This is a genomic window from Methylophaga sp. (assembly GCF_048266885.1).
Taxonomy (GTDB): Bacteria; Pseudomonadota; Gammaproteobacteria; order Nitrosococcales; family Methylophagaceae; genus Methylophaga.
In genome coordinates, this window is sequence record NZ_JBLWYR010000008.1 from 57,672 (window position 1) to 111,957 (window position 54,286).

General features: G+C 41.4%; 53 protein-coding genes and 3 pseudogenes (1 of these 56 running past the window's edge). 30 read left to right on the plus strand and 26 right to left on the minus strand.

Translation table 11 applies throughout. The features are described from left to right. A protein-coding gene (locus ACN0V2_RS05520; protein WP_417549795.1) for an ABC transporter ATP-binding protein crosses the window boundary here: on the plus strand, positions 1 to 418 show its 3' portion. 278 nt of this gene lie to the left of the window's left edge; only the last 418 of its 696 coding nucleotides appear in the window; its start codon lies off the left edge, out of view; the stop codon is at positions 416 to 418. Continuing rightward, on the plus strand, positions 408 to 1,646 hold the full coding sequence (locus ACN0V2_RS05525; protein WP_417549796.1) for an ABC transporter permease: 1,239 nt from the start codon (positions 408 to 410) through the stop codon (positions 1,644 to 1,646). The genes ACN0V2_RS05520 and ACN0V2_RS05525 overlap by 11 nt, the downstream gene beginning before the upstream one ends. 1 nt (position 1,647) lies before the next feature. Here ACN0V2_RS05525 and ACN0V2_RS05530 read toward each other — a convergent pair whose 3' ends face one another. Beyond that, on the minus strand, positions 1,648 to 2,013 hold the full coding sequence (locus tag ACN0V2_RS05530) for a hypothetical protein (protein ID WP_417549797.1): 366 nt from the start codon (positions 2,011 to 2,013) through the stop codon (positions 1,648 to 1,650). 157 nt (positions 2,014 to 2,170) lie between these two features. Between ACN0V2_RS05530 and ACN0V2_RS05535 the strand changes: the two genes are divergently transcribed. Further along, positions 2,171 to 2,485: a hypothetical protein gene (locus ACN0V2_RS05535; protein ID WP_417549798.1), complete on the plus strand. Its 315-nt coding sequence runs from the start codon at positions 2,171 to 2,173 to the stop codon at positions 2,483 to 2,485. A gap of 105 nt (positions 2,486 to 2,590) precedes the next feature. Further along, complete coding sequence (locus tag ACN0V2_RS05540; RefSeq protein WP_417549799.1) at positions 2,591 to 3,388, plus strand: hypothetical protein; 798 nt, start codon at positions 2,591 to 2,593, stop codon at positions 3,386 to 3,388. Between the two features lie 6 nt (positions 3,389 to 3,394). Here ACN0V2_RS05540 and ACN0V2_RS05545 read toward each other — a convergent pair whose 3' ends face one another. The 7 genes from ACN0V2_RS05545 to ACN0V2_RS05575 all read right to left on the minus strand — a co-directional run bounded on the left by ACN0V2_RS05545 (position 3,395) and on the right by ACN0V2_RS05575 (position 10,297). Beyond that, a complete protein-coding gene (locus ACN0V2_RS05545) occupies positions 3,395 to 3,526 on the minus strand; it encodes a hypothetical protein (RefSeq protein ID WP_417549800.1) in 132 nt (43 codons plus the stop codon). Positions 3,527 to 3,684: 158 nt separating this feature from the next. Next, positions 3,685 to 3,756: a pyrroloquinoline quinone precursor peptide PqqA gene (gene pqqA / locus ACN0V2_RS05550; protein WP_081443609.1), complete on the minus strand. Its 72-nt coding sequence runs from the start codon at positions 3,754 to 3,756 to the stop codon at positions 3,685 to 3,687. A 112-nt stretch (positions 3,757 to 3,868) separates the two neighbouring features. Beyond that, a complete protein-coding gene (locus tag ACN0V2_RS05555) occupies positions 3,869 to 5,185 on the minus strand; it encodes a mechanosensitive ion channel family protein (RefSeq protein WP_417549801.1) in 1,317 nt (438 codons plus the stop codon). 248 nt (positions 5,186 to 5,433) lie between these two features. Continuing rightward, positions 5,434 to 7,365, minus strand: a complete 1,932-nt coding sequence (locus ACN0V2_RS05560; protein ID WP_417549802.1) for a methyl-accepting chemotaxis protein — start codon at positions 7,363 to 7,365, stop codon at positions 5,434 to 5,436. Positions 7,366 to 7,672: 307 nt separating this feature from the next. After that, positions 7,673 to 7,876 carry a cold-shock protein gene (locus ACN0V2_RS05565; RefSeq protein ID WP_014706925.1) on the minus strand — a complete coding sequence of 68 codons (204 nt, stop codon included), beginning with the start codon at positions 7,874 to 7,876 and terminating at the stop codon, positions 7,673 to 7,675. 282 nt (positions 7,877 to 8,158) lie between these two features. Beyond that, entirely contained in the window at positions 8,159 to 9,187 is a 1,029-nt protein-coding gene (locus ACN0V2_RS05570) for an acyltransferase family protein (RefSeq protein ID WP_417549803.1), read from the minus strand. Positions 9,188 to 9,307: 120 nt separating this feature from the next. After that, the gene (locus ACN0V2_RS05575; RefSeq protein WP_417549804.1) at positions 9,308 to 10,297 is read right to left on the minus strand and encodes a diguanylate cyclase; all 990 of its coding nucleotides are present in this window, start codon (positions 10,295 to 10,297) and stop codon (positions 9,308 to 9,310) included. Positions 10,298 to 10,535: 238 nt separating this feature from the next. Between ACN0V2_RS05575 and ACN0V2_RS05580 the strand changes: the two genes are divergently transcribed. Further along, complete coding sequence (locus ACN0V2_RS05580; RefSeq protein ID WP_417549805.1) at positions 10,536 to 11,489, plus strand: DUF3080 family protein; 954 nt, start codon at positions 10,536 to 10,538, stop codon at positions 11,487 to 11,489. 49 nt (positions 11,490 to 11,538) lie between these two features. Here ACN0V2_RS05580 and ACN0V2_RS05585 read toward each other — a convergent pair whose 3' ends face one another. The 4 genes from ACN0V2_RS05585 to ACN0V2_RS05600 all read right to left on the minus strand — a co-directional run bounded on the left by ACN0V2_RS05585 (position 11,539) and on the right by ACN0V2_RS05600 (position 14,842). Then, the gene (locus tag ACN0V2_RS05585) at positions 11,539 to 13,155 is read right to left on the minus strand and encodes a methyl-accepting chemotaxis protein (protein WP_417549806.1); all 1,617 of its coding nucleotides are present in this window, start codon (positions 13,153 to 13,155) and stop codon (positions 11,539 to 11,541) included. 330 nt (positions 13,156 to 13,485) lie between these two features. Further along, positions 13,486 to 13,839, minus strand: a complete 354-nt coding sequence (locus ACN0V2_RS05590; RefSeq protein ID WP_417549807.1) for a helix-turn-helix domain-containing protein — start codon at positions 13,837 to 13,839, stop codon at positions 13,486 to 13,488. Positions 13,840 to 13,925: 86 nt separating this feature from the next. Beyond that, positions 13,926 to 14,453 carry an NADPH-dependent FMN reductase gene (locus tag ACN0V2_RS05595; protein WP_417549808.1) on the minus strand — a complete coding sequence of 176 codons (528 nt, stop codon included), beginning with the start codon at positions 14,451 to 14,453 and terminating at the stop codon, positions 13,926 to 13,928. A gap of 113 nt (positions 14,454 to 14,566) precedes the next feature. Further along, positions 14,567 to 14,842, minus strand: a complete 276-nt coding sequence (locus tag ACN0V2_RS05600) for a cupin domain-containing protein (protein ID WP_417549809.1) — start codon at positions 14,840 to 14,842, stop codon at positions 14,567 to 14,569. Between the two features lie 262 nt (positions 14,843 to 15,104). Between ACN0V2_RS05600 and ACN0V2_RS05605 the strand changes: the two genes are divergently transcribed. After that, positions 15,105 to 15,473 (plus strand): TonB-dependent receptor plug domain-containing protein, encoded by a 369-nt coding sequence (locus ACN0V2_RS05605; RefSeq protein ID WP_417549810.1) that lies wholly within the window; start codon positions 15,105 to 15,107, stop codon positions 15,471 to 15,473. Between the two features lie 21 nt (positions 15,474 to 15,494). After that, positions 15,495 to 17,318 (plus strand): TonB-dependent receptor, encoded by a 1,824-nt coding sequence (locus tag ACN0V2_RS05610; protein ID WP_417549847.1) that lies wholly within the window; start codon positions 15,495 to 15,497, stop codon positions 17,316 to 17,318. 68 nt (positions 17,319 to 17,386) lie between these two features. On the opposite strand, the gene ACN0V2_RS05615 is transcribed toward ACN0V2_RS05610, so the two are convergent. Next, positions 17,387 to 19,069, minus strand: coding sequence for an NAD-dependent malic enzyme (locus tag ACN0V2_RS05615; RefSeq protein WP_417549812.1), 1,683 nt, complete (start codon positions 19,067 to 19,069; stop codon positions 17,387 to 17,389). Positions 19,070 to 19,303: 234 nt separating this feature from the next. Between ACN0V2_RS05615 and ACN0V2_RS05620 the strand changes: the two genes are divergently transcribed. Further along, positions 19,304 to 19,645: a DUF2845 domain-containing protein gene (locus tag ACN0V2_RS05620; RefSeq protein WP_417549813.1), complete on the plus strand. Its 342-nt coding sequence runs from the start codon at positions 19,304 to 19,306 to the stop codon at positions 19,643 to 19,645. 155 nt (positions 19,646 to 19,800) lie between these two features. Next, the gene (locus tag ACN0V2_RS05625; RefSeq protein ID WP_417549814.1) at positions 19,801 to 20,109 is read left to right on the plus strand and encodes a hypothetical protein; all 309 of its coding nucleotides are present in this window, start codon (positions 19,801 to 19,803) and stop codon (positions 20,107 to 20,109) included. Positions 20,110 to 20,144: 35 nt separating this feature from the next. Here the strand turns inward: ACN0V2_RS05625 and ACN0V2_RS05630 are convergent, their stop codons facing one another. Both ACN0V2_RS05630 and ACN0V2_RS05635 read right to left on the minus strand, forming a co-directional pair. Continuing rightward, on the minus strand, positions 20,145 to 20,807 hold the full coding sequence (locus ACN0V2_RS05630; protein WP_417549815.1) for an HAD family hydrolase: 663 nt from the start codon (positions 20,805 to 20,807) through the stop codon (positions 20,145 to 20,147). 83 nt (positions 20,808 to 20,890) lie between these two features. Further along, positions 20,891 to 21,691: a quinoprotein dehydrogenase-associated SoxYZ-like carrier gene (locus ACN0V2_RS05635; RefSeq protein ID WP_417549816.1), complete on the minus strand. Its 801-nt coding sequence runs from the start codon at positions 21,689 to 21,691 to the stop codon at positions 20,891 to 20,893. Between the two features lie 152 nt (positions 21,692 to 21,843). Here ACN0V2_RS05635 and soxC point away from each other — a divergent pair, with 152 nt between their 5' ends. Both soxC and ACN0V2_RS05645 read left to right on the plus strand, forming a co-directional pair. Further along, positions 21,844 to 23,082 carry a sulfite dehydrogenase gene (gene soxC, locus ACN0V2_RS05640; RefSeq protein WP_417549817.1) on the plus strand — a complete coding sequence of 413 codons (1,239 nt, stop codon included), beginning with the start codon at positions 21,844 to 21,846 and terminating at the stop codon, positions 23,080 to 23,082. Next, on the plus strand, positions 23,069 to 23,587 hold the full coding sequence (locus ACN0V2_RS05645) for a c-type cytochrome (protein ID WP_417549818.1): 519 nt from the start codon (positions 23,069 to 23,071) through the stop codon (positions 23,585 to 23,587). Before soxC ends, ACN0V2_RS05645 begins: the two co-directional genes overlap by 14 nt. A 62-nt stretch (positions 23,588 to 23,649) precedes the next feature. On the opposite strand, the gene ACN0V2_RS05650 is transcribed toward ACN0V2_RS05645, so the two are convergent. After that, positions 23,650 to 24,294, minus strand: coding sequence for an arylesterase (locus ACN0V2_RS05650; RefSeq protein WP_417549819.1), 645 nt, complete (start codon positions 24,292 to 24,294; stop codon positions 23,650 to 23,652). A gap of 28 nt (positions 24,295 to 24,322) precedes the next feature. On the opposite strand from ACN0V2_RS05650, the gene ACN0V2_RS05655 reads away from it, so the two are divergent. The 4 genes from ACN0V2_RS05655 (at position 24,323) to ACN0V2_RS05670 (ending at position 28,681) form a co-directional block, all read left to right on the plus strand. Continuing rightward, positions 24,323 to 25,054 carry an ABC transporter ATP-binding protein gene (locus ACN0V2_RS05655; protein WP_417549820.1) on the plus strand — a complete coding sequence of 244 codons (732 nt, stop codon included), beginning with the start codon at positions 24,323 to 24,325 and terminating at the stop codon, positions 25,052 to 25,054. Then, a complete protein-coding gene (locus tag ACN0V2_RS05660) occupies positions 25,051 to 27,534 on the plus strand; it encodes an ABC transporter permease (protein WP_417549821.1) in 2,484 nt (827 codons plus the stop codon). Before ACN0V2_RS05655 ends, ACN0V2_RS05660 begins: the two co-directional genes overlap by 4 nt. Positions 27,535 to 27,655: 121 nt before the next feature. Beyond that, positions 27,656 to 28,357: a monofunctional biosynthetic peptidoglycan transglycosylase gene (gene mtgA / locus ACN0V2_RS05665; RefSeq protein WP_417549822.1), complete on the plus strand. Its 702-nt coding sequence runs from the start codon at positions 27,656 to 27,658 to the stop codon at positions 28,355 to 28,357. A gap of 93 nt (positions 28,358 to 28,450) precedes the next feature. Then, positions 28,451 to 28,681 (plus strand): DUF2789 domain-containing protein, encoded by a 231-nt coding sequence (locus tag ACN0V2_RS05670; RefSeq protein WP_417549823.1) that lies wholly within the window; start codon positions 28,451 to 28,453, stop codon positions 28,679 to 28,681. A gap of 99 nt (positions 28,682 to 28,780) precedes the next feature. On the opposite strand, the gene ACN0V2_RS05675 is transcribed toward ACN0V2_RS05670, so the two are convergent. Beyond that, positions 28,781 to 29,167, minus strand: coding sequence for a YkvA family protein (locus ACN0V2_RS05675; RefSeq protein WP_417549824.1), 387 nt, complete (start codon positions 29,165 to 29,167; stop codon positions 28,781 to 28,783). A gap of 215 nt (positions 29,168 to 29,382) precedes the next feature. On the opposite strand from ACN0V2_RS05675, the pseudogene ACN0V2_RS05680 reads away from it, so the two are divergent. The 5 genes and pseudogenes from ACN0V2_RS05680 to ACN0V2_RS05700 all read left to right on the plus strand — a co-directional run. Continuing rightward, positions 29,383 to 30,150: pseudogene (locus tag ACN0V2_RS05680) on the plus strand (PAS domain-containing protein); the annotation flags it as partial. A 153-nt stretch (positions 30,151 to 30,303) separates the two neighbouring features. After that, positions 30,304 to 30,678, plus strand: a pseudogene (locus ACN0V2_RS05685) (methyl-accepting chemotaxis protein); the annotation flags it as partial. A 154-nt stretch (positions 30,679 to 30,832) separates the two neighbouring features. Further along, positions 30,833 to 31,852, plus strand: a complete 1,020-nt coding sequence (locus tag ACN0V2_RS05690) for an ABC transporter substrate-binding protein (protein WP_417549825.1) — start codon at positions 30,833 to 30,835, stop codon at positions 31,850 to 31,852. Beyond that, positions 31,849 to 34,140 carry an ATP-binding protein gene (locus tag ACN0V2_RS05695; RefSeq protein WP_417549826.1) on the plus strand — a complete coding sequence of 764 codons (2,292 nt, stop codon included), beginning with the start codon at positions 31,849 to 31,851 and terminating at the stop codon, positions 34,138 to 34,140. The genes ACN0V2_RS05690 and ACN0V2_RS05695 overlap by 4 nt, the downstream gene beginning before the upstream one ends. Positions 34,141 to 34,717: 577 nt before the next feature. Continuing rightward, the gene (locus ACN0V2_RS05700) at positions 34,718 to 34,966 is read left to right on the plus strand and encodes a hypothetical protein (RefSeq protein ID WP_417549827.1); all 249 of its coding nucleotides are present in this window, start codon (positions 34,718 to 34,720) and stop codon (positions 34,964 to 34,966) included. Between the two features lie 165 nt (positions 34,967 to 35,131). Here the strand turns inward: ACN0V2_RS05700 and ACN0V2_RS05705 are convergent, their stop codons facing one another. Genes ACN0V2_RS05705 through ACN0V2_RS05715 form a run of 3 tightly spaced genes read right to left on the minus strand, consistent with a single transcriptional unit; the run spans position 35,132 to position 36,491 of the window. Then, positions 35,132 to 35,596, minus strand: a complete 465-nt coding sequence (locus tag ACN0V2_RS05705) for a hypothetical protein (protein WP_417549828.1) — start codon at positions 35,594 to 35,596, stop codon at positions 35,132 to 35,134. 34 nt (positions 35,597 to 35,630) lie between these two features. After that, a complete protein-coding gene (locus ACN0V2_RS05710; RefSeq protein WP_417549829.1) occupies positions 35,631 to 35,987 on the minus strand; it encodes a hypothetical protein in 357 nt (118 codons plus the stop codon). Positions 35,988 to 36,026: 39 nt separating this feature from the next. Next, positions 36,027 to 36,491, minus strand: coding sequence for a hemerythrin domain-containing protein (locus ACN0V2_RS05715; RefSeq protein WP_417549830.1), 465 nt, complete (start codon positions 36,489 to 36,491; stop codon positions 36,027 to 36,029). A 459-nt stretch (positions 36,492 to 36,950) separates the two neighbouring features. Here ACN0V2_RS05715 and ACN0V2_RS05720 point away from each other — a divergent pair, with 459 nt between their 5' ends. From ACN0V2_RS05720 to fae, 3 genes are all read left to right on the plus strand, one after another. After that, positions 36,951 to 37,238, plus strand: a complete 288-nt coding sequence (locus tag ACN0V2_RS05720) for a hypothetical protein (RefSeq protein WP_417549831.1) — start codon at positions 36,951 to 36,953, stop codon at positions 37,236 to 37,238. A 417-nt stretch (positions 37,239 to 37,655) separates the two neighbouring features. Further along, positions 37,656 to 38,564 carry a neutral zinc metallopeptidase gene (locus ACN0V2_RS05725; protein WP_417549832.1) on the plus strand — a complete coding sequence of 303 codons (909 nt, stop codon included), beginning with the start codon at positions 37,656 to 37,658 and terminating at the stop codon, positions 38,562 to 38,564. A 250-nt stretch (positions 38,565 to 38,814) separates the two neighbouring features. Next, positions 38,815 to 39,366: a formaldehyde-activating enzyme gene (fae, locus tag ACN0V2_RS05730; protein ID WP_417549833.1), complete on the plus strand. Its 552-nt coding sequence runs from the start codon at positions 38,815 to 38,817 to the stop codon at positions 39,364 to 39,366. A gap of 81 nt (positions 39,367 to 39,447) precedes the next feature. On the opposite strand, the gene dacB is transcribed toward fae, so the two are convergent. Together dacB and ACN0V2_RS05740 are read right to left on the minus strand one after the other, a co-directional pair. Then, the gene (gene dacB, locus ACN0V2_RS05735; protein ID WP_417549834.1) at positions 39,448 to 40,854 is read right to left on the minus strand and encodes a D-alanyl-D-alanine carboxypeptidase/D-alanyl-D-alanine-endopeptidase; all 1,407 of its coding nucleotides are present in this window, start codon (positions 40,852 to 40,854) and stop codon (positions 39,448 to 39,450) included. A 121-nt stretch (positions 40,855 to 40,975) separates the two neighbouring features. Beyond that, a complete protein-coding gene (locus ACN0V2_RS05740; protein WP_417549835.1) occupies positions 40,976 to 41,347 on the minus strand; it encodes a DUF4870 family protein in 372 nt (123 codons plus the stop codon). 804 nt (positions 41,348 to 42,151) lie between these two features. Between ACN0V2_RS05740 and gnd the strand changes: the two genes are divergently transcribed. After that, complete coding sequence (gene gnd, locus ACN0V2_RS05745; RefSeq protein ID WP_417549836.1) at positions 42,152 to 43,612, plus strand: decarboxylating NADP(+)-dependent phosphogluconate dehydrogenase; 1,461 nt, start codon at positions 42,152 to 42,154, stop codon at positions 43,610 to 43,612. A 77-nt stretch (positions 43,613 to 43,689) separates the two neighbouring features. Here gnd and ACN0V2_RS05750 read toward each other — a convergent pair whose 3' ends face one another. Beyond that, on the minus strand, positions 43,690 to 44,367 hold the full coding sequence (locus ACN0V2_RS05750; RefSeq protein WP_417549837.1) for a response regulator: 678 nt from the start codon (positions 44,365 to 44,367) through the stop codon (positions 43,690 to 43,692). Between the two features lie 8 nt (positions 44,368 to 44,375). After that, on the minus strand, positions 44,376 to 45,872 hold the full coding sequence (locus ACN0V2_RS05755; RefSeq protein ID WP_417549838.1) for a DUF4118 domain-containing protein: 1,497 nt from the start codon (positions 45,870 to 45,872) through the stop codon (positions 44,376 to 44,378). Between the two features lie 244 nt (positions 45,873 to 46,116). On the opposite strand from ACN0V2_RS05755, the gene ACN0V2_RS05760 reads away from it, so the two are divergent. The 3 genes from ACN0V2_RS05760 to ACN0V2_RS05770 all read left to right on the plus strand — a co-directional run bounded on the left by ACN0V2_RS05760 (position 46,117) and on the right by ACN0V2_RS05770 (position 49,536). Then, positions 46,117 to 47,562 (plus strand): TrkH family potassium uptake protein, encoded by a 1,446-nt coding sequence (locus tag ACN0V2_RS05760; RefSeq protein ID WP_417549839.1) that lies wholly within the window; start codon positions 46,117 to 46,119, stop codon positions 47,560 to 47,562. 15 nt (positions 47,563 to 47,577) lie between these two features. Next, entirely contained in the window at positions 47,578 to 48,951 is a 1,374-nt protein-coding gene (gene trkA, locus ACN0V2_RS05765; protein WP_417549840.1) for a Trk system potassium transporter TrkA, read from the plus strand. A 129-nt stretch (positions 48,952 to 49,080) separates the two neighbouring features. After that, positions 49,081 to 49,536 (plus strand): hypothetical protein, encoded by a 456-nt coding sequence (locus tag ACN0V2_RS05770; RefSeq protein ID WP_417549841.1) that lies wholly within the window; start codon positions 49,081 to 49,083, stop codon positions 49,534 to 49,536. Positions 49,537 to 49,546: 10 nt separating this feature from the next. Here the strand turns inward: ACN0V2_RS05770 and ACN0V2_RS05775 are convergent, their stop codons facing one another. Next, entirely contained in the window at positions 49,547 to 50,266 is a 720-nt protein-coding gene (locus ACN0V2_RS05775) for an SDR family NAD(P)-dependent oxidoreductase (protein ID WP_417549842.1), read from the minus strand. Between the two features lie 111 nt (positions 50,267 to 50,377). Further along, positions 50,378 to 51,103 carry a dienelactone hydrolase family protein gene (locus ACN0V2_RS05780; RefSeq protein ID WP_417549844.1) on the minus strand — a complete coding sequence of 242 codons (726 nt, stop codon included), beginning with the start codon at positions 51,101 to 51,103 and terminating at the stop codon, positions 50,378 to 50,380. Between the two features lie 337 nt (positions 51,104 to 51,440). Between ACN0V2_RS05780 and ACN0V2_RS05785 the strand changes: the two genes are divergently transcribed. The 3 genes and pseudogenes from ACN0V2_RS05785 to ACN0V2_RS05795 form a co-directional block, all read left to right on the plus strand. Further along, positions 51,441 to 52,091, plus strand: a complete 651-nt coding sequence (locus ACN0V2_RS05785) for a hypothetical protein (protein ID WP_417549845.1) — start codon at positions 51,441 to 51,443, stop codon at positions 52,089 to 52,091. Positions 52,092 to 52,125: 34 nt separating this feature from the next. Continuing rightward, a complete protein-coding gene (locus ACN0V2_RS05790) occupies positions 52,126 to 53,319 on the plus strand; it encodes a hypothetical protein (RefSeq protein ID WP_417549846.1) in 1,194 nt (397 codons plus the stop codon). Positions 53,320 to 53,374: 55 nt separating this feature from the next. Then, positions 53,375 to 54,286, plus strand: a pseudogene (locus ACN0V2_RS05795) (hypothetical protein); the annotation flags it as partial.

Consider the following 54,286-nt stretch of genomic DNA (forward strand, 5'->3'; position numbering starts at 1 on the left):
TCAACGCTTCAATCTGATTCCGTATTTATCCGTGGCCGACAATATCAAATTAGCCAGCCACTTTTCCAAACAGGATAAACAGCATCTGCAACAACGTGCTCTGGAATTGATGAAGTCCTTGCAATTGGATGTGGTGTTGCTGGAGCGACCAGCATCGCAATTGAGTGTTGGTCAGCAGCAACGGGTGGCGATTGTTCGTGCTTTGGTTAATCAACCTCAATTATTGATTGTCGATGAACCTACTTCGGCGCTGGATAGCGATGCCCGTGATAGTTTTGTTGAACTGCTACTGGAGCAGGTAAAAGTAATGCAAGCCACACTGATCTTTGTGAGCCATGACAGAAGTCTGGCACAGCACTTTTCCAGACAGCTAGATATAAACTCGTTTGTGGTCGCAGGAGAGAAACATGCTGTTTAAACTGGCTTGGAAAAGTCTGCTCGCAAGACGGGTCAGCGTGTTACTGACTATATTGATGATGACGGTGAGTATTTTTGTTCTGCTCAGTGTGGAAACTATTCGTCATCAAGCCAAAGACAACTTTACCAAAACCGTTTCCGGTGTTGATTTGATTGTTGGTGCTCGCACCGGTCAGGTGAATCTTTTGTTGTATTCGGTATTTCATATCGGTGTGCCGACTAATAATGTTTCCTGGCAGAGTTATCAAGAAATTGCGACTAATCCATCGGTAGCCTGGAGCATTCCAATTTCGCTCGGAGACTCCCATCGAGGTTATCGAGTAATTGGCACCAGCACAGATTTTTTCGAGTTTTTTCGCTTTGGTAATAAACAGTCACTTCAATTCCAGCATGGCAAAGCGTTCAATATGCATTTTGATGCTGTGATAGGTTCTGAAGTTGCTAAACAGCTAGGTTATGAAATAGGTGATGCGATAGTGCTTTCACATGGCATTGCCAGCACCAGCTTTAGCCGCCATGATGATAACCCATTCAAAATAACAGGCATTCTGGCTCCAACAGGAACGCCAGTTGATCAATCGGTTTATGTCAGTCTGCAGGGTATTGAAGCTATTCATTTTAACTGGCAGGGCGGGGTGAGAATGCCGGGCACAGCAACACCAGAGTCAGCAGATTTACAGCCTAAAACCATAACAGCCTTTATGCTGGGACTTAATTCGCGAATACAGACCTTTAATCTACAACGCCAAATCAATGAATATCGGCAGGAACCATTACAAGCGATTCTGCCAGGTGCCACGCTGATGTCGTTATGGACCATGCTCAGCAGTGTGGAGCAGCTATTGTTATTGATTACCTCACTGGTACTATTAGGTGCCTTGATTGGTATGGCCAATATGTTGTTGGTTTCAATGCGTGAACGCCGCCATGAATTATCCGTGCTCCGAGCATTGGGTTATCGGCCAAGTTTCTTGTTTGCATTGCTGCAGATGGAAGCGTTATTAATCAGTCTGGCTGCGGCATTCACCGCCTTTATCGGTTTGCAACTAAGCATGTATGTATTGAAAGATTGGTTATTGCAGGAATATGGGATTTTGCTAACTCGACTATCGATTATTAATGAGTTTATGTTTATGTTGCCGATGGTGCTTATCGCCAGTTTTGTGGTCGCTTTAATTCCAGCTATTACTGCTTATCGACAAGGGCTACATCAGCAATTAAATCTGTAGCTTAAATACGTTGTAGCTTAGGTAAGTGTTCTTTGAGATGTGATTTGATGTCGTCAACGCTAGCAGAGAATACCAGTGCATATATTTCGCGTTGCATGGTATCGGTGATAAACGGATAAATTTCATAACCTTCAGCGTAAAGTTCAGCACGGGCACGACAGACTTTTTGAATACCTTCACTAAAAGCCTGATTCTCTACGGCGGGTAAATCCGTCTCGCCCATAGTCCATTGCTGTTCTTTCCAATGATCAAAGCACCATTGGCTTAATTGCATAACTGGGTCGATTTTACCCTGATCAACTTTATCAGTTTGTTCATTACAACCTAGCAAGCAGAATAAACTGATCATTAAAAGCTGATGCCGCATTGATAAAACTCCACTGCAAAACCCACCCAAATAATAGTGCCTGTTTTTAGATTCAATTACCAACCTTTGATAAAGACATGGACCGCTTTTAAACAAGCAATGACAAAATGGGTTTAAATAGTCATTATCTGAACATAAATCATCTTAAACGAGAGCGATGATGGATAAGTTTTCAACGGTTGGTGTGATTTTGCTATTGATTCTAGCGATCGTAGGCGGATACATGACGGGCTTATTTGCCGGATATTTGTATGACCTAGGGAAACGTCGGCTGGGAAAAGCCTTTACCATTTTGTTGAATTTAGTGTTTTATATTGTGCCCGCTTGGGCATTGCTGAGTATTATCCCTGATGATGGTTTGTTGTTTTTTTACCTGCTATTACTAGTGTTCTATTTTCTCGGTATCCATGATTCGAAACAGCCAGCAGTAAGTGATGATAAGTCTGATAAAAATTATGAACCTTATGATTAAAGACATTGTTGATGGGCAATTAATTAGTACGGAATATTTAAAAACAGTTAATAAAATTCATTTCATAGATGTTTGTTGAGATTGAATTACTGACGGGAGTTAAGCTTGAAAACAAATTATCATCGTAGCCAGATTATTGTTGTATTGATTCTGCTGGCTTGTGTGGTATTGGCCCTAGTACCATTCGAATCAAACGCGGGAAATCAATTAAGCCAAATGCTTAAAGTGACACTGACCGTCTATGCACTTGCCAGAGGTTTAAACGCGGTTATTTCGGTGGCACAGGGAACTGAATTATCAATCGAACCGATGGGGATGGGGTTAACTTTAACGCCAGGACAGATATTAGATCCACTGAATGATTTGATTGAACAGTTTTCTACAGTGTTATTACTGGCGTCTGCGTCACTGGGCATTCAGAAAATCCTATTATCAATGGGCGATATTGCTGTATTACGTTGGGGATTGGCGGGCTTTTCAGTTATCGTTTTGTTGTTACTTTTGTGGCAGAAACTACCTGATCGCTGGTCGAAAAGACTCTTCAATGTAGTGCTAATTTTGACATTATTACGACTTGCTATTCCTGTCACCATTTTGGCATCCAATCAATTACAAGTTTGGTTAGATCATGATAGACAAGATGCGATTGCGGTATTGCACACCACGCAGCAGGAAGTTGCAGCTATCCAACCGAATGTTGATGAATCACAACGTGGTTGGTACCAAGGTTTAAAAGATAATTTAGATATAAAAACCCGAATACAGAATATTCAACAAAAAGCAGAGCAGGGTATTAATGCCACCATTTATCTTTTGGCTGAATTTGTATTGATCATGTTGATTATGCCCATTGGTTTTTTATTTTTAGCATGGCGTTTAATCGGCAAAATAACCAGACAGTAGACAGATTTATTTGAGAAATTTAAGTGTAGTTGCCAAGTTTAATTGTGTATCGAGACAGCGTTTCGTTCGTTGATACATCGGACTATTATCAGTAAGCCAGCAGTAAAAGGTAACCCAATAAATACTTGTCAAAATCATTTCGTCGAAGGCTCTCCACCGATAATGTTGAAATTTGGTTGGATGCTTCGCAAAGTCATTGCACTGTTCGGCTGATTCGAAACTATACTTGATCTGATCACAAGGCAAAAAAAGCCCCGAACAATGTCGGGGCTTTTTGTGTTTAGCTTAGCTGCAAATTAACGGTTGCAGATGTACATTGTTACTTCAAAGCCGAAACGCATATCTGAATATTCTGGTTTAGTCCACATGTCGATTTCTCCAAATTTATTAAGCAATAATTTTGCTACAGTTCAAATGATACGCTTACAACAAAATTTGCTCCTCAGTATTCAGCTTGAAGCGCCTCAGGATTTTCCTGAATCAGCGAATTGATTCACCATTCGCATTAAGAATTTTTACTTCTCGTTGTGGGAAGGGGATTTCAATTTGATGTTCTTTTAATGCATCCCAAATCATTAATAATAAATCCGCCCCGACACGATTAGGTCCATCATCAATGCCTTCCATCCAGAACTCGATCAATATGTCGACGCCCGAATCCCCAAATCCAGCTATTTCAGCATCAGGTCGTTCTTCAATCGGTATCTCTTCGCCACTGATTACGCTTGGGTGACTTGAGACGACTTCACGTAATAAATCAAAAAGGAAATGCAGGTCTGTTTTGTAAGCGACTTGAAATTCTAGAGAATAGCGTTGCTTAAGGTTTTTATGGGTCCAGTTAGTGAAACTGGTGGTGATGAACTGTTCATTAGGTACCATGATATCTTTGCCATCATAGGTCTCTAACGTAGTTGAGCGCATATTCAGTTCACGGATAATGCCTTTGCGTCCATCTTCCATTTCGATGTAATCACCGACGCTCAGTGAACGTTCAAGCAGCAGAATGATACCGGAGATAAAATTGGAGGCTATTGACTGTAAACCAAACCCTAAACCTACACCTAATGCACCGCCAAACACTGCTAGTGCAGTGAGATTAATGCCCATAATCTGCAATAGCAGAATAAATACAATGAAAAATAAGGCGATCTGAAACAGTTTGGCAAACACTTCACGGGTACCAATATCCAAATCTTCTTGGCTACGTATGATTTGTTGACCGGCGTTGCTGGAAATGCGCCCTAGCCAGAATAAAATGGAGCCAAATATCAATACTCGAATAATACCGTAGGCAGAGACAGTAATATTGCCGACCTCAAAGGACATGGATTCAAGATAGACAATAACCGTATCCAGCCAGCCAAATAGCTGCAAAATAGCAATCGGTAAAATGACCCACAATGCGAGTTTTTTGAACAAGGTTTTATGGACTACACGATCTATCAACTTATAAAGCATAAAGATCACGGCCCAGCTCATGCAGATTTGAATCAACCAGCTTTGCCCAATCCACATACGACTGATATCAGCCGCAATCGAAAATGCCAGAATGATCATTAATGGGAAAATCAAATCCCGGCTACGATAAATACTGTTACGGAATTTAAGTAATGGGCCTGAGGCGGGGATTTGTCTTAACAGCGGCGAACGATTTTTTAAAAAACTGGCAATTGAATAGGCCAGCAGGCCAGCCAAGACTATGAGCCCAATCTGAGAATAAAATTTGGGACTACTAGCCCAATCCATGGCAATGTTCAGAGCTTGAAAGAAAAGGCTTTCAATTTGCTGGATATCCATTTTCATTCCGTATGTTTCATTTAAAGAGTGCCAATGTAAGCGAGCATTAACGCACTATCAACTATTTCTGTATGTCGATGAAGATTTATCTCCATTTGGAGCAAGAACAAACATGAGAAAATTTTTAGCGAAAGCACAAAAAAATGAGATACAGGAATGTATCTTATCAACGGTTACCACTCAGTCTGCTTGATGATGCTCCAATCCAACAAGAGTGGATTAGAGCATCGAAATAGCCTAACGCATGTTTATACTTTAAAGTGCATAACCTGCAGTTTAAGCTGTGAACTCACTTCCGCAATTTCATTATTCGCTTGCAACACCTGTTCGGAGGCGGATGCAGTGCTTTCAGAAATAATCTGTATGTTATGAATATTGCCGTTCACTTCTTCAACCACATAGCTTTGCTCTTCGACTGCAGTCGCAATCTGGGCATTCATTTCTGAAATAGAAGAAACCACCGTGGTAATGGCATTTAATGAATCGGTAGCATGGCTTGTTTGCTCTGCGAGCTCATTGATACTTAACTTGTTTGCTCCCATCGATGCCACAGCATCATCTGCATTTGATTGTAATCGTGCAATAAGTTGTTCTATTTCTTCTGTTGAATCTTGGGTCTTTTTAGCTAACGATCTGACTTCATCGGCTACGACTGCAAAACCACGACCTTGTTCACCGGCACGAGCGGCTTCAATAGCAGCATTTAAGGCAAGCAAATTCGTTTGCTCGGCGATATTTTTAATGACATCCAGTACTGTACCAATATTGATACTGCCGGTTTTAACTGTCTCAATGACACCGGAAGATTGGTCAATTTCCAGTACAAGGTTTTTAATTGAATCAACAATACGATTGATTATTACCTGACCAGAGCGAGCCTCTTGATCACCATTCGCCGCTGCCAAAGACGCTTTTTCAGTGTTTGTTGCGACTTCTTTAACAGCAGCTGTCATTTCGTTAATTGCGGTCGCAACTAGGCTGGTTTCGGATTGTTGTTTGATGACATTCTTAGTGGTTTCTTTTGTAACGTTCGATGTTTCTTCAGCTGCGGTCGATAAATGCTCTGTATTCACGCCGATGTCAGCAATTATTTTTTGGAGTTGCGCCACAAAGGTATTGAAGCTATTGGAAAGCTCACCCAATTCATCTTTACTATCTAGAGCAATACGTTGGGTTAAGTCACCTCCGGCTACTTTATTCATTGTTTGGCGAATTAACTCAATAGGATTAACAATACCTTTTGCCAGTAGATAGGATAAGAAAAGCCCCAAACTCGCAGCAATAACAAAAATAACTAAAGTGCTAATTTCAGTATTGATGAGTTGTTGATTGGCTCTTTCGCCACTTTCAATCATTGATTGAAAAACGCTGTCTTTTAATTGGACAGTTTTTTCGGCGATTAGCCGACCATTTTTATTTAAGATATTTTCGACAGCGAGATTTCGTTGGTCAACCGAAATAACAATGTTTTCAAATTCACTTTTATAGGTACTAATGTTATTGAGAACTTCTCTCATATTGCTCATTTGAGATTGATCGATTAATTGGTCGATTAATTCCTGTCCTTTTACCTCAACAGCATTAAGTTCAGTTATGACACGCTGTTTGGCGGAGTCGCTATTATCATCAAGATATTTAAAAACATATAATCTTGCCAACAAGAATTCTTTCAATATTTCACTCATTAAATGAGCATTATCGATATCATTTTGTTGAAATGTTGACTCAATTAAAAGGCTGAGTTGTTTTTCTGTTTGTGGAGCAATAAGGTTAAGTTGGTTGTTTACAATATCATTTCGAAGCTCAATATTTTTTACGACTTGATTATAAAAAGCGTCATCATATTGATGGGTTAAATTTTCAATTTCAATGAGCAATGCCGATCGAGAGGGATGTGTAATATCTTTTTTTGCCGTATCTATTAATGTTAATAAATTATTTGAAAATTCTGCATAGTTATTTTTGGCGCTTTCAGCGGAAGTCTTAATATAATCTTTAACTTGTAATCTTTTATTGTATACAGCATCCATAATCTGAGCAGCCATCTCGGTGTCTGGTGCGAGATCGTGGACAACTGTTTCGTTACTTTCTATAACGCTGTTTAGATTGATAAAGGTGGCAACGACTAAAAATGTCAGCATCAAGATCATGAAGATTGGAGAAATCATCGATTTGCTCATGACCTTTGCATTTTTGTATATGTTTACAACTCGCATTTAACCCACCTTTTTATTAAAACAGCTAAATAGTCTTGGAAAACCAAACTAAAAGATATATCGGGTGTGTCTCCGAGAACTTGAAAACTTATTAGCTATTTTTTAATAATTTGAGTCAGGTTTAGAAACGGTTATGTTTGCCTAGACTTTAAAGACAAAAATCGAGGGATAGGTAAGTGTGACGGTGAAAGTAACGCAGATACAAAAAAGCCCCGGAGACCGGGGCTTTTCGTTTCACCCGAAGGTGAAAATCAAACTGTTATCGTAGCAATTATGCAGGAACGATGTTTTCAGCTTGTGGACCTTTTTGACCTTGAGTAACATCAAATGTTACACGTTGGCCTTCAGTCAATGTTTTGAAACCGTCGCCTTGGATTTGGCGAAAATGTGCGAAAACGTCAGGGCCGTTTTCTTGTTCGATAAAACCAAAGCCTTTAGCTTCGTTAAACCATTTAACTGTTCCAGTTGAAGACATAAATCATCCTATTCTTTTGTAAATCTAAAAATGCCCATAATGGGCGGGTATGCTGTAAGTGGAGCGGGTATTTTGAAAACAGGACGAGTACTCTTTGGATCTAACATTAAAGCGGAAACATCGAACTTGAAAACAAATATCTGTCGTACTTGCAAGCACAATCGACTATATAGAGATTATTTGTAAAGGTCAAAACTTATTTCATTAATAATCAAAATATATGTGTAATGGCTTCACAATTGTTCTTAGAGACGCCGAACATCTCAGAATTACATGGTCATACTAATTTGTTGCTGGCACTGGAGCCGCTTTCTGGCGTCGTTCACGAAACCACTGCAATGCAGGTTTTTCAACATAATAATGAATAACGGTAGCTAGGATTAATGAAATACCCAGAGCGATAGCTACGCCAGTTATCCCGGATAGGCCAATTGCGTAACTATGATCGATTATTCCGTAGCCGATGTTTTGATGAACCAGATAAAGTGAATAGGACAGGCTGCCCAGCCACAGGGTGGCTCGATTCACAATAAAATTCAAATAACCACATATGGCCAGCACAAATATGCCGTAACACGCTAAAACAAAAATATTGAAAGGTGCAGGATAGGCAATTAATGCATGACTCATAGATAACGCCAGGAAAAACACTTCACTGGCTGACAGGTTGCCAGATTTATACCAGTGATATAACAAGATGCCGCTGATAAACAAAGGGGCATAGCTGGTAAACAATAAGTCATTAGTTATAAAAAACAGTGTAGGAGATAAGCTTTCAAGATTAATTACAGCCGCGTAACTTACGATAACCCAACTGAATAAAACCATGCGCAATTGTTGCCAGCTTTTTAATGTGTAAAACAGTATGGCCATCCACACATAAAACGTCATTTCAATCACCAGACTCCAATAAGCTCCATCAACATGTGCATGATCAAGGTAACTATGTAATAGCGTAAAGTTAATTATGGCTGTCGTTAATGGCACTGTTCGATCATCTGGACCAAGTGCATGAACCGTTAGAAAGGTAATGATAATTCCAACCCATAAGGCTGGTAATAAACGGAAGGCTCTTGCGAGACCAAACCAGCGGGCATTCTCAGTTCGTTCTAGCGTCATGAAAATGACAAAGCCACTGAGCATGAAGAAAAGATGTACTCCATAACGGCCAAATTCAAGCACATTTGGAGTGTCAAATGAGTGGCCGTATAGTTCGTTGTAATAAGGTAAGTAATGAAAAAGGACTACGCCTAATGCTGCAATGCCACGTAATGCATCAAGCGCTTGCAGTCGGTTTTTGGCCTTCGCCATTTGTCGCTCCTGCGTTTAAAAATGTTGAGCAGTATAGCTATTGGAAGCTTAACTGAGTCTTAACTTAGGATAAATATTGGGGAATAGAGCTAATTTGATGCTTTGAAAAGAATAGAGGGCTCAAGCAACAACACAATTTTTGCCATTATGTTTGGCGGCATAAAGGTTACGATCCGCTCGGCTGAGCAAAGCAAAAATACCGTCATCCTGTTCACGATATTCGGTCAGACCTATACTGACGGTAAAGGTGACTTGCTCTCCACTGACAAGTGGCAGTGTTAACTTTTCAACACACTCCCTCATGCGCTCAGCTAAGGGTAGTGCTGAAGCCAACTCTGTTTCCGGTAAAATCATGGCAAACTCTTCACCACCAATACGACCAAAAATATCGTATGAACGCTTTGAGCTCATGATGCATTCAGTGAATAACTTGATAGCCTCATCACCGGTGTTATGGCCGTGCAGATCATTAATTCGCTTGAAGTTATCAATATCGAACATTAACAAACATAGGGTATGGTTATGACGTGAGGTACGTTGCAACTCAGTTTCGGCTTGAGCAATAAATGCTCTCCGATTCCAAATCCCAGTTAAATCGTCAGTATTGGCTAAATACTCAAGTGTTTTGGCCACATCTTCCAATTCAAGGTTTTTTTCCAGAATATCTAAGTTTGCTTCAAAGATGTTGCGTAATTGCACAATCATTTTGAGTTGCAACTCACTGTAATAGTGGGTTTTAGTATCCAATACACACAATGTACCGAACGGATCGCCATTTGGCCAAGTAACGGGTACACCGAGATAATTGATCATTCCTAACTTTGAATCGGTTTTATCTTTCCAGACATTATTATCATTCGAATTCGCCACAAACAGCGTTTGTTGTTGATGAATAACATACTCACAATAACAACCAGAACCGGTCAATTTAAACTTTTCTCTGATTTGATATGGGTTAGTTGCTGCTCGGTTTTTAACCATCACAGCGAGTTGGTCCTCATCATCAACATGGGTTAGCAAAACAGCAGGCACTTCCATAAATTCAGCAAACAGGTCAATGAGATCCTGCCATTGCTGAAAATAATCGTCTTTAACGACTGGATGCGACATATCTGCTCTATTTATCAAGTAGTTGATCCTTCACGTTAAACTTTACTTACGAGCATACAATAAATCTAAAACGAGTCCTTGATCTATTTATAGTGTCTTAGGGGTATGTTATTCATTAATCATCAAAAACCTATTACTAATGCCTAGAGTGTATCGGATTATATTTTTTTTAAAGCTTATGTTTATGTTGAGCGCCTGCGATCCCTTGGCGAAACCTGACAGCTTGATGGATGAATATGTGAAACGATTAGGAAACGTATTAGATGTTGAGCCTAATTATTCAGAATTAATTGCTATTGAAAGAATACCTCGACCTCGAGATCGCACATTATCGGTACCGGAAAACGATCTGAACTTGCTCGACTTTTTAAAGTTGTATGGGTGCGAGCTGCAATTTGTTGTAGGTGAAAAAAATTCCATTATGGGCCGTGTCATGCAGCCTTTAAACCGCCTTCGTTACGAGTTGCGCTTTATCGAAGCGGCCCGACAATGTTTACCTGAAATTGATAACCAAACTTTAAAGCAAAAAGTGGTAGATGCTATTCAAATCAAACAGCAAAATTTACCACTGTTTATTTGGAATGCTACTTGGGGTACTGATGAAATAGCCCAGTTGATGAGTCTTTCAAACGGGCTTTATCAACCGGAGCAAAGCCAACATGAGATATCGACATACAGTAATGATATTAACTATTTAATAGAAGTAATTCTAAAGCTGCAAAAGGGCGACTATTCGCAAGAGCTTAATTACCTTGGAGAAGTGCAGCAGCGTTGGCAGTATGGCAGCAGGGCCGGGCAACTTCACAACAGCGGCAGGTTATTAGTAAGCCGACTGGGAGATGCAACAGAAATATTAAAACAACGTATACATCAAAAACCATTGTGCCATCAGAGCAAACCAAACAATCAGGCACGAGTTTTAGAATCAATGTTTTTTAGTGTCTATATCGCTAAAGTTCAGCCATATATGGCGAGTGTTAATCGTGGTGCGGAGCAATTATTTGAACCGTTAGCAGAGCTGACCCAGATTCAACGGGATGTAATGCCCGACACTTTTCAGGCGTATTATCAAAATACGCTGAGTTTGAAAAACCAGAACAATATTTTGGGTTTATATCATCAACGAGTCAAAGAACACACTGAAGCCTGGCAGGATCTGCTGGAACAATGTGGTCTTCGACCCGAGCCTTGATTGGCGTAATTACAATCGCCACAGAGGCGGCTATAAAAACAAACAGACCTTAAACCTTAAAACGACTCATCATTTGCTTCATGTTGTCAGAAAAATGTCTGATTTCTTGTGATAACTCTTCACCCGTTTCGGCGACTTCACTGGCAGATTCTGTCTGTTCATTCAAACCATGTAGATTTTTACTGATTTCTTCGGCCACACAGGTTTGTTCTTCAGTCGCTTGAGCCGTTTGGGTGGCCATATCATTAACCCGATTCGAAGAAAGTTGAATTTCATGAAATACGGTATCCGCTTCAACAAAGGTATTCGCCGTTTCATCTGCATTCACTTTACCTTCAGAAATAGCTTTGGAAGAAGAAGTGACGGACAATTGTAATTGTTGAATGATTTTATCAATGTCATTGGTACTTTGCTGGGTACGAGTAGCCAAGGTTCGAACCTCATCAGCCACCACCGCGAAACCACGACCATGCTCCCCTGCGCGTGCTGCTTCAATAGCGGCATTCAACGCCAGTAAATTGGTTTGTTCAGCTACCCCACGGATAACTTCCAGAACGGACGCAATATTATTAGAATTAGCTTCTAATTCTTGCGATGAATTCAATACCAAATCCATGTTGCGGATCAGAGCGGCTATTTTTTCATTCGAACTTCTAACCACGGCCATACCACGATCAGCAAGACCGGCTGTTTTATCGGCTTCGGATGCTGAGTTGGTAGCGACTTGAGCCATTTCTTTGTTGGCTAACGTCATTTCGTGAACGGCACTGACAATCGATTCAGTTGATAAATTTAAGTTTTGATTGATGCTCTTGGTATGTTCAGAAGCCTCAGACAAGCTGGCTGTCATATTGCCCAAGCTGGCAACTTGGGTAAGTATGTTTTTAATTAAATCCTGCAAATTAGAAACAAAAACGTTAAAAGCCATAGCAAGATTGCCAAATTCATCTTTTGAAGTAACATCAATTCTGGCCGTTAAATCACCATCACCTGAGGCAATTTCGTTAATTCGTTTAACAAGATAATTGATATCGTTTGTCAGTTTTTTGGGGATCAGATAACTGAAAATCACGGCAATTAATAAAACAATACTTACAGCGATAATAGTGATCATCATTTTGGTGCGGATATCTGCCGCTAATTGTTTTTCAATAATCTCAAAGCCAGTAATAACGGCTTCGCCGGATTTATCCAGAATATCCCTTAATTCAGCAAACTCCTGATCCTCATTTTGTTTCAGAGTAGTTATGGAAAGCCCATTATTTAAGGCCTGAACAAGCGCGTCGGAGGAAGCTACCCACTCTTGATATGCTTGGTTAAATGCAGAAGGGTCACCCACTATTTCGGGATAATTTTTTAAATATTCTCGGTAATCAGAATAACGTGCGGCAACTTGTTGAATATTATCTTGGCGAGCTATCTCATCCTGTTCAGTATTATCACTTTGACCCGAAAGAATGTGAAGTTGAGCAAGTTTGGCTTGGTACAAATCACGATCGGCATTGAGAATGACTTCACTTGCTGGCATAAAGCTTCGCGACTGAACTTCAATTAGTTGATTTTGTAAGGACATCATCCACCAAAACATCGAGATGACAATAATAATGGTTAAGCCCATGACCATGACTGGTAAAGAGCTTTTAGTACGAATGCTATGCATATTCATGTGGTTGTCCTTAAAGATCGCAGCGTTGCGTTGTTAGCTTATATCTGATTTAGATTTATTAACAACGCTTTTACAGCAATGTTGTCGACAATTCAGGGTAAATCTTTAGCAAAAAAAAGGCTTCACACTGAATTTAATGCAAAGCCTATTTGATGATAATTATTTTAAAGAGAATTAAAGAGCAAAGATTAACATCCTCTCAGAAGCAGAGAGTAACTCTAAAATAGAGTTATTATTAAATGTAATAAGACACATTATCGAACGATTTTCATTACAACTTAAAGGCGTGCTCTATCATTTTAGAAAAAATTAGAGGTTACACATGAATCATTATTTGGACTTGGTTTTTTTACTTTTCTTTTTATTTTTTTCTGCTTTTTTGGACTTGTCTTTCATCTTTTTTGCAGTTTTTTTGTCTTTATCTTTTTTTTCTTTTTTAGGTTTGCTTTCAGTTAATTCTGGAAAACAATCAATTCCATTTGTACGATAACGGCCAAGCCAGTAACGAACTTGTCCTAAACTCAAAGCTGTTTTTTCAGCGGCTTCTTCTTGAGTAGCTCCCTCAGATATAAGTAATAGAGCTTTGGCTCTCTCACTATTCACGGAGGTTGTTTGACTAATTTTATAGAGTTGTTTCTGGGCTTTTTTCTTTAAATCTAATAAGGCTGCTGCCGAGTCGCTCATACACTATCCCCAAACTAATCAATGAAAGCCATAACGATAAATGTTTCAACGATACTGCAACTTTATTTCAAAATTGTGACAGCAAACTATTGGCTCAGTTGATTCAGCGTTTCATGCAGCTGTTTATCAAACTCAGTATGAATCACTTTTCCGTTATCCGTATCAAAATTATCGTAAAAGGAAGGGAGTGACATACTGCCTTTTATTTCTGCAGCAAAACGAGGCATTGAATTGAGTGCAATTTCCATTACGGTGGCACCGCCTCGTTCACCTGGGGAGGTTGAAAGCAGGACCGTGGGTTTCTTTTGAAAGATTTTTTGTTCGATTCGCGTGCACCAGTCAAACAGATTTTTCCATGCGGCCGAATAATTGCCATTATGTTCAGCAAGCGAAATAACCAATGCATCAGCACTGCCAAGTTTATCGAGAAAAGCTTGTGCCAAAGCGGGTTGACCAAGATCTTTTTCTACATCAACGCTGAATAGGGGTAATTCGTAATCATTCAGATCCAGCACTTCTACTTCAGCATTCTCAACCAAACTAGCGGCATAGGTTACCAATTGCTTATTGATGGATTGTTTACTGCTGCTGGCTGCAAAAGCGACGACTTTCATAAAATCTCCCTTGTTAAAAGTATTCAGTGTCTAGTGACATGTAGCTTGGCGAAAAGTTGTACGTATTGCAAAAGTAAAAAAAGGCATCCGAAGATGCCTTTAAATATTACTGACTAATCGTAGCTGTAATGTTTTTTCAGCTGTTTGGTCACTTTCCACATGCTTTTCAAGCCTGTTGGGAAAATTGCATAGTCACCAGGAACGATAGTGACTGGTTCGCCACCGTCTGGAGTAACCACAATTTCACCTTCAAGAATGTAGGCTTTTTCGGTTTCATCAAAATCCAAACGGAATTCGGTAACTGGGCAATCCCAAATTTCCCAACCGGCAACGCCGAGTTCTTTTAAGCGTGCATCACTTGGGTTTTTTTCAATAATAATCTCTGGCATAAAAATCCTGAATATAAAAAGTATGAGTCATGGTTGCCCTGCGACAAAACCACTGCTTTTTTCGTCAGCCATGCGCGATAACACAGCGACATGTCAGTATTTGACCGGCAAATAATACCAAACCTGAATCGTTAAGGTTGGATTGAGTTGTTTCTGCTTTGTGACTAAGCTAAATACATCTAAATAGTAACGATTTGTATTTACATTAAATTGCATGGTACGTAGCATATGGTTATTTCCCTTTCCTCGCCGGAGAAACCAGATGCGTAAAAAATTATCGCCGCTTGCGATATCTATTAGCTTAGCGCTACTAACTTCAAATACAGCAACGGCTGCAGAAACTGACACTGATTCGGCAGAATTAGAATCCATTACGGTGACTGCTAGTGCGGATGCTTCAGCCGAGGGTTTATCACCAGCCTTTGCCGGTGGCCAAGTTGCTGAGGGTGGACGTGCAGGCATTCTGGGTACAAAAGATAATCTGGACACACCGTTTAGTATCACCAGCTATACCAATGAGTTTATTCAGGATCGTCAGGCGCAGAGTGTCGGTGATGTGCTGAAAGCTGATCCGGGCGTCCGGGTGGCGAGGGGGTTTGGAAATTTTCAAGAAACCTACTTTATCAGGTGATTTCTGCTGTATTCCGACGATATTGCCTACAATGGCCTGTATTCGTTGTTGCCCCGACAGTATATCGCAACGGAGCTATTTGAGCGGGTGGAAGTATTACGTGGCGCTTCAGCATTTCTGACCGGTGCTAGCCCGGGCGGCAACGCTATCGGCGGTGCTATTAATTTGCTGCCTAAACGGGCGCCCAACTATGACTTAAACCGCTTCACTGTCGGTGCATCACACAATGATCAACGCAATGTTGCTGCCGATGTGGCACGACGTTTCGGTGAAAATGACGAGTTTGGCATTCGGGTCAATGCTGCCCATCACAATGGTGGTACCTCGATTGACGATGAAAATGCCGAGCTGAACCTGTTCAGCGTAGGTATGGATTATCGGGGTGATCGACTGCGTTTATCAGCGGATATGGGCTATCAAAATCATCAATTAGATGAAACGCGAACCAATGTTTCGATTAACGGCTTAACCGATGTCGTACCGAAAGCGCCAGATGCGAGCAAAAACTGGGCACAGCCCTGGAGCTATTCCAATGAAGAGGATGTGTTTGGCACCTTCCGTGCAGAATATGACCTCAACGATAATGTGACTGCCTGGGCAGCGTATGGCTTGCGCCGGACAGATGAAGACAATTCGCTGGCTAATTTTACGCTCCAGGATGCCCGCTCCGGAGATGGGGTTATGGGCAGATTTGATAATGCCCGCGAAGATCGTGTTGATACTGGTGAAATCGGCTTTAGAGGCAATTTTGATACGGGTGCAGTCGGCCATGAATGGGTGGTTTCATATTCATATTTCCAACTCGAAACAAAGAATGCATTCATTGGTGAGTTTGGTGATCGCCGCCTGGACAGTAATTTATACAATCCGGTTTATTACAATAGACCTGGTTTTGGTAGTGGCGCTGCTACTGGAACATTCTTTGGCAATGAACTCGACTCGCCTATGTTAACTGGCAGAACAAAACTGAACAGCTTTGCCATTGGTGACACGCTCTCTTTTATGGATGAGCGTTTGTTATTGACGCTGGGTGCCCGACATCAGTCCATCAAAGTTGATAACTATAGTAGCGACTCAGAATTTGCGACGGCTGGGGTTCGGACTTCCTATGAGGACAGTGAGATCACCCCGTCAGTTGGTGCGGTATTTAAGGTCACTGATCAAGTGTCACTCTACGCCAACTATATTGAGAGTTTGGCGCAAGGCGACACTGCACCGGGCACCGGTGTGATTAATGTCGGAGAGTCATTGTCACCGTATGTTTCGGAACAAAAAGAGGTGGGCATCAAATATGAGACGGGGCAGTTAGGTCTGGGCTTGGCCTATTTCACAACGTCAAAACCCAGAGCGGTCATTGAAAATAATATCTTTAAAGAGTCAGGAGAAGATGAACATAAAGGTGTTGAACTGACCGTTTACGGCAAAGCTTCTGACAATGTCAAAGTTTTGGGTGGCGTGACCTGGCTGGATACAGAGCAGAAAGACACTGGGAATGTCACAATTGATGGCAATGAAGTAATTGGAGTGGCTGAATGGCAGGCCAACATTGGTGCGGAATGGGAAATCCCTCATGTGGATGGTCTGGCGCTGGATTCCCTCGTTACTTATACCGGTTCGCGTTATGCCGATGACGCGAATACACTTAAAGTGGATGATTGGACGACGGTTGATATTGGTGCCCGTTATATTTTGGCGGTCGGTAATCAGGACTTGACGTTCAGAGCGCGGGTACATAACTTATTCGACCGTGATTACTGGGCTTCGGTGGGTGGTTTCCCGGGAAATGGCTATTTGGCGCTTGGTGCTCCTCGCACAGTTACGTTAAGCGCGACGATGGATTTCTAATCCAATCACTTGTGTAATTCAAAAACGGCTTGCAGTAATTTACTGCAAGCCGATTTTATGTTTACTGATTAGACATTAACCCGTTGATATTCTCGATACTGGGGTAACCAGAAGTTATCTTCAATTGCCTGTAATAAAGCACTTTCAGTCATTTCGGGAGCCAGTTGTTTTTGCTGAGCATGTTTGGCTACTTCAAAGGCAATCTTTTTGCTTAGTTCCGCCGTATCGGTTAATGGTGGGAGAAGTTCCTGGTTACCTGGGGTAGTCATTGGGGAGGCAGCTGCCAGCACTTCACTGGCAATCATTAACATATCATCGGTAATTCGTTCTATTCCGGCAGCAACAACGGCAAGGCCCAGCCCCGGGAAAATATAGCTGTTATTACATTGGGCTATAGGATAAAAATTTCCATCATAAACGACCGGCGTGAAAGGGCTGCCTGTTGCAATAAGTGCATTGCCATCTGTCCACTCGATAAGTTGCTGAGGATGGGCTTCTATCTGCTTGGATGGATTGCTTAACGGGAAAATAATTGGTTTTGGACAATGCAAATACATGGATTTGATTATTGCCTCGGTAAAGATTCCTGCCTGTCCTGAAACCCCAATCAACACGGTTGGTTTTACATTTTCAATCACTTCAGCCAAGTTGGCATTGATACCTGACATATTCCATGTAGCACACACCAAATCCAGCTGAGCCAGTTTTTGTTGAAAATCCGGTAGTCCAGGTAATGATTGAGTCAGCAGACCCGGTCTGTCAATCATAAAAATGTGTTTGCGGGCATCAACTTCACTGGTGCCTTCAGTCATCATTTGTGCCACGATTTGCTCGGCGATACCACAGCCAGCAGAACCTGCCCCAACAAATACAATAGTTTGCTGGGAAAGTGTTTGTTGTTTGGCACGACAAGCCGCCAATAATGAACCCACGGTTACTGCAGCCGTACCCTGAATATCATCATTAAAACAGCAAAGTTCATCACGATATCGATTTAATAATGGCAAGGCTTTACGCTGCTCAAAATCTTCAAACTGCAACAGTGCATTTGGCCAGCGTTTTTTGATAGCGGTCATAAACAAATCGATAAACTCATCATATTGCTGAGCATCAATGCGTGGGTGCTGCCAGCCAATATATTGAGGGTTATCTAACAAATCAGGGTTATCCGTTCCCACATCCAACATGATGGGCAGAGTATAGGCCGGGCTGATGCCGCCACAGACGGTATATAAAGAAAGCTTGCCAATGGGGATGCCCATGCCGCCAACACCTTGATCACCTAAGCCCAGAATCCTGCTGCCATCTGTGACCACAATGACTTTGACATTGCGTTTGGTGGCATTAAGCAAAATCTCATCGATATGATGCCGGTCAGGATAAGAAATAAACAAACCCCGTGCACGACGATAGATTTGCGAAAACCGCTCACATGCATCGCCAACAGTAGGGGTATAGATGATTGGCATCATCTCCTGCAAATGTTGTTCAAGCAGGTAATAAAACAGTGTTTCGTTATTGTCCTGAATGGTGCGCAAATAGATGTGTTTGTTTATCGGTTCAATAAAACTGGAATATTGCTGATAGGCACGCTCAGCCTGCTGTTCAATCGTTTCAAATCGCTGAGGTATCAAACCCTTGAGATTAAATTGTTGCCGTTCCGCTTCACTGAATGCTGTGCCCTTATTAAGAAGTGAAGTCGCTAGTAGGGTCGGACCAGCATAGGTGATATAAATAGGTTTGGACGGCATTTTGATAACATTCCGGTTGAAGGTGGTTGAGGTCAGTATAAACATCGGTCAGTATCAAAATTCAACTGTTATTGCTTTTTAAATTGCGGTTTTTGATACAAATAAACAAATAAATTTGTTAAGAAAGTGAACTTTTTTGATTAATGGTTAACTTAGCTGTTGACGAAGGGCACCTTAAGGTCGCATATTGTCACGAATTCAACTTATACCTGCTGCTACTTTATGAGGAATTTCATGTCTTTATCACACCTAATCGCAGTGTCAATGGCGACACTATTAGTCTCTGCAACGGCAGTTGCCGGAAATTCTTCTTCACACGAAGACAGTATGGCTTGTGGCGCCAATAGTATTACGATTGGTATGAGTACTGATGATATAAAAGCAATATGCGGGCAATTTTGGGAGCCAGCATTTATCAGTGTTCATACTCGGCCTGTACTTAGAAAAGTTGCTGATTCCGACGTGGAAAATGATCAATTTGAAAAGTGGCTTTATCGTATCGTCGAAAAACAAGAAACTCATGTGATTATTAAGAATGGGCAAATTGTGAAAATATTTAACACTCCCCAACCTTAATAAACTATCTAAATGATGATGCATAAAAACGGCCTTAATGGCCGTTTTTTTGTAGAAAAATAGACTCATGATGACCATTTTTTCTATCGAGGATTTTAATGTTAGTTGGGTGGTCATAAGCCTGAGTTGAATCTAAATTCATTAAGAGCTACGTCATGAAAAAATCTATTTTTGTTGCTTTACCGATGTTGACCTGTTTAAGCGGCCCTCTTTTCGCAGAAGAGATGGAAAATAATAAAGAGTGTCAACTTATCGCCAACCTTACTGGGGATTATCATCATCACAAGCAATCAGGTAAATCCAAAGAGGAAGTGCAACAAACATTACGGCCAGAGTTTGCCAATGAAGAATTCTTACGTGTCGTAGATCTGGCAATTAATCTCGCCTACACTTTTCCAAATGATTTATCCGAAGAAGCGGTCGAGCAACAAGTTTTTCAAGGCTGTGAGCAGCATCAAAAATAATAGTGTCGCGATAAAACCGAGTCGGTGATGATTTGTTATGTACAGAGACGAGCGGTAAGAAGATCACTTAATTTAATTTCGTTTAAAGAATGTAGGTAATGTCTCGTCATCGAATTAATCAGGCTATCAGCAGCACGAAGGGCATTGACATAGATAACATGCATACCGGCGGCATGAGCTGCTGTGACGCCAGTAGGAGAATCCTCAAACACTAAACAATGTTGTGGATCCACATTTAAATTTTCAGCACTTTTTAAATAAATTTCTGGGTGGGGCTTGGTGTGGGTAACATCGTCTGCGGTCTGAATCGACTTAAAATACGACTCAATTTCCAGACACTGTAATACGGTTTCGCAAACGGGTTTAGGAGCATTGGTGGCTAAGCCAATCGGTATGTTTAACCTATCAATTTCTTGCAGTAGATTTAATGCTCCCAGCATCGCTTGCGGACGAAACCGAATCTGCTGACACACTTGCTCAATAACGTTTTGTTCAGCGTCTTCAAGTGAAAAAGGCATGGTGGCCTTTTGAGACCAATATTCCGATACTTGCCGCATATTCATATTGCGGGTAGCACGTTGATCATATTCCGTTACTTCAATGCCGTAACGGGAAAAAACCAACTTTTCCGAGTCATCCCAAATCTGTTCAGAATCGACAATGACGCCATCCATATCAAAAATAATGGCTTTTATCATAAGGTATTTTTCAATCTTTATAAAATAACCAGCGCAACAGAGAACAAGACCTGTTGCGCTGGTTGAATACGAAACGAAATGAATTAAAGCGTTTTTTCTGCGGTGAACTGCATTTCTTTAGTATCGGTGATTAACGCTTTTAATGTACCTTTTTCCTTGGGGGTAAAGGTAAAGCGAACACTGGGATCTTCACTGACTGAAATACCAGCCTCCAACGCTATCAGCGTCTGATCCTGATAACTGATATCAATTTTATTCACGTAGTGCGGTGGAATATATTGACGGGATTTTTGATCAAATTGAAGTCCATTGTAGTTAGGGTGGCTGACAATTACTTGCGCATCAACCGGACTGCCAATAGTTGGAGCTCGCATCCGAATTTGGGTTTTACCAAGACGGGCTAAGGCTGCTTCGGCATCTTTCCCCGCCGGTGCACTGCAACCGCCTGAGGCTTTTACAAACGTCGATACCATATGCAGTGAACCATCATTCATTTCCGCTATCGCCCGAATATCAGTGTATTGATCGACACGCATTCGGGTGGAGATAGCCACTTCATCCAGTGCATCGCTCAAGGTAAATTTGGCTGAGTAGGGACCAGGGTTATTGTCGATCACAATATGAATATATTTGATGTAATGTTCGGCAGATTGTGGCACCAAAGATTTAATCGTGATCGGCACAATCGCCGCGTCTTCAGCGCGTTTAGGAGCTTCGATAACCAATAAGTCAGTAGCGTTTTCTCTAATTTGTTTATCTCCAAAATAGGCAGTTTTTAATTGCGGCCATAATGGTTCAGCGGGCGTGTCCGCTTTAACTGTGCTCATACCTATTAAAAAAGTTGTCAAGATCAAGCTGAGTAGTGCAAGGTTGTTTTTTTTCATTTTTATTCTCTCCAAAAAGGTCATGCAAAGTTATAGACTAAAAAGTGGATAAAAAATTACAGCCAAAACATATTTTTTTCATCGTGTGTAATTTTGTCTTAAATTAGGCGTCATATAAGCTACCAGCAAGCGATAAGGTCGAGGAATTTAACATGACACTGCGCCGTCGGAATTTTTTAAAAAACAGTTTATTGCTTTCTGGCGGAGCCATGGCCTTCAGTCTCCCTGTTCGAGCAGATAATCAAGCTATATCTGAACTACCTGCTTCAATGCAGCAACCTGGAAAACCTTTTAGTAATTACGGTCAGCCATCAGAATATGAAAAAACGGTCATTCGATGGATAAGTGCTAATAGCGATGTGCCTGGAAATGGCGTTTCCTGGTCACCTTTACATGAATTGGCCGGTACTATCACGCCAAATGGGCTGCATTTTGAACGTCATCACAATGGTGTGCCGCAAATCGATCCTAAACAGCATGAATTTGTTATCAATGGTTTAGTCGAAAATCCGTTAACGTTTTCTGTCACGAATTTGCTCCGCTATCCGATGCATTCGCGTATTTGTTTTATTGAATGTGGCGGTAACAGCAACACCAGTTGGCGAACAGAACCCGTGCAGTCTGCTGCGGGGTACACCCATGGATTAGTGTCAAATGCAGAGTGGACCGGGGTTCCAGTAAAGTTGCTACTGAAAGAGGCTGGCGTAAAACCTGAGGCGAAATGGGTTATTGCAGAAGGGGCGGATGGCGCTTCGTTGAATATTTCCATTCCAATTGAAAAATTACTCGACGATGCGTTTATTGCGCTTTATCAAAATGGCGAACGATTGCGTCCGGAAAATGGCTATCCGATGCGTTTAATTCTGCCCGGATGGGAGGGCATAACCCATGTAAAGTGGTTACGCCAACTTCTGTTGGTGGAGTCGCCTGCCCAATCACGGGATGAAACTGCACAATACACGGAGTTAATGCCTGACGGTAATGCGCAGCAGTTCAGTTTTATTATGCAGCCCAAATCGATTATCACTTCTCCCTCTGTGGGAATGGTACTACCGGATAATCCGGGTATCTATCAAATTAGTGGATTGGCCTGGTCTGGTTTTGGCAAGGTGGCTAAAGTTGAAGTCAGTTGTGATGGCGGAGAAAGCTGGCAAGAGGCCTCGCTGCAAACGCCGGTGTTAGATAAAGCTTTCACGCGGTTTACTATTGGTTGGCAATGGAATGGCGAGGCGGCAATTTTACAAAGTCGCGTGACGGATGAAGCAGGTAACATTCAGCCGACGCGCGAGGTGCTGATGGCTGAAAAAGGCAAACATAACTTCTTTCATTACAATGCGATTATTAGTTGGGAAGTGGATCCTTCAGGGGAGATATTTCATGTTTATGCTTAAGGCCGCCGTTTTTGCATCGGTTATAGTGAATTCTCCAGTATTGGCCGATGAACTCTACCAATCAAAGGGCAAGATCGATCACGAATTAAACAGCGCAACTAAATGGAATTTAACGATATTTCCATCAGGCAAAAATCTTCCCGAGGGACAAGGAACAGTCAGTCAGGGAGCGGAGTTATTTGCCAGCCAATGTGCTAGCTGCCATGGACAGAATGGCAGAGGCGGTTCAGCCATGGCATTAACCGGGGATGTAGGCAGTCTGAGCTCTGAATATCCTGAGAAAACCGTAAACAGCTTTTGGCCTTATGCAACCACTTTGTTCGATTACATACGCAGAACAATGCCGCCTCAAGCACCTTTTTCACTTAGCGCAGATCAAGCTTATGCATTATCAGCATTTATTCTTGCTCAAGATGGCTTGGTGCCTGAAGATGGACAGTTATCCCAGCAGAATATTCATCAGGTTCAGATGCCCAATCAACACGGATTCTATACTCAGCCTTGAGATAACTTACCGATGATGCAGTAACTATCGCTTTAATACTGTCATTAAACGCGGGGGCAGAATTAATCCAAATCCAGCAAAGCCAGTAACTCTGACCAAATATTATCGAGTAGTTGAGGTTGTGCCTTTGCTGTTGGATGAATACCATCTGCCTGCATCATTGCCTCGCCATCATAAACATCGGCCAGGAAAAACGGCAGGAAGGCAAGATTATATTCTTCTGCCAGGCTTGAATAAACATCGGCAAATGCAGTTGTATAACGAGGACCATAGTTAGGTGGAATTTCGATGCCTACCAGTAATACTTCGGCACCTTGCTGTTGGGATAAATGAATCATTTTGGCTAAATTATTGCGAATAACATCGGGTGGGAAACCTCGTAAACCATCGTTTCCACCTAACTCGATAACCACGATTGCCGGATTATGTTTATCCAGTAAATCCGGTAATCTGCGTAAACCACCGTCGGTTGTTTCACCACTAATACTGGCATTGGCTACATTCCAGGTGCCGGGTGTTTCTTGTTCAAGCCGATCTTTAAGCAGTTCAACCCAAGCGGCATCACTGTCGATGCCATAGGCTGCACTAAGACTGTCGCCAACGATCAGCAGGTTTTTTCGTTCTACATCGTCAGCATGTGCCTGAAAGCTGAAAAGTACTAAAAATAGCCAGATAAAGAATGTGTGTGTAGGTAATAAGGTTTTCATAACCACCAATTAAATATGTGAGGAAAGCATGTCCACTGATAGACAACCGAATCCATCAAACGACTTCATGATTCAGGTAGAAAACCTGTCACATGCTGTTGATTTGGGTACTGACAAACTATCGATTCTGCAGCACGTTAATCTGGATATCCGCAAAGGAGAATCAGCTGCCATCATTGGTCGTTCTGGTTCGGGTAAAACCACCTTACTAGGGTTACTCGCTGGACTGGATTTGCCCAGCAGCGGAACTGTGAGCCTAGATGGACATATTATCAGTGCTTTGTCCGAAGATGAACGGGCTAGTCTTCGTTCACAACGTGTGGGCTTTGTATTTCAGTCATTTCAACTATTACCAACTTTGTCAGCAATTGAAAATGTTATGTTACCCATTGAGTTAGCTGGTTTACCTGATGCAAAATCTAAGGCTGAAACCTTGCTTAAGCGAGTTGGCCTTGGCGAACGAATGCAACATACGCCGCGGCAATTATCGGGTGGTGAGCAACAACGGGTGGCAATTGCCAGAGCCTTTGCGGTTGATCCTCAAGTGTTATTTGCCGACGAGCCTACCGGTAATTTGGATACCCGCACCGGCGAAGCAATCACTGAATTACTCATGACGTTGAACCGGGAACAAGGTACTACATTGGTGATGGTAACCCATGATCAGCAATTGGCTGAGCGTTGTCAGCGGCATTTTGTCATTGAAGCCGGCGTATTACATGAAAAAATTGCTACCGATGCTGAGGTGATATCTGCATGAGTGTGACCCGTAAAGTAATTTCGTTCTCTCAGGATTTACGTGAGCGAAACGTTAAAGTAATGCTGGTGGCCATGATTATCGCGGTCGCGACAGTGGCCACTATTAATGCCTTTGCTGATCATCTGCAACGAACCTTAATGACATCAGCCAGTGCTTTTTTAGCGGCTGATCGTCAGTTAAATAGTCGAACCAACGCACCCATTCCAGAGGCTTGGTATGCAGAAGCAGAAAATTTAGGTCTAGAAGTTGGCCGAATGATTGAGTTTGGCACCATGGTGTCTAATGAAAGCCAATTTCAACTGGTTGCGGTCAAGGCGATTGATAACGCCTATCCATTACGCGGTGAGATTGAATGGCAAGCCGATCTGGATAGTCCAAGACAAATCGCTACTTCGGGCCCTGGACCTGGTGAAGTCTGGTTGAATCCGCGACTTATGCGTTTATTGGAGTTACGACCTGGTGATGCTTTGGAAGTGGGGGCAACTTCGCTTGAAGTGACGGGCGTGATTATGCGTGAACCAGATGGCGGCTTTCGACTTTCCGATTTGGCACCACGCGTCATGATGCATGTTGATGATGTGCCAGCGACCGAAGTGATCCAACCTGGTAGTCGTGTTCGACACCGTGGACTATTTGCTGGAGATGCTTCGGCATTGGCAGATTTTGAGGCCTGGTTGGAACCACAGTTAACCGATAATTTCCGTTGGGTTGATGTTCGGCAAGGTGAAACGTTAGGTGAATCACTGGAGAAAGCAGAAGGCTTTTTATTGCTCGGTGGCAGTTTGGCTGTGTTGCTGGCTGTGGTAGCCATTGCGGTTGCCAGCCGCCAATATGCATTAAGTCAACGGGATCGCGTGGCCTTATTAAAAACCATGGGATTGACTGGTAAGCGCATTCGTAAATTGTATTTATCACGATTGATAGTGTGGGGACTGATGGCAACAGTTATTGGCTTAATGCTTGCCATACCGGCAGCCTGGCTATTGGCTTCAATGACCGCGCAATTAATGGATCAGCCGCTACAATTTGAGGTGGATTTTTGGCAACTTTGGCCAGCTATCTTAACTGCTTTATTGGCTTTGTTTGCCTTTGCCTATCCACCGATTGATCGGTTACGCAATACCCCAGCAATGCGGGTGTTTCGCAGTTTACCAAGCAATGATAAAGCCGCTTTAGCTAAAGATTTAGTATTAGCTGTTGCAGTGATATTTGGTTTGTTATGGGTCTATGTTAGCGATATCAAGCTGGTAATGGCTTTAATAGGTGCCGTTATTGCTTTGATCGTTTCCTTGGCAATTGCCGGTACCGGACTTATCTGGTTATTACGCAGATTTCCTGCAGGAAAGGGTAGTTGGCGGTTAGCGGTGATTGCGTTGTATCGGCATCGTAATGCCACTTTGTCACAAATGTCAGTATTTGCCATGACAATTATGTTGGCGGCAACGTTAGTTCTGGTGCGCTCCTCATTGCTAGCCGACTGGCAGGCACAGTTGCCGGAAGATGCACCGAATCACTTTTTATTAAATATCGCACCGGAATCTGTAGATCAAGTTGAAGCGTTTTTTACGGATAATGATTTAAATCGAAGTCCGTTATATCCGATTATCAGAGGCCGACTGACCGAGATTAATGCTGAGCCGGCTGAAGAAGTGGCGTTAAACAAAGATGATGATGAACTACGCCGGGAATTAAACCTGACAATTTCGAATAGTTATCCGGAGGATAATCAAATTATCGCTGGAGAGTGGTTTGCACCTGGTGACACAAAGGGGCTTTCGATTGAGCAGTCATTAGCTGAATCACTAGGTGTCGAGGTGGGGGATGAATTGGGCTTTACGGTGGGCGCTGAAAAAGTAAAAGCAACGATCACCAGTATTCGCAGTGTGCAGTGGGACAGCATGCGGCCCAACTTTTTTATCATCTTTCCACCTAAAGGCGGGATAGATGGATTGCCCAGTACTTCACTCACTAGCTTTTATCTTGCTGAGCAGGATAAATCGTTACTGAATGATTTTGTGCGACAGTTTCCCACCATTTCAGTGTTAGAAATTGATCATATTATCGAGCGCATTCAACAGATTATTCGTCAGGTAACCCAGGCGGTAGAAGCGATATTGCTGATGATTTTATTAGCAGCGATTGCGGTGATGGTAGCAGTGGTTAGTGCAACGATGTCAGAACGGCAACGTGAAGGCGCATTACTGCGAACCTTGGGCGGACAACAGCAATTGCTGGTGAGAGCCACAATGATTGAGTTTGCCTTGATTGGTTTTCTAGCCGGTATTCTTGGCGTGCTGGCTGCTGAAATAGCGGTATGGGCATTGCAAAATCGTATGTTTGATGGCGAGTTTCGCTGGCATTGGCCGGTGGTAATCAGCTTGCCATTTATCAGTGCGTTTATTTTAGCCTTATTAGGCCGCTGGCAATTGTCCCCAGTATTAACGGTGTCGCCGATGTTATTGCTTCGAAGGCTTGAATAATAACTTGATAGTGCGGTATAGGAATAGCCAATAAAACGTTATAAGTTGCATGGCAAAAATAAACCTCTCATCATGTGCAGGTTTTTATACATAGTAGCTGGCTATTTAATTAGGAATGACTGTGCGTCGAGTTTATCGTTTTATTTTACGAGTAATACTGTTAGCGATATTGGCGTTTGTTCTGCTAAGTCTGTTGTTGGTATTGCCATTTCGTTGGCTGAATCCTCCTATCACCATGGTTATGGCAGATAGATGGATTCACTCATCGGAAGATTTTCAGTTACGTAAGACCTGGTTAAGCTGGGACGAGATTCCTAAACATGCAGCACTTGCTGTGGTAGCTTCTGAGGATCAGAAGTTTCCGCTGCACAGTGGATTTGATCTGAAAGCTATTCAACAGGCACTCAATGAACGTGAACGGCGGGGTGGCTTGCGTGGAGCAAGCACTATTAGCCAGCAAGTCGCTAAAAATATGTATCTATGGACCGGTCGGAGTTGGTTCAGAAAAGGCTTAGAGGTCTGGTTTACCTTGTTGATTGAACTCACCTGGAGCAAACAACGAATTCTTGAGGTATATCTGAATATTGCCGAGTGGGGCGAGGGCGTGTTTGGATTGGAAGCGGCTAGTCAGCATCATTTTTCACGGTCAGCTGCTAATTTAACCCCGATGCAAGCAGCATTATTAGCCTCTTCGTTACCCAGCCCATTAAATTATGACCCTGCAAGGCCTGCACAACATTTGTACAAACGCGCCGAATGGAATTTACAACAACAACGGCGTTTGGGAGGAGTTAAGTGGTTGGAGCCTCTCAGACAGCCATAATTTTGATGCGAATTTGATAATTATGTCAAAAAGCGTAGTTTGTTAGACCTATCGTTTCGATAGACGTTTTCTTCGTTTTTTTGGAGGATAGTGATGGATACATCAGTTCACACAATGGAAAACTTATTCCTGCAGCTTGGGCTCGATAACAGTGAAGAGGCGATTGAGCAGTTTATTAAAGAACACGACCTGCCTGAAAACGTCAAACTGGAAAATGCCTATTTCTGGTCGCCAGCACAATCGGCGTTTATCAAAGAGTGTCTGACCCAGGATTCGGATTGGGCCGAAGTGGTTGATCAGCTTAATGTCCAATTACGCCAATAAACGTTAAGACAAGCTAGTATGGTATGTTCGATGAACACTTTGAAGCAAACAGACTGAACAGTTAGAAGAATTTGCTAACACCCACAGCGACTGATTGATTCAATGATTTAGCCAATGCCAAACGTAATACCCAAATACTGACATAACGATTATCCAGCAGAAAATTATTACGCTGGCAGCATACCTGTTGTGGAATAAGCGAACAGGGTGCTCTTTCGCTTTAATAATACACTCCTGCCATACCTTCTCAGGTATGCATTTCACTAAAATATAAATAGCCAATGGCAGTAAAAGTAGTTCGTCCAAATAGCCAAGAATCGGAATAAAATCTGGGATCAGATCGATTGGGCTTAATGCATAAGCCACTACAGCAATACTCATCCACTTTATCCAATTAGACACTGCCGAGTGCTGACTGGCGAGGTATAACGCAGTAAGTTGCATTTTCATCTGCTCAGCAAACAGTTGCAGTTTTTTTATGAACATTGATTCTTATTTTGCCCGTGAAGGATTTTTATTTTATGAAAGTCGCATGGTTAGAAATAATGATATTGATTTTTCTTCAAAATCTTTTTTAATTATTGACACTAATTTCACACAAATTAAGGATTAATATGCCAACAAAAGTATATGTTCATGGTGTATAAATACGCTAGTGACATGATATAAATAACAAAATCCACTTTAAGGATAAATTTATTATGTTTAATAAAAAATTAAAAGATGATTTGGCGACATCGTATTATAAAAATGAAGAAATACAGAGCTTAATTGATTCAATAAAGAGTTCAGTTGCCACCATCCAATTCGACACAAACGGCATAATTTTTGATGTAAATAATATTTTCCTCTCTGAGGTAGGCTACCAAAAAGAGGATTTAATAGGCCAACATCACCGAATCTTCTGTGAAGCAGATTACGCTAAATCTTCTGAATATAAAGGCTTCTGGGAAGACCTGAGACAAGGAAAGATAAAGTCTGGCACCTTTAAACGGCTGACTAAATCACAAAAAGTTGTGTGGTTAGAAGCGACTTATTTTCCAATTGTAAACAAAGCAAATAAAGTGACGTCTATTTTTAAAATTGCATCAGATGTGACGAACTCGGTTAATAAAATTCGTGACCTTGACGCCGTCTTTAATGCTTTGAACCGTTCTATGGCTGTTATTGAATTCTCAGTTGATGGTTATATTCTAAAAGCAAATGACAATTTTCTGGATGCTGTTGGGTACACGATAGATGAGCTTATTGGTAAACACCATAAAATGCTTTGCTTTGATAAGTTCTATGAAGAAAATCCAAATTTCTGGTCAGAAATGAATTCAGGACGTTTTTTCTCAGATCAGTATGAAAGGAAAAATGCATCAGGACAGTCAATATGGTTAGAAGCTTCATATAACCCGGTTTTTGATGACAAGGGTAAAGTGGTTAAAATAATCAAATTTGCCAGCGACATTACGGCTAAAGTTGAGCTCAACGATAAAATTATTCGAGCCGCTGAGATGTCATTTTCAACTGCCGAAGAAACGTCGCAAATCGCGAGAAATGGTTCTGAATTACTGATTACTTCTGTACAAATGTCAACCTCGATATTGCAACATGTTGCTGAGACTTCCGCCAACATTGAGCAGTTAAATGACGAATCCAAAAACATTGAAAATATTGTTTCTACGATTAACGACATTGCTGAACAAACCAACCTACTAGCATTAAATGCGGCGATTGAAGCTGCACGTGCTGGTGATCAAGGACGTGGATTTGCAGTAGTCGCAGATGAAGTAAGAAAACTCGCCTCCAGAACCAGCACTTCAACTGAAGAGATTAAAGAAGTTGTGCGAAAAAATCGTAAGTTGACCCATGATGTCACAGAAAAAATGGAGAGCGTGAAACAACGTGCAATGGACAGTAACGAACAGTTAACGGCTGTATCTTCTGTAATGACTGAAATATTACAAGGGGCAGAAGATGTATCGCGAACGGTTTCTTCTCTGTTATAAGTTTAATGAAGGATTGGATACAAAAATAGTTTATTGTGGGTTATAAACAGGGAATATTTAAAGCTAAATAACACCCGGTTGGAAAATAATTAAAGTCAGAGTGAATTGGTACGCAATAAATAACATGAGCATATGACCAATGATGGGATCTAAGATGGGCTTAAAAAGCGTATTGATATTACTGGTCATTGTGTTATCAGCTTGTGGTTCAGAAAACTCAGATGAACCCACATTACGCATTGCAGGGGTAAATTATTTGGGTGATTTACCCACCTTAGTTGCTGATAAAGATCAAATTTTCAAAAAACATCATTTAAATGTGCAAATCAGTTTTAATGATTCTGGCAAGCAAAGTCTTGAGGATTTAAAAGCCGGTAAAGTTGATTTCGCCTTAATGGCACCAACTCCCTTCATGTTAGATAAGTTAACCAACGTTTATATGGAACACCCTGTGAACGAACCCGTTATATTGGGAAATCTTTTGCATTCTACGTTGATGAATCAAATACTGACATCATCCACAGATAAAAACATACAAACCGTTTATGACCTCAAAGGCGGTCGGGTTGGTTTAGCTAAAGGCTCCAATGCGGAATATATATGGTGGTTATATTCGACTTTCTACCAAGTTAAATTTGATGACGTAGAAATAATTGATCTAGAGCCAAAAGAGTTGGGGCAAGCGCTCATTGATAAAAAAGTCGACGCAATTGTCACTTGGCAGCCGTGGACAAATCATCTTATTGCTAAATATGGCGATAAGATCAAACAAATTGAGGGTAGCCATGTACACACTGCTAAATGGCTGTTGGTGACTACCCGGCAAATGGTTGAAGAGAATCCTGAATATTGTCAGCAATTACTCAAAGCATATGCTGAAGCAATAAGTGTCATACATACTGACACCGAAAACATAATGAAAATGTATAGCGAGGAGATGACTAAAGTAGGTCTTGTCGGTAACAATTATGAACCAGGATTACATCAGTTAAATTTAAATTGGTCACTTATTTCAGAGTTCAATCAAGGAATTCAATGGGCTAAACTTAATAACTTTCCGGGTTCAGAAAATAAAACCGATGTTATTTCTTGGTTTGCTCCAGAACCTTTGCGAGCTGTCCAACCATTTTCAGTCAAGATCCCCACAGTCAAAGTGGATGATATTCAGCCATGAAATTGATAAAAATGTCTCTCGTTTTTATCAGCGCGTGTTTGTTTGGGCTACTATTTTTAATTATTTTAGCCACATGGAGTTATAAGCAAGTCGAGCTAAAACGTGCTGAAGTCGATTACCTTGGAAAAATTAATCATAAAATTGATGCGCTATCGGTTGGTAGCGACAATTTATTAATATTTCGGCCAGATGAAAAGTTTTGGCAAGCGTTTATAACGGATGCTCGTACAATCCAGGCCGAACTATCAAGTTTGGAGACAGGGAAATTTAACGCACAGCGTGCAGTGCGTCATATAGATCATTTAATCAAATCGTTAGAAGATGCTTATCAATCAACACCCGAAAATATAGATGAAATTAATAATGATTACCTCCTTAACCCATTGGCCTTACCCTTAAGATCAAGGTTACTTATTAATCAAGTTGCTGATCATGGGATTGCTATTGAGAGCGCCATAGATCAATTGATACAAGAAAACCAACAAATTATTCAAAGTCATATCAACCGGATTTTGTTTGTTTTTATGCTATCTGCACTGATCTTTGGTGTATTGTGCGTCATCGCATTTAGCATCATATATCAACGCATTGCGATACCAACCCGAAGCCTAATCAACACCATTAAGCGAATATCTGAAAACGACGATAATGCACGCGCGCAGGTTATTGGTAAAGATGAAATGGCGGAGTTGTCAATTGCCTTCAATGCACTTTTAGATCAAAAAGATCGAGCCAATCAACAGATCATTCAACAGCAAAGTGAATTAACAAAACAAGCCAATTTATTAGAGATCGCTGGACGTGTCACTCGTTTTGGTGGTTGGTCCGTTGATATGGCCAGTCATCAGGTTAAGTGGTCAAATATGGTCGCTAAAATTCATGGTAAACCTAACGGTTATTCCCCAAGTATTGAAGAGGGGCTTTCCTTTTATATTCCTGAGCATCGACCTCGGATAAAAGAATTGTTCAACACGTGTTTTGAATATGGCACACCTTATGATGTTGAATTACAAATCCTTAATACAGCTGGGGAAAAGATTTGGATTCGCTCATCAGGCGAAGCAGTTCGAAATAGCGCTGGCAAGATAACTGGGGTTCAAGGCGCATTTCAGGACATATCTGAGCGTATGGAACTGGAAAACCGTCTTCGCCAATCTCAACGTTTAGAGGCGGTAGGACAATTAACCGGCGGGGTAGCGCACGATTTCAATAATTTGTTGACTGTCGTTATTGGTAATTCGCAAATTCTTGCTGAGACACTTGATGATTCAAACAAACTCAAACCATTAGCCGAGATGGTTTTGCAAGCGGGCTATCGTGGAGCAGAGCTAACCCGTAGTTTATTGGCCTTTGCTCGTAAACAACCTCTCGATCCTAAGCCAGTCGATGTTAAGCAATTAATTGCTCTATTGTGGCCTTTACTCGAACGAGCTGTCGGGGCAGAGATTTCCATTCAATTGATTTCAGACGATCATTTACAACGGGTAATGGTAGATGCAGGGCAATTTGAAAATGCTGTACTTAACCTTGCTTTGAATGCCAAAGATGCGATGCCGAAAGGTGGCCAAATTGTTATCGAAGCTCAAAATACGCATCTTCCAGAAAAATATGCCCAAAACCACGAGATTGATTCCGGTGATTATGTCGTTATTGCAATATCCGATTCCGGATGTGGAATTGAATCCGACAAAATCGATAAAGTCTTTGAACCCTTTTTCACAACCAAACCTAAAGACAAAGGAACGGGGCTAGGCTTAGCGATGGTGTATGGCTTTATCAAGCAGAGTAACGGGCACGTTAATATCTATTCAGAACATGAACAAGGCACAACGGTCAGGCTGTATTTACCCGTTGTAACTGATAATGTACTTGAAGTAACTAATCAGGCTTTGAAAGCCGCCGACATACAAATGGGACATGAACATATATTGGTCGTTGAAGATGATGCATTGGTGCGTGAATACGTTGTGTCACAACTGACAGTCTTAGGTTATGACGTTGTCTCTGCCGGTGATGGTAAACAGGCCATGCAGATCATTGAATCAGACCGAGCTATTGACTTGTTGTTGACGGATGTCATTCTGCCAGATGGTTTAAACGGTCGGAAAATTGCCGAGAACGCAGTCAAGTTACGACCTACACTGCGGGTTTTATATACCTCGGGTTATACCGAGAACTCTATTGTGCATCATGGCCGATTGGATCCTGGTGTATTACTTTTATCCAAACCCTATAACCGTGAAGAATTGGCGAATAAGGTCAGAATGGCATTGGAAGGCACGGTGTAAAATTGTGAGTAATAACTTTTTATCAAAGATCTTACGGTTACGTGTCAGTGCTAATTCATAAAATCAAAGCCAAGAATTAACGCCTTGCTCCTTTCTCCACTCAAACAAAATACCCTAAGCGATTGAAACTCTCACATGATGCTTAAACCCAATCATCTAAGGCTAACATTGCGTGACCATGAGTCATATATAGCCATTAAATCGCTACTTCCTCGATGCTACTAACAGAAAAAAATTATCTATCCCATTGGCACAAACTCAATTTTGACAACCTGAAACTTTTCCTTTTGATTTGTAAAAATTACATGATTTTTCCATAGTTTAATAATGGAAAGTTCCTAATTATTAATAAGCTAAATTGTTTAAAGAATACTTTATTATTGCATCCTAACTAACTGAAAAATAATAATATATATGTAGGTTAATGGGTAATATTGTGATGGATCTGATGGCTTGTTTTTATTTGGCACAAGGATTGCGATGTATGCAATACAAGGAATGCATCATCGGCACTTTCCTTGATTGCTTAAAATTTGGCAAACATAAAATAATGCCGATATCCAATAAGGAGAATGAAATGTTAAAACAACTATTTCTTTCAACCGCATTAGCTGCAGCATTTGCTGCTACCCCTGCTCTGGCAGATGATCATGGAAAAGACAAAAATCAAGGTGATACTAAAACCTATGACAATGTCGATAGAGACGATAAATCTGTGACGCCAGATAAAGAAGCGTATGACAAAAACAAATCAGAAGATGGTAATGCCAAGCATCCAGCACATGAAATGGGTGAAGGTGATCCAGCAAGAGAGCAAGGACAATAAAACTGATTTAATAATGTAGCTTGAGTAGTTATGAAACGTAGCGTTTTTCAAGGATGAAGAAGCTTCAGGTCGATTTCTCAGTGTCGGCTTGAAGCTTAATAAGGATAGCACGCTACGTTTTCATTTTTTTCAAAAGACCATATTTTTATTTTTTAACAGCCAAATTCAAATTAGAGCTTTTTTTAGCATCTGACACGCACTACGTCCTTCACTGAGTACAATGATATTTTTATGAATGCACGCATCACTCCAGCCAAATACATTATCGGGTGCTGCATGTTTAGAAAAAAATTCCAAATCAACTGCAATGGTATCGGCGAATTGATATAGCTCAATGCGTTCACTTTGCCATTCACCCACCCATCCCGTCTTGGCATTATCGATTAATGTTTGCCGCTGATAACGCTTATCAAATCCAGCTGCTTCAATATCTGATAGAGATATCAAGGGCTCCTCATAAGAGATTTTGTAAAGTACCATGAGCGCAGCGACGACTGATATTACAAAAATCACGTTAATTAAATAATGAGTGGTGGTAACTCCTGGATTTTTGCTATAACACTGTAAGCAAGTCTTGGCTGTTTTAGCGACTGGATATTCACACCTTTTGCATTTAACAAGTTTTGCCATTGTTAATTCCTTTTATTATTAGTTTTAGGTCGAATTAGCTGGCGAGTTTTCGATAGTTATCCAATATCCAGTGAACTCTTTCACAAGCCTGAATATATTCAACAATCATTGAAGTAGGAGGGGATTGAATCCCCTCAATACTCAGTTTGGTGTATTGCAGGCTGTGAATAAGATTTCCTAGCCTTGGATCTAATACAGTGATACTTCCCATATCAATTTTGCCTAACAAAATGGATTGGCTATTCGCTTTATTAGGGTAGGTTGAAAGGTCTTGAATTTCCTTTTCTAATACATCCCAAGCTTTACGCATGGAATAGATTGGAAAAACAGTAGCTTCTTTTTTTAGGGCGGCCCATTCCATTTGTGCTTTTCCTGCATGAATAATATTCATAAAGAATGCTCTGACTGATTGGTTCAACTCGTGATGAAATTAAGACTTACTAAGCTGTTGTTTACGTTCAGTAAGTTTTTCACCCAACACCAAAAGATCAACATTGCTCTTTTTCAGCAATGGAAACATTTCGTCTTCCTCTTCTTTCACGTGATGATCAATGTATTCAGAAAGTACTTTCACTTTGGCATCAAATAATTCTGCATCAGCTTCCATCTGCTGAATTTCTTCAATCAAGACCTTGGCACTGTCATGTTCAACTTTTGCTTCATTAACCAGGTCTTTCGAATCAGCTAATTTTTCTCGAAAAGCGGGGTAGATGATTTCTTCTTCCAGCTGAGTGTGTAAGGTAAGATCAGCACAAATTTTATTTGCCAGTTTTTTCTTACCGACATAAGCCTTTGGGCCTAATTCTTCATATTGAGAGAATGCTTGTTTTACTTCTTTGTGGTCCTTTTTCAGTAACGTTATGGCATCTTGATATTTCACTTTTGAGTCAGTCATTTTTGTATTCCTAATTCATTATGAGAGTGCTTACCTAAGGCATGTTGCAAGTTGTGTACCCTTAACTACAAACCAGTGGTCAAGTCTTACTGGACTAGATATAAGGCATCGTTTTTTGAAAAATAAATACATAAAAGAAAAGGAAATATGGGTAAAAATTACTAGTAGTAAGAGAAAAATTTATAGGTAAAGTGTTTCACAATCAGCATTCTCTTTAATTATCTCTTTCGAACAGCCCCGAAATCACAAATCTAAACTGCTGGCATAAGGATTGCTCTAAGCTATTAATCAAAGTAATGGTTAGATTTATTTTGGGAATCAATTCAAAGTGAATCTAAAGAGTAGATGAGAAATATCCAGCTAGAGGCTTAACCAGATCTAAATAATCGTTATAACTGGTATCAAATCCATGCCTTTGCAAAAAGACTACAACCGACACAACAAATATTGGGGATTATCATGATTAAACATTTTTTACTGGTCATCACAGTTGTTACAAGTTTTATTGCTTTGCCTGCCTTGGCAGATAAGCTAGATAAAGATCAACAAGTGGATCCGGAATGGAGCGAAAACCCTTATGGCGAAGAGGAAGGTAATGATGCCGATAATCCAGAATCAACCGGAGAGATTAATCGTAAAAAAGATGATGACGATCTAAATGATGTCGAGCCAGACGAAATTGACCTAGAAAGTGATCCAAGCGGATTAGATGAAGCTACAGAGCAGGGTATTGGTCAACAATATTAATTAAAGTCAGTTAAAAATTGAGACAGAGACAGTGTTTCATTATTAAAAACCCAACAGATAACGAGTTTGTTGGGTTTTTTTTGAGCTAATGGATTTTAGAGCCGGCTTCTGCCTCCTTTTGAGCTTGTCTCCAAGGCTTGCCATCACAAAAAGCATAGTTTTTACAATCGTGAGTGCACCCTCTGCAAGGCAATCGTTTGCTTTCGATGAGATTTTTTACCGGTGCTGCTGATTTATTGTTGCTCATCATGGATACTCTTTAAATAATATGACATGCAAAATACCTATCTTCGGGTGAATACAGCGTGAAATAGAAGTAAAAGAGGCATGGTTTTATTTCAGCTTAAAAGCTTTAAATGGGATTATGCTGTTCACCAGATAGACGTGTTTATCCATCAATATTTCAAGGAATACATTATGCGTTGGAAAGGGCGGCCAAAAAGCAGCAATATCGAAGACCGTAGATCAATGCGAACTTCTGGAGTGGGAGGCCTTGCAGGTGGTGGCTTAAGGTTGTTACCAATGGTATTTCGTTTTCTTGGCTTTAAAGGGACTTTGCTATTAATTGTCGGGGTCTTGGCTTATGGCCTTTTTACTGGGACTCTCGGCAATATGCTGTATGTTCTTGGTCTTGGTGGAAGTCCATCCAGCAGCGTTTCGACAACGTCGTTAAATGAGTCTCCAGAAGAAAAAGAGTTAGTTGAATTTGTCTCGGTGGTCTTGGCTGACACTGAACAGACCTGGAGTAATATCTTTAACGAAAATGGAGAAAGCTATCAGGAACCGCGTTTAGTCTTGTTTCGTGGAGTTGTCCGTTCTGCTTGTGGAACAGCCCAATCGGCTATTGGACCTTTTTATTGTCCTAGTGATCAACAAATTTATTTGGACCTCGACTTTTTTGATCAGCTTAGCAATCGTTTCAAAGCGCCCGGTGACTTTGCCCAGGCATATGTAATTGCTCATGAGGTGGGGCATCATATTCAAACGTTGATGGGGATTTCTGGCAAAGTTCATGCGGCTCGCAGCAAGTTAAGTGAAATTGAAGCCAATCAACTTTCCGTAAAACAAGAACTTCAAGCTGATTGTTTTGCCGGTATTTGGGCCAACCATGCCAATGATCAAAGGCAGTTATTAGAAACCGGTGATATCGACGAAGGCTTGCGAGCGGCTAGTGCGATAGGGGATGATACTTTGCAAAAACAGTCACAAGGCTATGTAAGTCCAGACTCCTTTACTCACGGCAGTTCAGATCAGCGAATGCAGTGGTTTACTACGGGGTTTGAGACTGGAGATATTGCTCGTTGTAATACGTTTGCAAATGACTAAAGTGATTCATGTAATCGAATAACAGTTCTAAGTTGTAAAATATTAAACATAAAATGACCTCCATTAATGTTGAAGGAATAGAAATAAATAATCTACCGGCCTAGTTGATTATTGCGTAAGTTGGGTCTGCTTAACGCAAAAGTTGTCAGTTAAATTATGGGCAATTACACCTTTTGGATTATTGCTTGCGGGCACTGATACCATCAACATAGAATGGCACGTTTTTTTCTTATAATTATCGGAGTTATTTATGACAGAACCAGTTTGGTTTAGAACCGCTGAAGCCACCGTATTTGCCAGTGAAGATCAAGGCACGGATGCAATGCCAGAAATTTTAATCGGCAGCACCAAAGGTCCTGCTGGTCAGGCATTTGCAAATCTGATGGGGCAAACCGAAGGTCATACACGTATGTTTGCTATTCGTGCGACCAATCAACAAGTTAAACCTGCCACCATGATTGTGCCTAAAGTCACTATTAAATCAGGAAGTTATGTGGCGTTGTTTGGTGGACCTGTCCAGTCAGCAGTTGCTGATGCGGTATTGGATAGTGTGATTGAAGGCGTTATACCTAAAGAACATGCTGATGATTTATGTATTGTGGCGATGATTTGGATTTCACCAGATGCCGCAGCCAACCCAGATGTTGATCGTAAAGACTTATACCGCACCAACTATGAAGCGATGAAACTGGCGATTAAACGGGCTATGTCTGGTTCACCGACAATTGATGAGCTAATTGCCAACCGCAACACGATCCATCATGAAATGTATGATCCTGAAACAGGTGAGTCTGCTTGGTAAGTTAAACCTGCTTTTAATAAAAAACCCTCTTTGTGCAAGCAAAGAGGGTTTTTTTATAGCAAAAATCTGCCGGATAAATTTTTAATTGGTGTTATATAACATTTCATAGAAACCGCGTTCAAAGTCTCTTAACGGTTTACGAGCAATATTACGGTTATCACTTTCTGGATGATAATTAGAAAGTAATTGTACGAAATACAATGGTTTACCTGACTTTGTGACGATTTTTCCTGCCAGGTTATACACGCCATAAATAGAACCCGTTTTAGCAGTTACTTTGCCAGTTAAAGGCGCATTGACCAAACTGCTACGATATTGAAGAGTGCCAGATTGACCTGAAACAGGCAGCGTTTCGATTAATCCAAGTTCTTTATGGCCGAAAATATACTGCACAATCTGTATTAACTGTTTTGCTGTCACGCGATTATTTCGTGATAAACCTGAACCATCCATAATGACGGCACGTGATAAATCAATATTGGCTTTTTCCTTCAAGACAGCTTTGACAGCTGCGGCACCATTCTCATAACTACCAGCTTGTTTGAAATAAACACGTCCAACTGTTTTAAATAGGTTATCGGCGATCAGGTTGTCAGAGCGTTTCATCATAATATCGATGAGTTTCATAACCGGTTCAGATTGATGCAATGCTATAACCGTACCAGCAGCCTTATCATTTCGAATAATTTTGCCATTTAAACGGATACCGGCGCGATCCAATTCTTCCTGCAAAATCTTACTCAAATACAGGGTGGTATTTTGAACTGCTAAATGAAAGTTTACTGGCAAGCGATGCGAGCCAACACAGCCATTCAGTGAATATTGATTACGATTATCGGTGGCAAGCTTGAGATCACAGTCAATACTTTGGTTTTCTATACCTTCTCGTATAATGATGTCGTCGGCACTAATATCGATATATGGAGAGCCACTAGCTTTCAAGGCTTTTACCGGAGCAGGTGTGGTGCCTTCGATTTTTCCATATACACAATTGCCATTCATAGTGATGCTGCTTGATGGCGCGCTGTAACAGACGCCCATCACGTCCCAAGTTACACCCACCGCACGTTCAGAGGTATCAAATGCACCACCATTTAAATAGAGATTCCCTTGAATAGTAGTTTGCTTGAGTTTGAGTTTTTCAATCAATGCACGCAAGTGAGTGCGAGTAAAAGTGGGATCCCCACTAAAATTAATGATGACATCCCGATCAGTCGTTTCGACAGTGGTTTCGAAACGAAAATCGCTATCCAGAACTAAGCGTGCCGCCAAACCGGTAATGATTTTTTGTAAGCTAGCCGGTTGTTGAAATTGTTCGGCGCGCTCTGAATAAAGCTCTTTACCGTTAGCCGCATCCAGCACATATAAAGCAATATCAGCTCCTTCTGGTGTCGGGTTACCGTTCAGTTTGGGGTTGGTGAAAACTTGTGTAGCATGAGATGAAACACTAGTAAAAAGCAGCAGTGCGATAGTGAGATATTTGGTCATACAATCCAGTAGTACGTGTGTTTAGAGTAGAAAGACTGCAAAGCCTAACATGAATAATGGCAATTGATTTAAAACAAAATGCCATTGCTAGAATTCAACCCATGCCCCAAAGCATTTTTTATTACTGGTCCGCGTACATGGGTTTATTGTCGGCAACATTAATCCAGCCTTTGGCGATTCGATAAATTACCCAAATTGCATTTGCCAGCAGAATAAATACGCCAATAACAATAGCGCTTAACAAAGCACCCACTAAACCCCATAACAAGCAAAACCAAAAGGTGCGGATTTGCCAACGAAAATGGGATTCCAACCAAGTACCACGCACATCATCACGTTTGATGTAATTGATGATGACGGCAACTAAAAAGGTCAAACCAACAACAAATGATGCCGCTTGCAAAGCATAAATAACGATGGTCAATGTTTTAGCTTGATCCGGGCTGTGATTAGTTTGTGGTTCTGGGTTTGGAATGATATTGGGTTCAGACATATTAAGTCCTCGGTAATCTAGCTCGCAAAGCATAAATCCTTTGCGAGCAGATACCAAAGAAATTATAAAAAAGTGGGGAATTTAATGTTGTCAGCGTTTTGCTGCTGAAACATTCACTAAGGAGTTTAGTGTGGAGTGGAGTCCGAACAGTGGGAACATTCATTAATTAGATGGGCCTGATTATAAAACTTTCTCCTGGCAACATGAATTGCTGTTTTACAGTCTGGTAAATCACCTAAATCAATTCGTTCAATCATTGGGGGTAAATTGGGGCATGATTCTGGGCATACATGGTGAACATCACACCCTTTATTCGGTAGGTTAGGATTTGAATCTAGATAATAACTTGCCATATTGATATCTCCCTGATCTTTACTTTGTCATTGTTGCAGTTAAACCAATTTTGAATTAACGGGTAAGTAACGTGCTTATTTTTACACCTCCAACCTAACAATCATTAAATGAATTATTCCTGTTTTGACGGGAAGTATTACCTATGTTTTTCTAAGGAAAATGGAAATAACAACTAATTACAACAACCTGCAAACATTCCTATTGCGCTTTTGTTTGACAATAAGTGAATCAAAATAAGCTGTTCTGCACAAAAAATGTTAACTGCATCACATTTTTGCGCTCAATTATTAGAAGATTATCAATAAATGTTCGCTAAACAAAGTTTTTAAATGTGGTTGTTTATCGGTTTTAACGATTGTTTTTTCATAAATTAGCCGTTTTACAGATTGTTTTTATGTCGGTAACTTACCTACGAGACAAAACAACAAACATTATTAAGGTTTTAATCATATGAATATAGCCACGCAAATCGCTGATATTGGTGTCGTAGGACTTGCTGTAATGGGCCAGAATCTGGCTTTAAATATTAACGATAAAGGGTTCAAAGTTGCAGTTTACAATCGAACAGTCAGTAAAGTTGATGAGTTTATGCAAGGGCCTGCAAAAGAATCGCAAATTATTGCCTGCCATGATTTGAAAACGTTTACCGAATCACTGCAAAAACCCCGAAGAGTGATGCTGATGGTCAAAGCCGGTGATGTTGTCGACAGCTTTATCCAACAGCTTTTACCCTATTTAGAGAAAGGCGACATCATTATAGATGGTGGCAATTCTTTATTTAATGATAGCGATCGTCGTACTCAGGAATTACATCAACAAGGCATTTTGTTCATCGGTAGTGGTGTATCTGGTGGAGAAGAAGGTGCACGCCATGGACCATCTTTAATGCCTGGAGGTAACAAGGCTGCCTGGCCTGCAATAAAAGATATATTCCAGTCCATTTCTGCACAAGTTGATGGTGAACCCTGTTGTGATTGGGTAGGAAATGATGGGGCAGGTCATTATGTAAAGATGGTGCATAACGGTATTGAATATGGCGATATGCAACTGATCTGTGAAGCTTATCAGATGATGCGAGAAGGTATGAGGTTGTCAGGTGATGAAATTCAACTGGTATTTGCTGAATGGAATGAAGGTGTTTTAGATTCCTACTTAATCGAAATTACACGTGACATTCTAAGCGTTAAAGAACCGGATGGCAGTTTATTGATCGACCATATCCTGGACACAGCTGGACAAAAAGGCACGGGCAAATGGACCGGAATGAATGCTTTAGACTTGGGCACACCCTTAACGTTAATTGGGGAAGCAGTCTTTGCCCGCTGTTTGTCGGCTCTTAAGGATGAAAGAGTGACTGCTTCAAAGGTGTTACCTGCTGAAGCCGTTCCTTTTACTGGCGACAAACGGGAAATGATTGATGCGATTAGAGATGCATTATATGCCTCCAAAATCATTTCCTATGCTCAAGGCTACATGCTGATGCGTGAAGCAGCGGCAACCTATGGTTGGGAACTGAATTACGGCGGCATTGCAATGATGTGGCGGGGCGGTTGTATTATTCGCAGCCAGTTTTTATCGAAAATTCGAGATGCATTTGAACGTAATCCAAACCTGCAAAACCTGTTATTGGATGAGTTCTTTATTGAAGCCATCAGCGAAGCTTTACCTGGCTGGAGAAAAGCCGTTGTTAAAGCCATCGAGATTGGGGTGCCGGCACCCACATTTAGCAGTGCCTTGTCATTTTATGATGGCTATCGCAGTAAACGATTACCAGCCAACCTGTTACAGGCGCAACGGGACTACTTTGGCGCGCATACCTACGAGCGTCTGGATAAACCTAGGGGAGAGTATTTCCATACTAATTGGACTGGGCGTGGTGGGGATATTTCAGCTAGTAATTATGATGTCTAAATTATTTCGTGCTGTATCAATACGACCTCCGGTCGTATTGATACAGGCGAGATTTAATGCGGGATAAACTATCAAATTTAAAATTTAAAGCGGTAACCCACACCTTGAACGGTTTCAATAAACCTTGGTTTTACCGGCTCTTCGTTTAGTTTATGCCTAAGTTGACGCACCAAAACACGCAGATAATGCGTTTCATCCACAAAGCTTTCACCCCAGATGGCTTGAGTTAAATAGCGATGCGTCACAATATGTCCGGGTTGCTCGGTAAGCAAGCGAAGCAGCTCAAATTCTTTACGTGATAAATGAATCAACTGCTCATCCAGTTTTACTTGGTATTCTGCTAAATCGATAAACAGTCCATTTAATTCACGTTTACTGTTAGAAAAAACCGGGTTGTCATTTATTCTCAGTAAGCCTCTTACACGAGCCGTTAACTCACTAATGCCAAAAGGTTTAGTGACGTAATCATTGGCGCCAGCATCTAATGCTTGCACTTTTTCTTCTTCGCTGGAACGTACTGATAACACGATAATCGGAACCTGCGACCATTTACGCAGGGCTTTGATCACTTCCTGGCCATCCATATCCGGCAAACCTAAATCAAGAATAACTAAATCAATCTGCTGCTCGACCAGCATGGCCAACCCTTGTTCACCGAGTCTAGCTTCAAGAACCTGATATTGATGCGCTTCAAGACTGATTCTTAAAAACTTCTTAATCTGGGCTTCGTCTTCAATGAGTAATATGTTGGCCATATTGATATTTAATTGAGTTTAGAATTTAAAGGTGTGTTTGGCAGCATGATTCGCATCAGCGTGCCCTGACCCGAGGGATTGTCCAACGCCATCACTTGACCATCATGGGCTTCGATCATGCCACGACAAATGGCCAACCCCATGCCTGTGCCTTGAGTGTTGGCTTCATGCCGATCGCCGTGAGCGAGACTATAAAACATATTAAATACGTTCTCTTTTTCCGATTCAGCGATGCCCGGGCCATTATCCATGATATCTAACGTTATCCAATCTTCATCATGATGAACATTTAAATTGATGGTTAACGCACTCGTATGATGTTGGATGGCATTATCCAGCAGATTAAAAATGGCTTGTTCGATAAGTAATCCCTGTACATAGAGCATAGGGGTATCTTCGGCTAATTCGAGTTTTAGCTCGACATTATCCAGTTGATGACCTAATCGAATTATTGCGCCATTAACCAGATCATCCATATCCATCCATTCCCGATGCAGGTTCAGCTTTCCTTGGCTTAATCGTGTCATATCCAACAGATTTTGAATGTGACGATCTAATCGGTGCGCTTCATCCTCAATAGTTTGCAGCAACATCTGTTGGTCATCAGCCGATAGCTGTTGAGAATATTCTCGTAGCGATGAACTTGCACCAATAATAGAAGAAAGTGGCGTTCGCAAATCGTGGGAAACAGAAGAGAGTAATGTAACTCTTAATTGCTCCGTTTCAGCCGTTAACTTCGTGTGTGCCAATTCAGCGACCAAATTGGTTCGTTGTAAAACGACGGCGGTAAGCTGACAGAACGTTTTTATTGCAGCGATTTGTTTGTCATTAATACGCTCATTAATAGCAACTAAACCTAATTGCTTTGCATCCCAGCGCAATGGGAAAAATAACCAGCCTTTGTGCCAAAACTCTGCCTCCAATGCTTTAGCAAAAATGTGCTTAAACACCTCTACACCAGGATGCCCACTGGAAACCTCAGTTGAGTGCAGTATCAATTGTGAATTTTGTTGAGTGGCTATCACTACACGGCCATCGTTATTCAAAACTCGATGTAAAGCCTGTCCTAAAATTTCGATAGTCGATTCAGTGTCGGTGGCCGACGATAACGTTTGGCTAAACTCATAGAAATGCGATAGCCGGTTTAACGCCACGTCTTGTTTCGCTAGAGCTTCGCGCATTTGCGTGGCTAAATGCGCGGTCATCAAAGCCACCATAAGAAACAGCAGCAAAGTAGCTACATCGGCCTTATGCAGCATATTAAAACTGTAATAGGGTTCAGTGAAAAAATAATTGAAGCTCAAAAAACTCAGTAGACTGCTTAATAATGCTGGGCCAAAACTGGTTTTAGACGAGATTAGCAATACACCGGCAAGAAAAAACAACAACAAACTGGTATAGGGCACAAAAAGATTGAGCACTTGTGCAAATAGCACTATGACCGTAATCAATCCGATTGCCAGCAGATAATGTTTGGTAGAGGAGTGGGGATGTATAAAACGCATAGCAACGTCGCTTCTAGTGGTTAATTTTAACGTTAGTTTTAACAAGAATTCGTTATTAAAAAAGTAAAATTTTTATAAAAATTTTATCTTTTTTTTAGCTGACTATCCGATCATCGTCACGAATAATCTTTACACGATAAATGATTTGGATGGATAAATTGATGCCGTGTTTTGATTATGCGTTTAACAAAAATAAAACACCGGGTATTTATCAGCTGGCAGATTTGAATGGAGTAGCTGAATAATGCATTGGCGTGCCATTTTTCGGTTATTTGGCCTGCTGCTAATGTTTTACAGCCTAAGCTTTCTGCCATCTTTAATTGTGTCGTTACTTTACGCTGATGGACAATGGCTTACTTTTATTGGCTCAACGTTAACAGTATTTTTGTTAGGTTTTGTGTTGTGGTTGGGCAATTTTTATCAACGCCAAGAGTTGTCGGTTCGAGATGGTTTCTTGGTGGTGACATTATTCTGGTTTCTACTAGGCTTAGTAGGCGCTTTACCGTTCTATCTTAGTTTGCATCTTAATTTCACCGATGCTGTGTTTGAATCAATTTCCGGTTTTACTACAACTGGCGCAACGGTAATAGTTGGCCTAGATCAATTGCCGCAATCTATTCTCTATCATCGGCAACAAATTCAATGGCTAGGCGGTATGGGCATTATCGTTTTGGCCGTCGCGATTTTGCCTTTATTAGGTGTCGGTGGGATGCAGTTATATCGCGCTGAAACCTCAGGTGTGGCTAAAAATGAAAAATTAACCCCACGTATCGCTGAAACCGCACGCTCATTGTGGCTTATTTATGTGTTGCTCACGGCCTGTTGTGCATTGGCCTACTGGTTTGCAGGCATGAGTTTATTTGATGCTGTCGGACATGCCTTTACTACAGTGGCAACGGGGGGCTTTTCTACTCATGATGACAGTATTGGTTATTTTGACAGTCCACTTATAGAGGCTATTGCCATCCTGTTTATGTTGGCGGGTGGAGTCAATTTTGCTGTGCATTTTTTAGTGTTGAGACGCAAATTAATGACGCCTTATGCCGAAGATCCAGAAGTTCGTACCTTTGGTTTGTTATTTGTTTTTGCCAGTATTTTTATCGCGGTCAGTCTGTATTTTTCAGGTGCTTATGCGGGAGGTTGGGAAGCGTTTCGTTATGCGGCTTTTCAAGTAGCTTCCATTATGACCAGCACCGGGTTTGGCACAGCTGTTTTTGCAGAATGGCCATTACATATCCCATTAATTCTGGTGATTTTGTCATTCATTGGTGGATGTGCTGGCTCAACGTCGGGCGGTATTAAAGTCATGCGGATCATGTTGCTGGCCAAACTGGGTTTACGACAACTTGAGTTGTTGATTCATCCTCGTTGTGTATCAGTGGTTAAGCTTGGCAAAAGGCCAATATCTGAAACCGTACTGTTTTCTATTTGGGGTTTTTATGTGCTTTATATTGTCACAGCCTTAGTGCTTACTGTGGCGATGATGGGAGCTGGTTTAGATTTGGTATCAGCATTTGGAGCGGTGGTCGCCACCATTAATTTACTGGGGCCGGGATTGGGCGAAGTGGCGGCTAATTTTGCTACGGTGGATGCCACGGTGAAATGGTTGGGTATATTTGCCATGCTGGTCGGCCGCCTGGAAGTATTCACCTTATTGATCTTATTTCTCCCAGCCTATTGGCGTAATTAACGAGGGTTTTAGCAGATGAAAATAATTATTCTAGGCGCGGGACAAGTGGGTGGTTCTACGGCTGAAAGTTTGGTTAATGAAGGTAATGATGTCACAGTCATTGATCAAAACCCTGCATTGCTGGAACGGCTACAAGAGCATCTGGATATTCGCACAGTGGTGGGACATGCCGCTCATCCAAGTACATTGTTAAAGGCTGGTATTAAAGATACCGATATGCTCATAGCGGTAACACATAATGATGAAATCAATATGATTGCCTGTCAGATTGCCAGCTCGTTATTTAATACACCGAAAAAACTGGCGCGTATTCGGGCCACGGATTATCTAGACTATCCTGCCTTGTTTGCTCTTGATGCTGTGCCAATTGATGTCATTATCAGCCCCGAACAATTAGTCACTAACTACATTACCCATCTAATAGAACAACCTGAAGTTTTGCAGGTTTTGACTTTTTTCGGTGATCGCGCGCGATTAGTCGCTGTAAAAGTCGATGCTGAAAGCATAATGGACGGTAAAGCCATACATGATCTGTTGGATATATTACCTAGAGTACAAATGCGTATCGCCGCCATCTTTCGGGATGAGCGCGCGGTGCCACTTGGAGGGAAAATTACTCTTCAAGCAGATGACGAAGTGTTTTTTCTGGCTGAAAAACATCAAATCAGTGAGTTGGTAAAAGTTTTCAAAAGAGATTACCAACCGTATAAGCGTATTTTTATTGCTGGTGGCGGACAGATTGGTAAACAGCTAGCACAGCGGTTGGAAAAGTCGCATAACGTCAAAATTATTGAACATAATGAAACTCGTGCCCGAGTAATTGCTGAAGATCTGCATCATAGTCTGGTGTTGCACGGCGATGTGGGTGATGCCAATCTGCTTAAAGAAGAAAATATCCATAAAACCGATGTATTTTGTGCCGTTACCAACGATGACGAAGCTAATATTCTTTCAGCGATGCTAGCGAAGCGTTTAGGGGCTCGCAAAACATTTTCCATCATCAGTAAAGCCAGCCATGTAGAACTAGTCGAAGGCACCAGCATTGATATTGCTGTATCGCCAGCACAAATCACCATTGGCACTTTGTTAACGCATATTCGCCGAGGTGATGTCATCACGGTGCATTCATTAAGACAGGGAGCCGCAGAAGCTATTGAGATTGTGGCTCATGGTGATAAACAGACCTCTAAAGTGGTCGGCCGAACTTTGGCAGAATTGAAACTGCCCAAAAGTGCTACTGTCGGGGCAATTTTACGTAAAGAACAGATTTTGTTTGCCGAAAAAAATATCGAGATTGAAAGTGGTGATCATTTAGTTATCTTTTTAACTGATCAGCATGATGTAGATGAAGTGGAAAAAATGTTTCAAGTTGGATTTGAGTTTTTGTAATCAGGTTTTTATAAAACGTCAATACAAACAATTTATACGAAAGGTTGATACCCATTATTGTGTATAGCTTGTGTGGAAGTACTTCGCTGTGATAACAAGGAACTATGAAATACAAAGGAGCTGAAGTCTATGAGCAAAGAAATAGAACAAAGCATGATTATTCTGGCGCGTCATCGTTTGAAATGGTTGAGAGTAGCGTTAGCGGGAAGGGATGCTGATCTAAATCTAGTGCAAAACACCTTTCATCAATTGACTGGACTAACTAGCTTACGATTTGTGCAGGATAATGGGTTAAGTGCTGCGACAGCAAAGGAGCTGGGCATTATTGATAATTTGGCAATTCTCAATGTGCAGCAGCAACATCCTGAAGTTTTAGAAAAATTTTCCAATGAGTCACAAAAACTGTCTAAATATCTTGATATGCCAGCAAGAGATTTACTCGACTTGCTCTTTAAAGATGGAGAGCGATTTCAGAACCAGGAAGCTATTTCCGTCGCCATGCATCGAGGCCTGATTAGCGATATTCATCACGAGAAGGAGGCATACGCCCGATTGGATGCGCGTGAACAGAAACAAGATGCGTAAAGAGGCCTAATCACCATTTTATGGATTTACCTTGCCAGTCAACAAACGATAATTCACCATCAGCAGGCAAGTTTTTTAATATTTCAAACAGCCTGTCGGCGACAAAGCTTGGACTAAATAACTGGTCTTCGGGCACGTTGGCACTATAGGGGCGGGAAAGCGGGGTATCAGTCGTTCCGGGGTGAAAGGCAATCAACTTCACCTGTTTGGCACGTCGCGCATATTCAATAGCCGTTGTTTTTAACAACATATTTAACGCCGCTTTACTGGCCCGATAACTGTACCAACCACCCATATGATTGTCTTTGATGCTGCCCACTCTGGCGCTGAAGATAGTTAATTGACAGTTCGCGGATTGCTTTAGAACGGGTAACAAATGTTTCAACCAAAGCACTGGCGTTATGGTATTGATATTGAGGATGTGATTGATAGAATCTGCAGAGAGTTCTTCCAGACGCTTTTCGGGTTTTACATCACCATCATGTAAAACACCATGACAAATAAACACTTTTTCAAAATTACGTTGTTCATCATAAAATTGCATGGCCAGTTTGTTCATGCTGGGCTCGTCATATTCAGACTGGTGCCAGATAACGCCTGCAAATTTATCAGGTCGTGGGCCACGACTAATCACCACAATATTTTCAGGGGGCAAATAGGTCAGTAATTTTTCAATGATAGCTTGAGCGATCTGCCCACTGCCACCAATAACCAAAGCGGATGTTTTCATAAGACAAGTATCCGCTTGTTGATGTGAATTATCTGTATGTAATTTTCGATGATTGAAATTGAAACTTTTTTAAACTCGATCCCACGCCCCGGAATGGGAACGTAAGTGATTTTAGTGCAATTTTTCATCCAGAAACGTTAACAAGCGCTGCCACGATTTATGATCAGCATCTGCATCGTAATGCGGATTATCGGCTTTGGTAAAAGAGTGTTGGGCGCCGCCATATACAATCATTTCATTGGGTGCGCCATCCTTATCCATAGCGGCACTCAACATGACAAACTCTTGCATTGAAATATTGGCATCAGCTGAACCATGTTGCACCAGAATTTCAGCTTGAACGTCTTTATAATTTTGATCGTCAGGGGTGCCTAAACCGCCATGAATGGCTACAAACCCCTTCATTGGCAAACCAGAACGTGCCATTTCCAGCACTGCCGTTCCGCCCAGACAATATCCCATCATGACAGCATTCTCGGTGGTTGCGCCGAGCTGTTTAGCTTTAACAATACCGCCGTTTATCAAGTCTCGCATACGCTGACGATCACGATACAATTCACCGGTATGATGTTTTCTATCGGCTATAGCGACGGGTCGAACACCTGCACCATAAATATCCACGGCAAATACGGCATAACCTGCTTCATAAAGCATATTGGCACGTTTGATTTCATATTCGGTTACACCATCCCAGTCATGAATAAGGATGACTAAAGGCGCTGCATCACCAGGCGTAACAAAATACCCCTCAAACTGTTCGTTATTTACCTCGTAGTGAACCGACTGTGCCATCACCTGAAAGCTAAACAGCCAAACTGCAATACCAACCCATTTCATGTTTTTCCCCGACATAAAAAATGCTGCTTACCCTAACAGAAGCAGAGAGTCATAACGCTGGGAGTAATTCCTGATTTTGAATTTTTCTACATAGATGTGCTGTCAAAGCATTTACTGTTGATTAGTTGTTCAGCTTCCATCCATAAATGCATTTAACTGCTATGATTGAAAACGACTGGTAGTCGAGAATTTCATTAATAAACCGTTACACCATTCAGTCATCTGGGAATCAGTGAAAACTTATCACTGTCATACACTGACAAAAGTTTTACCAAAGGTTATTTAACAATAAAGCTTTGGTTATTCTTAATAATGTTAATGGATTAAAAATATTCATATGCAAACACCCAACTCCATGCATCCTAATTTGTTGAAATTATTCTCGCTGAATAAATTGGCAATTATGGTATTGTCCACGCTCTTTTTTGTCAGTATACAAGCCGATGCTGATGAATCGACTGAGGCAACAGTGGATTGTGGAAAGGCTGATATTCGCTACAGTGATAGCCCGGAATTGACTCGAGCAGAACGATTAGCGTTAATGGAAAAAGCTTTTTTTGATTCGGTTAACCGATTCGAATCATGCCAATTGACTGATCCAAATAGTAGCTCTGCTGATAGTAGCACTAGCAATGATAGTGGTGCTCAAGGTGGAGGTCAGAGTCAGGGTGGTAATAGCGGAAATAACTCGGTAGCGAGTCAGGAAATGCAAGGAACAGAGCCAGAAAGTGTCGAGTCACAGTCTTCCCAGGCAGCTACTGATTCTTATGACGGTTCCTATGATCAGGATGAGAGTGGAACAAGCGTTCCATCAGGCGGTGGTTCACAAAATGGTGCGATCCCAGAAGACATTCCGTCAGCAAATAATGACGATGCTATTGCCTCACAAATCAGGCTTGCTGCAGAAGCTGAACAAGATCCAGAAATTAAAAAGAAACTCTGGAATGAATATCGCAAATATAAGGGGATGAACGTTGTTGAAGATTGAAAATTTTAGAACACCGTCTAAGTTCCTGATTTACATGATCGTCCTGACACATGTGCTGACAGGTTGTGCAACTACGTCATCTTCATCAGGTAATTTAAAAACTGGGCCACAACTCGCATCCGCCCAAGTACAAAACAAAGAAATACCTTATCAGGGCGTTAAATTGGACGTTATTATTCCGGTTTTTTCACCAGGCCTTTCAGCCACAGCTGCTGAATACGAAGAAGAGGGCATTTGGCCGGAATTAAGACGGGCTGAAGCGAATAGATTTGCTTACAAACTTAAAACGGCTTTAGATGAAAGTGGCAAGTTTGGTGCCGTAAGAGTAGCGCCGAACAGCACGGCATCCGGGGATTTATTTGCCGTTGGCGAAATCATTGAATCGAATGGCCAGGAGGTTGAATTTCGCCTAAATGTGGTTGATGCCAGTGGTAAGCAGTGGTTAAACGACACCATTGAACATGAGGTTGGTGAAGGCTTTTACAAAAATCCACGTAATGAGGGCAAGGATCCTTACGATCCGGCATTTGATAAAGCGGCGCAAGCAATTATCGAAGCCTTGCTTAAACAAAAGCAAAGCGAATTGGCGCAATTGCAAAATATCAATGATCTTCGCTTCGCGGCCAGTTTCAATGAACAGGCCTTTATGGAACATCTTGATACCAGTGGCAAGCAAATCAAACTGGTGAGCATGCCTAGCGATGCTGATCCGATGTTTGAGCGCGTCAAATCCGTTCAGGTTCGTGAGCAGTTATTTGTTGATAACCTGCAACAGAATTACAGTGCTTTTTCGCAGCAAATGGATTCCAGTTATCTTGCTTGGCAGGAAGCCAGTGCCACTGAAATGCAACTACGTAAAGAAGCCAAAACCAAAAGTATCTGGAAAATGATTGGCGGGGCGGTGTTAATCGGTGCTGCTGTTGCTGCCGCAACGTCAGGCAGTTCTAACGATCCACGCTTTGGCCGAGATCTCGCTACGGTTGCTGGTGGTATTGGTGGTGCAGTGCTGATTACCAGTGGTTTTAAATCACGTGAAGAAGCTAAGTTTCATCAAGAAGCGTTAAACGAATTAGGTGAATCCGTTAATCTTGAAATGGCGCCTCAAGTGATGACTTATGAAGAAGAATCCGTTCAATTAACTGGTGATATTGAAGAACAGTTCAAACAATGGCGAGCTTTTCTTAATCGCATGTATCAATTAGAAGCGACCCCTGATGTTCAATTGTAAAAACATTTTGTTTTACAGTGCTGCTTCTAAAACTGTCAGGAAATAGTTCAACAATATGATCACGCAGAAAATCGCTGAGGCTAAGCTCGCTAAACGAAAATTATTTTACAAGACGCTGCTCATTATTGTGTTGTTAAGCGTGGTTTGTTTGGCCTTGATGCTTTGGGCTTCAGCGCCCAAAACAATTTCTACTGAAACTGAGACAGAGTCGTCACCACAAGTTGATGAAATTGCTACGCCGATTGAGAGTTCTCAGGATAGTGAAACGCTGCGTCAGGCCTATCTTGAAGCCTATGCCCATTTCGAAAATACAGTTAAACCTGAGTTAGATAAGATTGATCTGCAGAAGTGGGATAAACCCCTTGCCGATCGCCTAATTAATGCTGAAAAAGAAGCTGTTAAACAATTTGGTGAAGCGAAATATGCACAGGCAAAAGCTACCTTAGACCAGCTTATTCAACTGGCTGAAACTGCCATCACCGAAAGTCAGAATCAATTTGCGGCCGCGATGCAAGATGCAGTGCAGGCTTTTGATAACAACCAATATGAGCAAGCTAAGTCAGCGATTTCCAAAGCACAGATGTTGGATGCTAGTTCTAACGAGGCTTCTGCTTTAGCAGAAAGAATTGAGCAATTACCGGAGATTGCTTCGTTAGTTGAACAAATTGAAGTCGCTAAAGTAGAAAATAATCCACAGACTGAGCTGAATTTAATCAACAAATTATTAACGCTAACGCCCGAAAGAGAAGCACTGAAGCAACGCGCTCAGCAATTGCAAACTGCACTTAATAATCAGAAATTTCAATCTCTTATCGCTCAATCGTATACTGCGGTTGAAGAGGGACGTATTGAAGCGGCCAAATCAGCATTAAGTCAGGCACGAAATATTTACTCAAATCGAACCGAAATTAGCGATGTAAATACCGCGATACAACAATATGAAAAGAACCAGCGAGTACAGTCTTAT

Coding starts and splice junctions, on each gene's coding strand:
- ACN0V2_RS05525 (WP_417549796.1), top strand. CDS start 408: ATGCTGTTTAAACTGGCTTGGAAAAGTCTGCTCGCAAGACGGGTCAGC.
- ACN0V2_RS05530 (WP_417549797.1), bottom strand. CDS start 2,013: ATGCGGCATCAGCTTTTAATGATCAGTTTATTCTGCTTGCTAGGTTGT.
- ACN0V2_RS05535 (WP_417549798.1), top strand. CDS start 2,171: ATGATGGATAAGTTTTCAACGGTTGGTGTGATTTTGCTATTGATTCTA.
- ACN0V2_RS05545 (WP_417549800.1), bottom strand. CDS start 3,526: ATGATTTTGACAAGTATTTATTGGGTTACCTTTTACTGCTGGCTTACT.
- ACN0V2_RS05555 (WP_417549801.1), bottom strand. CDS start 5,185: ATGGATATCCAGCAAATTGAAAGCCTTTTCTTTCAAGCTCTGAACATT.
- ACN0V2_RS05560 (WP_417549802.1), bottom strand. CDS start 7,365: ATGAGCAAATCGATGATTTCTCCAATCTTCATGATCTTGATGCTGACA.
- ACN0V2_RS05565 (WP_014706925.1), bottom strand. CDS start 7,876: ATGTCTTCAACTGGAACAGTTAAATGGTTTAACGAAGCTAAAGGCTTT.
- ACN0V2_RS05570 (WP_417549803.1), bottom strand. CDS start 9,187: ATGGCGAAGGCCAAAAACCGACTGCAAGCGCTTGATGCATTACGTGGC.
- ACN0V2_RS05575 (WP_417549804.1), bottom strand. CDS start 10,297: ATGTCGCATCCAGTCGTTAAAGACGATTATTTTCAGCAATGGCAGGAT.
- ACN0V2_RS05585 (WP_417549806.1), bottom strand. CDS start 13,155: ATGAATATGCATAGCATTCGTACTAAAAGCTCTTTACCAGTCATGGTC.
- ACN0V2_RS05590 (WP_417549807.1), bottom strand. CDS start 13,839: ATGAGCGACTCGGCAGCAGCCTTATTAGATTTAAAGAAAAAAGCCCAG.
- ACN0V2_RS05595 (WP_417549808.1), bottom strand. CDS start 14,453: ATGAAAGTCGTCGCTTTTGCAGCCAGCAGCAGTAAACAATCCATCAAT.
- ACN0V2_RS05600 (WP_417549809.1), bottom strand. CDS start 14,842: ATGCCAGAGATTATTATTGAAAAAAACCCAAGTGATGCACGCTTAAAA.
- ACN0V2_RS05605 (WP_417549810.1), top strand. CDS start 15,105: ATGCGTAAAAAATTATCGCCGCTTGCGATATCTATTAGCTTAGCGCTA.
- ACN0V2_RS05615 (WP_417549812.1), bottom strand. CDS start 19,069: ATGCCGTCCAAACCTATTTATATCACCTATGCTGGTCCGACCCTACTA.
- ACN0V2_RS05620 (WP_417549813.1), top strand. CDS start 19,304: ATGTCTTTATCACACCTAATCGCAGTGTCAATGGCGACACTATTAGTC.
- ACN0V2_RS05625 (WP_417549814.1), top strand. CDS start 19,801: ATGAAAAAATCTATTTTTGTTGCTTTACCGATGTTGACCTGTTTAAGC.
- ACN0V2_RS05630 (WP_417549815.1), bottom strand. CDS start 20,807: ATGATAAAAGCCATTATTTTTGATATGGATGGCGTCATTGTCGATTCT.
- ACN0V2_RS05635 (WP_417549816.1), bottom strand. CDS start 21,691: ATGAAAAAAAACAACCTTGCACTACTCAGCTTGATCTTGACAACTTTT.
- soxC (WP_417549817.1), top strand. CDS start 21,844: ATGACACTGCGCCGTCGGAATTTTTTAAAAAACAGTTTATTGCTTTCT.
- ACN0V2_RS05645 (WP_417549818.1), top strand. CDS start 23,069: ATGTTTATGCTTAAGGCCGCCGTTTTTGCATCGGTTATAGTGAATTCT.
- ACN0V2_RS05650 (WP_417549819.1), bottom strand. CDS start 24,294: ATGAAAACCTTATTACCTACACACACATTCTTTATCTGGCTATTTTTA.
- ACN0V2_RS05655 (WP_417549820.1), top strand. CDS start 24,323: ATGTCCACTGATAGACAACCGAATCCATCAAACGACTTCATGATTCAG.
- ACN0V2_RS05660 (WP_417549821.1), top strand. CDS start 25,051: ATGAGTGTGACCCGTAAAGTAATTTCGTTCTCTCAGGATTTACGTGAG.
- ACN0V2_RS05670 (WP_417549823.1), top strand. CDS start 28,451: ATGGATACATCAGTTCACACAATGGAAAACTTATTCCTGCAGCTTGGG.
- ACN0V2_RS05675 (WP_417549824.1), bottom strand. CDS start 29,167: ATGTTCATAAAAAAACTGCAACTGTTTGCTGAGCAGATGAAAATGCAA.
- ACN0V2_RS05690 (WP_417549825.1), top strand. CDS start 30,833: ATGGGCTTAAAAAGCGTATTGATATTACTGGTCATTGTGTTATCAGCT.
- ACN0V2_RS05695 (WP_417549826.1), top strand. CDS start 31,849: ATGAAATTGATAAAAATGTCTCTCGTTTTTATCAGCGCGTGTTTGTTT.
- ACN0V2_RS05700 (WP_417549827.1), top strand. CDS start 34,718: ATGTTAAAACAACTATTTCTTTCAACCGCATTAGCTGCAGCATTTGCT.
- ACN0V2_RS05705 (WP_417549828.1), bottom strand. CDS start 35,596: ATGGCAAAACTTGTTAAATGCAAAAGGTGTGAATATCCAGTCGCTAAA.
- ACN0V2_RS05710 (WP_417549829.1), bottom strand. CDS start 35,987: ATGAATATTATTCATGCAGGAAAAGCACAAATGGAATGGGCCGCCCTA.
- ACN0V2_RS05715 (WP_417549830.1), bottom strand. CDS start 36,491: ATGACTGACTCAAAAGTGAAATATCAAGATGCCATAACGTTACTGAAA.
- ACN0V2_RS05720 (WP_417549831.1), top strand. CDS start 36,951: ATGATTAAACATTTTTTACTGGTCATCACAGTTGTTACAAGTTTTATT.
- ACN0V2_RS05725 (WP_417549832.1), top strand. CDS start 37,656: ATGCGTTGGAAAGGGCGGCCAAAAAGCAGCAATATCGAAGACCGTAGA.
- fae (WP_417549833.1), top strand. CDS start 38,815: ATGACAGAACCAGTTTGGTTTAGAACCGCTGAAGCCACCGTATTTGCC.
- dacB (WP_417549834.1), bottom strand. CDS start 40,854: ATGACCAAATATCTCACTATCGCACTGCTGCTTTTTACTAGTGTTTCA.
- ACN0V2_RS05740 (WP_417549835.1), bottom strand. CDS start 41,347: ATGTCTGAACCCAATATCATTCCAAACCCAGAACCACAAACTAATCAC.
- gnd (WP_417549836.1), top strand. CDS start 42,152: ATGAATATAGCCACGCAAATCGCTGATATTGGTGTCGTAGGACTTGCT.
- ACN0V2_RS05750 (WP_417549837.1), bottom strand. CDS start 44,367: ATGGCCAACATATTACTCATTGAAGACGAAGCCCAGATTAAGAAGTTT.
- ACN0V2_RS05755 (WP_417549838.1), bottom strand. CDS start 45,872: ATGCGTTTTATACATCCCCACTCCTCTACCAAACATTATCTGCTGGCA.
- ACN0V2_RS05760 (WP_417549839.1), top strand. CDS start 46,117: ATGCATTGGCGTGCCATTTTTCGGTTATTTGGCCTGCTGCTAATGTTT.
- trkA (WP_417549840.1), top strand. CDS start 47,578: ATGAAAATAATTATTCTAGGCGCGGGACAAGTGGGTGGTTCTACGGCT.
- ACN0V2_RS05770 (WP_417549841.1), top strand. CDS start 49,081: ATGAGCAAAGAAATAGAACAAAGCATGATTATTCTGGCGCGTCATCGT.
- ACN0V2_RS05775 (WP_417549842.1), bottom strand. CDS start 50,266: ATGAAAACATCCGCTTTGGTTATTGGTGGCAGTGGGCAGATCGCTCAA.
- ACN0V2_RS05780 (WP_417549844.1), bottom strand. CDS start 51,103: ATGAAATGGGTTGGTATTGCAGTTTGGCTGTTTAGCTTTCAGGTGATG.
- ACN0V2_RS05785 (WP_417549845.1), top strand. CDS start 51,441: ATGCAAACACCCAACTCCATGCATCCTAATTTGTTGAAATTATTCTCG.
- ACN0V2_RS05790 (WP_417549846.1), top strand. CDS start 52,126: ATGATCGTCCTGACACATGTGCTGACAGGTTGTGCAACTACGTCATCT.